Annotated in this window: 53 protein-coding genes (2 of these 53 cut by a window edge); 21 read left to right on the top strand and 32 right to left on the bottom strand. The window is 57.4% G+C overall.

Annotated features, from left to right (window positions below; translation table 11 throughout):
* The 12 genes from O2N63_RS14875 to O2N63_RS14820 all read right to left on the bottom strand — a co-directional run.
* Positions 1-25 carry the start of a putative 2-aminoethylphosphonate ABC transporter ATP-binding protein gene (locus O2N63_RS14875; RefSeq protein ID WP_271055076.1) on the bottom strand. Its footprint begins 1,088 nt before the window's first position, so 25 of the gene's 1,113 nt are visible here — the first part of the coding sequence; the start codon lies at positions 23-25; the stop codon falls past the left edge of the window.
* 128 nt (positions 26-153) lie between these two features.
* A complete protein-coding gene (locus O2N63_RS14870) occupies positions 154-1,173 on the bottom strand; it encodes a putative 2-aminoethylphosphonate ABC transporter substrate-binding protein (RefSeq protein WP_271055075.1) in 1,020 nt (339 codons plus the stop codon).
* Positions 1,174-1,419: 246 nt separating this feature from the next.
* The gene (locus O2N63_RS14865; RefSeq protein WP_271055074.1) at positions 1,420-2,220 is read right to left on the bottom strand and encodes a DeoR/GlpR family DNA-binding transcription regulator; all 801 of its coding nucleotides are present in this window, start codon (positions 2,218-2,220) and stop codon (positions 1,420-1,422) included.
* A gap of 228 nt (positions 2,221-2,448) precedes the next feature.
* Positions 2,449-4,911 (bottom strand): GcvT family protein, encoded by a 2,463-nt coding sequence (locus O2N63_RS14860; RefSeq protein ID WP_271055073.1) that lies wholly within the window; start codon positions 4,909-4,911, stop codon positions 2,449-2,451.
* Between the two features lie 82 nt (positions 4,912-4,993).
* A complete protein-coding gene (locus tag O2N63_RS14855; protein ID WP_271055072.1) occupies positions 4,994-5,746 on the bottom strand; it encodes a DeoR/GlpR family DNA-binding transcription regulator in 753 nt (250 codons plus the stop codon).
* 83 nt (positions 5,747-5,829) lie between these two features.
* Positions 5,830-6,909 (bottom strand): molybdenum ABC transporter ATP-binding protein, encoded by a 1,080-nt coding sequence (modC, locus tag O2N63_RS14850; protein WP_271055071.1) that lies wholly within the window; start codon positions 6,907-6,909, stop codon positions 5,830-5,832.
* A complete protein-coding gene (modB, locus tag O2N63_RS14845) occupies positions 6,902-7,600 on the bottom strand; it encodes a molybdate ABC transporter permease subunit (RefSeq protein ID WP_271055070.1) in 699 nt (232 codons plus the stop codon). The genes modC and modB overlap by 8 nt, the downstream gene beginning before the upstream one ends.
* Positions 7,600-8,370 (bottom strand): molybdate ABC transporter substrate-binding protein, encoded by a 771-nt coding sequence (modA, locus tag O2N63_RS14840; RefSeq protein WP_271055069.1) that lies wholly within the window; start codon positions 8,368-8,370, stop codon positions 7,600-7,602. The genes modB and modA overlap by 1 nt, the downstream gene beginning before the upstream one ends.
* A 141-nt stretch (positions 8,371-8,511) precedes the next feature.
* Positions 8,512-9,306 (bottom strand): substrate-binding domain-containing protein, encoded by a 795-nt coding sequence (locus O2N63_RS14835; RefSeq protein WP_271055068.1) that lies wholly within the window; start codon positions 9,304-9,306, stop codon positions 8,512-8,514.
* On the bottom strand, positions 9,303-10,007 hold the full coding sequence (locus O2N63_RS14830) for an ATP-binding cassette domain-containing protein (protein ID WP_271055067.1): 705 nt from the start codon (positions 10,005-10,007) through the stop codon (positions 9,303-9,305). The genes O2N63_RS14835 and O2N63_RS14830 overlap by 4 nt, the downstream gene beginning before the upstream one ends.
* A gap of 2 nt (positions 10,008-10,009) precedes the next feature.
* Entirely contained in the window at positions 10,010-10,714 is a 705-nt protein-coding gene (locus tag O2N63_RS14825; protein ID WP_271055066.1) for an ABC transporter permease, read from the bottom strand.
* Between the two features lie 106 nt (positions 10,715-10,820).
* Positions 10,821-11,435: a helix-turn-helix domain-containing protein gene (locus O2N63_RS14820; RefSeq protein WP_271055065.1), complete on the bottom strand. Its 615-nt coding sequence runs from the start codon at positions 11,433-11,435 to the stop codon at positions 10,821-10,823.
* Positions 11,436-11,674: 239 nt separating this feature from the next.
* On the opposite strand from O2N63_RS14820, the gene O2N63_RS14815 reads away from it, so the two are divergent.
* The 6 genes from O2N63_RS14815 (at position 11,675) to O2N63_RS14790 (ending at position 19,135) form a co-directional block, all read left to right on the top strand.
* A complete protein-coding gene (locus tag O2N63_RS14815) occupies positions 11,675-13,036 on the top strand; it encodes an alanine/glycine:cation symporter family protein (RefSeq protein WP_271055064.1) in 1,362 nt (453 codons plus the stop codon).
* Positions 13,037-13,098: 62 nt separating this feature from the next.
* Positions 13,099-13,512: a universal stress protein gene (locus O2N63_RS14810; protein ID WP_271055063.1), complete on the top strand. Its 414-nt coding sequence runs from the start codon at positions 13,099-13,101 to the stop codon at positions 13,510-13,512.
* Between the two features lie 90 nt (positions 13,513-13,602).
* On the top strand, positions 13,603-14,700 hold the full coding sequence (gcvT, locus tag O2N63_RS14805; RefSeq protein ID WP_271055062.1) for a glycine cleavage system aminomethyltransferase GcvT: 1,098 nt from the start codon (positions 13,603-13,605) through the stop codon (positions 14,698-14,700).
* Positions 14,701-14,778: 78 nt separating this feature from the next.
* A complete protein-coding gene (gcvH, locus tag O2N63_RS14800) occupies positions 14,779-15,144 on the top strand; it encodes a glycine cleavage system protein GcvH (protein ID WP_271055061.1) in 366 nt (121 codons plus the stop codon).
* Positions 15,145-15,220: 76 nt separating this feature from the next.
* Positions 15,221-18,079, top strand: a complete 2,859-nt coding sequence (gcvP, locus tag O2N63_RS14795; protein ID WP_271055060.1) for an aminomethyl-transferring glycine dehydrogenase — start codon at positions 15,221-15,223, stop codon at positions 18,077-18,079.
* 66 nt (positions 18,080-18,145) lie between these two features.
* Positions 18,146-19,135, top strand: a complete 990-nt coding sequence (locus tag O2N63_RS14790; RefSeq protein ID WP_271055059.1) for a helix-turn-helix domain-containing protein — start codon at positions 18,146-18,148, stop codon at positions 19,133-19,135.
* A 60-nt stretch (positions 19,136-19,195) separates the two neighbouring features.
* Here the strand turns inward: O2N63_RS14790 and O2N63_RS14785 are convergent, their stop codons facing one another.
* Positions 19,196-20,380: a replication initiation protein gene (locus O2N63_RS14785; RefSeq protein WP_271055058.1), complete on the bottom strand. Its 1,185-nt coding sequence runs from the start codon at positions 20,378-20,380 to the stop codon at positions 19,196-19,198.
* A gap of 500 nt (positions 20,381-20,880) precedes the next feature.
* Here O2N63_RS14785 and O2N63_RS14780 point away from each other — a divergent pair, with 500 nt between their 5' ends.
* The 6 genes from O2N63_RS14780 to O2N63_RS14755 all read left to right on the top strand — a co-directional run bounded on the left by O2N63_RS14780 (position 20,881) and on the right by O2N63_RS14755 (position 27,744).
* Complete coding sequence (locus tag O2N63_RS14780) at positions 20,881-22,269, top strand: AAA family ATPase (protein ID WP_271055057.1); 1,389 nt, start codon at positions 20,881-20,883, stop codon at positions 22,267-22,269.
* Between the two features lies 1 nt (position 22,270).
* Positions 22,271-23,368: a ParB/RepB/Spo0J family partition protein gene (locus tag O2N63_RS14775; protein WP_271055056.1), complete on the top strand. Its 1,098-nt coding sequence runs from the start codon at positions 22,271-22,273 to the stop codon at positions 23,366-23,368.
* A 146-nt stretch (positions 23,369-23,514) separates the two neighbouring features.
* Positions 23,515-24,120, top strand: a complete 606-nt coding sequence (locus O2N63_RS14770; RefSeq protein WP_271055055.1) for a CDP-alcohol phosphatidyltransferase family protein — start codon at positions 23,515-23,517, stop codon at positions 24,118-24,120.
* A gap of 21 nt (positions 24,121-24,141) precedes the next feature.
* The gene (locus tag O2N63_RS14765; RefSeq protein ID WP_271055054.1) at positions 24,142-25,350 is read left to right on the top strand and encodes an ABC transporter substrate-binding protein; all 1,209 of its coding nucleotides are present in this window, start codon (positions 24,142-24,144) and stop codon (positions 25,348-25,350) included.
* A gap of 59 nt (positions 25,351-25,409) precedes the next feature.
* Positions 25,410-27,107 (top strand): ABC transporter permease, encoded by a 1,698-nt coding sequence (locus O2N63_RS14760; protein ID WP_271055053.1) that lies wholly within the window; start codon positions 25,410-25,412, stop codon positions 27,105-27,107.
* On the top strand, positions 27,100-27,744 hold the full coding sequence (locus tag O2N63_RS14755; RefSeq protein WP_271055052.1) for an ATP-binding cassette domain-containing protein: 645 nt from the start codon (positions 27,100-27,102) through the stop codon (positions 27,742-27,744). The genes O2N63_RS14760 and O2N63_RS14755 overlap by 8 nt, the downstream gene beginning before the upstream one ends.
* Here the strand turns inward: O2N63_RS14755 and O2N63_RS14750 are convergent.
* Positions 27,728-31,162 carry an indolepyruvate ferredoxin oxidoreductase family protein gene (locus tag O2N63_RS14750; protein ID WP_271055051.1) on the bottom strand — a complete coding sequence of 1,145 codons (3,435 nt, stop codon included), beginning with the start codon at positions 31,160-31,162 and terminating at the stop codon, positions 27,728-27,730. The genes O2N63_RS14755 and O2N63_RS14750 overlap by 17 nt on opposite strands.
* Before the next feature lie 135 nt (positions 31,163-31,297).
* Here O2N63_RS14750 and O2N63_RS14745 point away from each other — a divergent pair, with 135 nt between their 5' ends.
* From O2N63_RS14745 to O2N63_RS14730, 4 genes are all read left to right on the top strand, one after another.
* On the top strand, positions 31,298-31,762 hold the full coding sequence (locus tag O2N63_RS14745) for an Lrp/AsnC family transcriptional regulator (RefSeq protein WP_271055050.1): 465 nt from the start codon (positions 31,298-31,300) through the stop codon (positions 31,760-31,762).
* 165 nt (positions 31,763-31,927) lie between these two features.
* Complete coding sequence (locus O2N63_RS14740) at positions 31,928-32,662, top strand: energy-coupling factor ABC transporter ATP-binding protein (RefSeq protein ID WP_271055049.1); 735 nt, start codon at positions 31,928-31,930, stop codon at positions 32,660-32,662.
* Positions 32,637-33,260: an energy-coupling factor transporter transmembrane component T family protein gene (locus tag O2N63_RS14735; RefSeq protein WP_271055048.1), complete on the top strand. Its 624-nt coding sequence runs from the start codon at positions 32,637-32,639 to the stop codon at positions 33,258-33,260. The genes O2N63_RS14740 and O2N63_RS14735 overlap by 26 nt, the downstream gene beginning before the upstream one ends.
* Before the next feature lie 24 nt (positions 33,261-33,284).
* On the top strand, positions 33,285-33,830 hold the full coding sequence (locus tag O2N63_RS14730; protein ID WP_271055047.1) for a biotin transporter BioY: 546 nt from the start codon (positions 33,285-33,287) through the stop codon (positions 33,828-33,830).
* Between the two features lie 56 nt (positions 33,831-33,886).
* On the opposite strand, the gene O2N63_RS14725 is transcribed toward O2N63_RS14730, so the two are convergent.
* Positions 33,887-34,900: a type I glyceraldehyde-3-phosphate dehydrogenase gene (locus tag O2N63_RS14725; RefSeq protein WP_271055046.1), complete on the bottom strand. Its 1,014-nt coding sequence runs from the start codon at positions 34,898-34,900 to the stop codon at positions 33,887-33,889.
* A gap of 154 nt (positions 34,901-35,054) precedes the next feature.
* On the opposite strand from O2N63_RS14725, the gene O2N63_RS14720 reads away from it, so the two are divergent.
* Positions 35,055-35,618, top strand: a complete 564-nt coding sequence (locus O2N63_RS14720) for a cytochrome b (protein ID WP_271055045.1) — start codon at positions 35,055-35,057, stop codon at positions 35,616-35,618.
* Positions 35,619-35,651: 33 nt separating this feature from the next.
* Here the strand turns inward: O2N63_RS14720 and O2N63_RS14715 are convergent, their stop codons facing one another.
* From O2N63_RS14715 to O2N63_RS14700, 4 genes are read right to left on the bottom strand one after another with little or no spacing between them, the layout of a single operon-like run.
* A complete protein-coding gene (locus O2N63_RS14715; protein WP_271055044.1) occupies positions 35,652-36,395 on the bottom strand; it encodes a maleate cis-trans isomerase family protein in 744 nt (247 codons plus the stop codon).
* Positions 36,392-37,561: a M24 family metallopeptidase gene (locus O2N63_RS14710; RefSeq protein WP_271055043.1), complete on the bottom strand. Its 1,170-nt coding sequence runs from the start codon at positions 37,559-37,561 to the stop codon at positions 36,392-36,394. Before O2N63_RS14710 ends, O2N63_RS14715 begins: the two co-directional genes overlap by 4 nt.
* Positions 37,554-38,759, bottom strand: a complete 1,206-nt coding sequence (locus tag O2N63_RS14705) for a diaminopropionate ammonia-lyase (RefSeq protein ID WP_271055042.1) — start codon at positions 38,757-38,759, stop codon at positions 37,554-37,556. The genes O2N63_RS14710 and O2N63_RS14705 overlap by 8 nt, the downstream gene beginning before the upstream one ends.
* Positions 38,759-39,907, bottom strand: a complete 1,149-nt coding sequence (locus O2N63_RS14700) for an amidohydrolase (protein ID WP_271055041.1) — start codon at positions 39,905-39,907, stop codon at positions 38,759-38,761. The genes O2N63_RS14705 and O2N63_RS14700 overlap by 1 nt, the downstream gene beginning before the upstream one ends.
* A gap of 120 nt (positions 39,908-40,027) precedes the next feature.
* Between O2N63_RS14700 and O2N63_RS14695 the strand changes: the two genes are divergently transcribed.
* Positions 40,028-40,477, top strand: coding sequence for an Lrp/AsnC family transcriptional regulator (locus O2N63_RS14695; RefSeq protein ID WP_271055040.1), 450 nt, complete (start codon positions 40,028-40,030; stop codon positions 40,475-40,477).
* Between the two features lie 3 nt (positions 40,478-40,480).
* Here O2N63_RS14695 and O2N63_RS14690 read toward each other — a convergent pair whose 3' ends face one another.
* The 5 genes from O2N63_RS14690 to O2N63_RS14670 form a co-directional block, all read right to left on the bottom strand.
* Positions 40,481-41,386, bottom strand: coding sequence for a glucokinase (locus tag O2N63_RS14690; protein WP_271055039.1), 906 nt, complete (start codon positions 41,384-41,386; stop codon positions 40,481-40,483).
* 4 nt (positions 41,387-41,390) lie between these two features.
* The gene (locus O2N63_RS14685; RefSeq protein WP_271055038.1) at positions 41,391-42,488 is read right to left on the bottom strand and encodes an ABC transporter ATP-binding protein; all 1,098 of its coding nucleotides are present in this window, start codon (positions 42,486-42,488) and stop codon (positions 41,391-41,393) included.
* A gap of 4 nt (positions 42,489-42,492) precedes the next feature.
* Entirely contained in the window at positions 42,493-43,395 is a 903-nt protein-coding gene (locus O2N63_RS14680; protein ID WP_271055037.1) for a carbohydrate ABC transporter permease, read from the bottom strand.
* Positions 43,388-44,260 carry a carbohydrate ABC transporter permease gene (locus O2N63_RS14675; RefSeq protein ID WP_271055036.1) on the bottom strand — a complete coding sequence of 291 codons (873 nt, stop codon included), beginning with the start codon at positions 44,258-44,260 and terminating at the stop codon, positions 43,388-43,390. Before O2N63_RS14675 ends, O2N63_RS14680 begins: the two co-directional genes overlap by 8 nt.
* Positions 44,261-44,324: 64 nt before the next feature.
* Entirely contained in the window at positions 44,325-45,569 is a 1,245-nt protein-coding gene (locus tag O2N63_RS14670) for an ABC transporter substrate-binding protein (protein WP_271055035.1), read from the bottom strand.
* Positions 45,570-45,797: 228 nt separating this feature from the next.
* Here O2N63_RS14670 and O2N63_RS14665 point away from each other — a divergent pair, with 228 nt between their 5' ends.
* Both O2N63_RS14665 and O2N63_RS14660 read left to right on the top strand, forming a co-directional pair.
* Complete coding sequence (locus O2N63_RS14665) at positions 45,798-46,529, top strand: response regulator transcription factor (protein WP_271055034.1); 732 nt, start codon at positions 45,798-45,800, stop codon at positions 46,527-46,529.
* A complete protein-coding gene (locus tag O2N63_RS14660; RefSeq protein ID WP_271055033.1) occupies positions 46,526-47,968 on the top strand; it encodes a sensor histidine kinase in 1,443 nt (480 codons plus the stop codon). The genes O2N63_RS14665 and O2N63_RS14660 overlap by 4 nt, the downstream gene beginning before the upstream one ends.
* A gap of 99 nt (positions 47,969-48,067) precedes the next feature.
* On the opposite strand, the gene O2N63_RS14655 is transcribed toward O2N63_RS14660, so the two are convergent.
* From O2N63_RS14655 to O2N63_RS14625, 7 genes are all read right to left on the bottom strand, one after another.
* Entirely contained in the window at positions 48,068-48,844 is a 777-nt protein-coding gene (locus O2N63_RS14655; RefSeq protein ID WP_271055032.1) for a methyltransferase domain-containing protein, read from the bottom strand.
* On the bottom strand, positions 48,841-49,458 hold the full coding sequence (locus O2N63_RS14650; protein ID WP_271055031.1) for a pimeloyl-ACP methyl esterase BioG family protein: 618 nt from the start codon (positions 49,456-49,458) through the stop codon (positions 48,841-48,843). Before O2N63_RS14650 ends, O2N63_RS14655 begins: the two co-directional genes overlap by 4 nt.
* Positions 49,455-50,753, bottom strand: coding sequence for an adenosylmethionine--8-amino-7-oxononanoate transaminase (bioA, locus tag O2N63_RS14645; RefSeq protein ID WP_271055030.1), 1,299 nt, complete (start codon positions 50,751-50,753; stop codon positions 49,455-49,457). The genes O2N63_RS14650 and bioA overlap by 4 nt, the downstream gene beginning before the upstream one ends.
* Positions 50,750-51,370: a dethiobiotin synthase gene (bioD, locus tag O2N63_RS14640; protein WP_271055029.1), complete on the bottom strand. Its 621-nt coding sequence runs from the start codon at positions 51,368-51,370 to the stop codon at positions 50,750-50,752. The genes bioA and bioD overlap by 4 nt, the downstream gene beginning before the upstream one ends.
* On the bottom strand, positions 51,367-52,524 hold the full coding sequence (locus O2N63_RS14635) for an 8-amino-7-oxononanoate synthase (protein ID WP_271055028.1): 1,158 nt from the start codon (positions 52,522-52,524) through the stop codon (positions 51,367-51,369). Before O2N63_RS14635 ends, bioD begins: the two co-directional genes overlap by 4 nt.
* Positions 52,521-53,570, bottom strand: a complete 1,050-nt coding sequence (bioB, locus tag O2N63_RS14630; protein ID WP_271055027.1) for a biotin synthase BioB — start codon at positions 53,568-53,570, stop codon at positions 52,521-52,523. Before bioB ends, O2N63_RS14635 begins: the two co-directional genes overlap by 4 nt.
* Before the next feature lie 128 nt (positions 53,571-53,698).
* Positions 53,699-54,058, bottom strand: coding sequence for a hypothetical protein (locus O2N63_RS14625; RefSeq protein ID WP_271055026.1), 360 nt, complete (start codon positions 54,056-54,058; stop codon positions 53,699-53,701).
* A gap of 168 nt (positions 54,059-54,226) precedes the next feature.
* Between O2N63_RS14625 and O2N63_RS14620 the strand changes: the two genes are divergently transcribed.
* The gene (locus O2N63_RS14620) at positions 54,227-56,230 is read left to right on the top strand and encodes a hydantoinase/oxoprolinase family protein (RefSeq protein WP_271055025.1); all 2,004 of its coding nucleotides are present in this window, start codon (positions 54,227-54,229) and stop codon (positions 56,228-56,230) included.
* Between the two features lie 116 nt (positions 56,231-56,346).
* Here the strand turns inward: O2N63_RS14620 and putA are convergent, their stop codons facing one another.
* On the bottom strand, positions 56,347-56,945 hold the 3' portion of the coding sequence (putA, locus tag O2N63_RS14615; RefSeq protein WP_271055024.1) for a bifunctional proline dehydrogenase/L-glutamate gamma-semialdehyde dehydrogenase PutA. The gene runs 2,875 nt beyond the window's last position; only the last 599 of its 3,474 coding nucleotides appear in the window; its start codon lies off the right edge, out of view; the stop codon is at positions 56,347-56,349.

Here is a 56,945-nt window from a genome sequence, read left to right as displayed (position 1 = left end):
TGTTGGTGACAGGAGCTTGCATCATGGGGTCGATCCTTACAACAACGCCAGCTGCCTGCCCGGTCAGGCATCGCAATGAACGTTGAACGCGAGTTTGTATTTTGAGTGGCGGAGTGAGAATGAGGGGCATCCCTGCCCCTCATCAGGCCAGAGTTACTTGGCTTCAGATTTGCCGTCGTAACGGGACTGCCATTCTTTCAGGATTGCAGCGCGATTGTTGGCTGCAAACTCAAAATCGTTGTCGATCATGGCATCGAGCAGACCGTCCGGGAAATGCTCAACCGGTTTGGCAACTCCGGGATAGGCCACAACTGCATAACCAGAGTTATACATCTCGTTGGCCTCTTTAGTCACAGTGAAGTCAACAAGTGTTTTCGCGGCATCAAGATTTGCCGTTCCCGCGACAATGGCCGTGGCTTCCATATCCCAGCCCACGCCTTCGCTCGGCACGATGATCTCAAGCGGCGCACCGGCGGCTTTCGATTTGGCGCCACGGAAGGCAAAAGACACACCAATCGGGATTTCGCCCGCGGCGGCCAGTTTACATGGCTTGGAACCGGAGTGGGTATAGCGCGCGATGTTTTCATGCAGCGCGTCCATATATTCCCAACCGCCTTCTTCACCAAAGAGCTGCAGCCAGCTCGAAACATCCAGAAAGCCGGTGCCGGACGAGTTCGGGTTCGGCATGATTACATGACCGGCATACATCGGGTCGGTCAGATCTTTCCACGACGATGGCGGTTTCAGACCGTTCTTTTCAGCTTCAACCGTATTGTAGCAAACCGATGCAACCCAGGCATCCATCCCAACCCATGCTGGCGGGTTATCCCCATCAACAAATTTGGCGTCCAGCTTGTCCACGCCAGCTGGCGCATAGGCTTCAAGCATGCCTTCGGATTTCAGCAGCAAGAGCGAAGTGGCAGCGAGCCCCCAAACAACGTCGGCCTGAGGGTTATCACGCTCAGCCAGAAGTTTCGCAGTGATAATACCGGTTGAATCGCGTACCCAGTTGATCTTGATATCTGGATGGCTTTCATTGAATTTTTCAGCGTAACGCGCCAGATCTTCCGCTTCAACCGCAGTATAGACAGTGAGTTCCGTTTCTGCTGCCGCGCTGGTGGCTAGCATTACACCCGCCGCCGCTGCGGCAAAAATGGATGCCTTACGTTTCATAATTTTCTCCTCTGTTGGTCTTTCAAACCAGGTTCTGGATTCTTCGTGATCTTCAGTAACCACGGCCAGTTTCGCATGTTTCATCAACAAGAAAAGTCGATAATACCTACAACATCATTATTTTTTCCTATAGATTGCCTAAGCCCCCCTTTGCCACTTACAACTCGTTGTTGCTATTAACTTTTTCACGCATCACATCGACATCCGACATGGTGCCAGCAGGTTTGAGAAGGCAGGGAAGATCAATCATGAGTTCTCTTCTTTCTTGCCCGCAGGTGTCAGGAGAACGTCCACTCCCCAGCCGTCCAAGGCCTGGGCAATCTCCGCATCAGGCGCTTCGTCTGCCACCAGCAAATCCACCCGGCTTGCAGTCACCCCGCGATGCGGCGCGTTTACACCGCATTTAAGATGATCCAGACCAATGATCAGCATGTCGGCACAGTCTCCGATCACCTCGGAAAGAGCTGCTTCAGCAGGATTGGTGAACAGGAAACCGTGTGTATTGGTCAGTCCATCTGCACTCAGCACCGCCATGTCGATCGCAAAGCGCCGTGCCTGCCGTTCTGTCACCGACCCAAATGTTCCGCGCTCATCACTTTTCATTTCGCCACCCAGGAAATGCACCCGGTTATCGCTTGTGCCAGCCAAAGTCTGCGCAACACCCACTGAATTGGTCACCACTGTCAGCCCGGAAATTTTGCGCAATCGCTCTGCAACAAACGCGGTGGTTGTTCCCACATCCAGAAAGATGGTCATACCCTCGCGCACTCGCTTGGCGACGGTCTTTGCAATCCGGAGTTTTCCATCCGGATTGCGTGCCATTCGGGAGAAGAAACTTGGATCACCCATTTCGCCGACCAGGTAAGCCCCGCCATGCACCCGCTCGACCGTACCGAATTTGGCAAGTGACTTGATGCCCCTGCGCACGGTTTCCTCTGAGACATCGAGATATTTCGCAAGCTCAGATGAACGTGCCGTCCCACCCAGACGACGCAGGGCAGTGAGAAGTTCCAGCTCACGGTGCGAGTGGTTGGTGGCATTGGTCATTCAGGCGCTCTTTCGGTCAGTTCCCCACAGGTAAACCACATATACCCACATTATTGCAACATACGAGCGCATATAAATGTGTTTTTGTCAACTTCACCCACCAACTCCGTCATAAACCCACAAAGCATCTAAACCGCCTCTACAGACATTACCACCGCGACTTACTGTGCAGAGTTCAGATCGGTCGATAGTAATGGATTACGCCCATCCCGATCAGGAGTGCGCAGCTTATCCGCCCACCTTTGGGCGCTCGCTTTTCGGGTCATATGGGGCGCGCAATTGAACCGTCGCTGCATATTTGACACCAGCAAGGTCAATCTCAAATCGACCCGCACGGATGTATTCCGCAGTGATAGGTTCCGGCGCATCCAACTGGCATAGTGCAACCGCCGCCCCCAGCGTGTGTCCATAGGCTGCCGAACGAACTTCACCGATTTCGACTCCATTATACAGGACGGCCTCCCCCCCCCAGAGCTGTGGCGCGCCGTCATCAAGCACCAATTGAACGATCCGGGTTTTCAGGTGTTCCGGGTCTGACTTGGCAGCGAGCAGCGCTTCTTTTCCGATGAACCCACCGGGCTTTTCATAATCAACGGCGAAGTTAAGGCCGGTTTGTAATGGGGTGATGTCAGGGGTCAATTCCCGGCTCCAGGCACGAAATCCTTTCTCAAGGCGCAGGCCTTCCAGCGCATAATATCCGGCATCTGTGATGCCAAATTCAGCGCCCGCCTGCATCAGGTCGTCATAGACTCCTGCCGTGAACTCTACCGGGACAATGAGTTCCCACCCCAACTCACCCACATAGGTCATGCGGTTGGCAAGGACCGTGGCATAGCCAAGGTCAATTTCCTGCACAGTCGCAAAGGGGAATGCGGCGTTGCCCAGATCCGACTTTGTCAATTTCTTCAAAACATCCCGCGACTTCGGCCCCATTAAGGCGAGCACCGACCAGGCGGCGGTTACAGCGGTCAGGAACACATAGGCATCATCACTGAAATTATTGCGGATCCAGTCCGCATCGCGCACGGCTTGTGCCGACCCGGTGATCAGCATGAACTCCTGCTCCTTCAGGCGCAGAACCGTCAGGTCACTTTCATACCCGCCGCGCGCATTCAAAAGCCCGGTATAAACTGTCTGCCCAACAGGCACATCCACATTGGCGGCACAGATCCGGTTGAGCTCACTGCAAGCATCGCGCCCCTGCACCATCAGCTTGGCAAAGGAGCTTTGGTCAAACAGAGCAACACCTTCTCGGGTGGCCTTGTGCTCGCGCGCCACATTGTCATGCCAGTTCTGGCGGCCAAAACTGTATTCTGCTTCGGGTGCCTGCCCGTCAGCGGCAAACCAGTTGACCCGTTCCCATCCCATCTTAGACCCAAACACGGCGTTTTTCGCTGCAAGTCGATCATAGAGAGCCGAACGGCGGAACGGGCGCGCCGTGTGCAACTCGCGATTGGGCCATGGCATGGCGTAGTGTAGACCCAGTGTTTCCTTGACCCGGTCATGCAGCCACGTGGGGTTGTTGTTGAAATTGGCAAAGCGGCGGATATCGACGGCGAAGAGGTCTGAGGTCGGCGCGCCTTCAACGATCCACTCTGCAAGCGCCCGCCCTGCCCCACCGGCACTGGCAATTCCCATGGAATTAAACCCGGCACCAACAAAGAAGTTCTGCAGCTCGGGGGCTTCACCGAGCAGGTAATTGTTGTCTGGCGTAAAGCTTTCAGGCCCGTTGTAAAACTTTCGCACCCCAGCCTCAGCCATTTGCGGCACCCGGATCAGGGCATTTTCCAGAAGGATTTCGAATTGGTCCCAGTCATCGGGCAAAAGTTGGAAGAAAAACTTGTCCGGGATGCCGTCCATCGCCCAAGGCTTTGCCTCGGGTTCAAATCCGCCCATCACCAGCCCCCCGGTTTCTTCCTTGAAATAGATGTATCCATCCGGATCGCGCAGAACTGGCAGGTCCGGATTTACCCCTTCGATCTGTTCGGTCACAATATACATGTGCTCGGCAGAGTGCAGCGGCACGTTGACCCCGCACATTTTGCCAATCTCGCGCGCCCATTGACCTCCGCAATTCACCACGACCTCGGCATGGATGGTGCCGTGATCTGTAACGACACCGCTGACGGCACCTTTATCGGTCAGAATATCTGTGACCTTGATCCCCTCGATCACCTTGGCACCCCCCATGCGGGCCCCTTTTGCGAGGGATTGGGTTAGGTCAGTCGGGTTGGCCTTACCATCCCCCGGCATCCACAACCCGCCTTTGACATCATCCACCTGCATTACCGGCCATTTGTCCTGCGCTTCCTGTGGGGTGATCACTTCGACATCTACCCCTTGCGCGCGCGCTGCTGCGGCAGTTCGCAGGAGCATGGTCATCCGATCATCACTTCGCGCCACAGTGACCGACCCACATTCCATCCAGCCGGTTGCCAGCCCGGTTTCTTCTTCCAACTGAGAATAAAGCTCGGTCGAATAGCGGATCAGATTGGTCATGGCGGGTTGGCTGCGCAGCTGCCCCACCAATCCAGCCGCATGCCATGTGGTGCCACAGCTGAGTTGGCCCTGCTCTAGCAGAACAACATCGCGATGCCCCATTTTTGTCAGGTGATAGGCGACCGAACAGCCAACAATACCACCACCGATAATGATATACTGCGCTGCTGCGGGAAGGGACGTTTCAGCCATTGCATTGCTCCATGCGAAGGGATTCGTTGCCTCACCCTAACGACACTTTGCATTTATTGGCAATTATTTTCTATTCTTGGCATTATGCCAACACCACTTCAATCTCTTGATGTGCCAGAGCGTCTGCCAGCTCCGCTTTTGGCAACTGATCAACCACGAGCGCCGCAGAGGACGGAAGCGGCTTCATTGCAACTTGTCCCACAACGCCAAACTTACTGTGATCGGCCAGAATAAAAGGTCTCTGCGCTCGTTGCATCATCAGGTGGCGCAGATTGGCCGCTTCCAGCGAAAAATCGGTGAACATGGTTCGCGCGCTGATCCCCCCTGTCCCGATCAGCGCAAATTCCACATGAAACCGACTGAGGTGGTCAAGCGTATCCAGACCCATTGTTGCATTTTCTGAGCTGTCAAATCGCCCACCAAGCAAAGTCACTTCTGCACAGGGGGCCATGACCGCCGCAATACTCAAATCATTGGTATAAATAACCAAATCACGCCTCACCCGGGCAAGCTCTCGCGCTGCGGCACGTGCGGTGGAACCATTATCGATGATGATGCTTGATCCGTCCGGGATCATTTGCACAACACGTAGACCAATCTGTTCCTTGCCTGACGGATTGCTTTGGGAGCGGTCCGCCATGGGGGGTTCCTGTTTGCGAATACTCGTGGCGCCACCGCGCACTTGGTTGAGCTCTCCCGCCTGCGCCAGCAACTCGATATCCTTGCGCACTGTTTCGCGCGACACGCCGAGGCGTTCGGTCAGGTAACGAATAGAAACAGCGGGCTGGTGGGCCACTTCGCTCAGAATGATTGCGTGGCGCTCAGAAGGTAACATGGCATCTCCTTGTTCCTGGTCACATTTCACCAATTATGCCAAATTTTGCAAAAATGGTCCAGACGGATTGCAAGATTACCGGATCACCGCCCCACATCATCCGGCGCAATTGCCACGGTCTTCACGATGGCATTGATCGCCTGCCCCGGCGCAAGCGCCATCCCGTCTGCTGAGCGCCGGGTGATCCGTGCCAGAAGCTTTCCGGCAGGCGTTGTGATGGCTACGATTGCGCCTGCCACTTTGCCCATTCGCACCTCATCGATCTTGCCGGGCAACACATTCAGCGCTGACATGTCCTTTGGCAGATCTCGCGCAAGGATCACATCCTGCGCAGCGATCCGAAGGCGCAGACCGTGCCCGACCGGCTGTGTTATGCGTGGAACAAACAGGGGGATGCCGCCAGCATTCAGTTCGGTTAGACCATCCTCGTGGTGGTGTGCAACATTCGCTCGCAACAGCGCGCCGACCGCACGGGGGCCTTGCGGCGCAAAGCCGGGATCTGACAACACGTCTTCGGCCGGGCCAACCTGCAAAATGCGCCCCTGATCCAGCGCCACCACAGTTGTCGCAAGTCGAGCAACCTCTTCCGGGGCATGACAGACATAGAGGATCGGCAGAGAGACTTCGTCTCGCAGACGTTCAAAATACGGAAGAATCTCGGACTTACGCGCCTGATCCAAAGCCGCCAGAGGCTCATCCGCCAAAAGCATTCTTGGGCGGGCCAAGAGGGCACGCCCAATGGCAACCCGCTGCTTTTCACCACCGGACAGGGCGCCGGGCCGGCGTGACAGAAGCGGACCAATCCCCAACATCTCGACCACTTTGCCCAAACTGGCAACGGGTGGACGATGCTGCGCGAACCAAGCGCCAAACTTCAGGTTCTGCTCAACGGTGAGATGGGGAAAGAGCCGCGCCTCCTGAAAGACATACCCCAACCCGCGTTTGTGAGGCGGCAGCCAAACACCCCGGTCGGTGTCGCCGAGAATATCTTCGCCAACCTGAACCCGGCCCTGATCCGGCCGCAGCAACCCAGCCACGGCATTGACAACCGTCGTCTTGCCGGACCCGGACGCACCATAAAGCACAGTCAAACCGGGGGGCGCCATAAATTCGAGATCCAGATCCGTCCCGGAAAAGCGATGTTTAAGACTGACCTCAAGCATCCTGCCCCCCAATTCTCTTGGCCACTTGGCGGGCAAGAAGTTCGGACGCAATCAGCGCAGCCATGGCGATAACAACCGAAATGACCACAAGCCGCGTCGCTGCGGCTTCGCCTCCCGGCACTTGCAAAAACGCATAGATGGCGGATGGCAGGGTCTGGGTTTGGCCTGGGATGTTGGACACGAAGGTGATGGTCGCCCCAAACTCTCCCATGGCTTTGGCAAAGGCAAGGATTGCGCCGGTCAGAACGCCGGGTAGGATCAGTGGCAAGGTGACGGTGACAAACACCCAAGGCCGCGAAGCCCCAAGCGTAGACGCCGCCTGTTCCAGCTTCGGATCCACCGCTTCGATTGACAGTCGAATGGCGCGCACCATCAGCGGGAACCCCATGATCGCCGCAGCCAATGCCGCCCCCGTCCAGCGAAACGCAAAGCTGATCCCGAGATAGGAGAGCGGTTCGCCCAACACTCCGTTGGGCGCAAAACCCACAAGCAAGAGGTAGCCGGTCACAACCGGCGGCAGGACCAGTGGCAAATGCACCAATCCGTTAAGCACCTGCTTGCCGAAAAACTGACCGCGCGCCAGGATATGCGCCACCAGCACCCCGGGCGGCAGGGCGCAGATCGTGGCCCAAAACGCCACCTTCAGCGACAAGCGCACTGCTTGCCATTCTTCGGGGCCAAGCCACTCCATCACGGATCCACCCCCCTGAAGCCATGAGCAACAAACAGGGCTTGTGCCTCAGAAGATCGCAACCAGTCGAGTACGTCCTCAGATCCCTCCGCCGCTCTGTGCGTGAGGGCTGCGGGGTAGCGAATAGGCGGGTGACTGTCTGGGGGAAAAACTCCAATAACCGAAACGCGCGGGTCTGCCATTGCATCACTTTCATAAACGATCCCAAGTGGGGCAGCCCCCTGCGCCACCAGAGCAAGTGCCGCGCGCACATTATCTGCCTGCGCCACCATCGGGAAAAGATCATCCCACCAGCCAAATGATTGCAAGGCAGCCTTGCCATAGATCCCGGCGGGCACTGCCTCGACCAAGGCCATGGACAAACGCCCCTCACCCAAACGCGTCTTAATATCGAAATCGGATGTGAGACTATTTACGGGGTCAACCTCACCTTCCCGCCCAACCAGCGCCAGACGGTTGGCCACGAGATCGACACGAGTATCCGCTTGGATCAAACCTTTAGAAGAGAGGTGATCCATCCACCCAGGATTGGCCGAGATATAGAGATCCGCAGGTGCCCCATATTCGATCTGTCGCGCCAACGCAGACGATCCTGCAAAGGACAGCGTCACTTCGTGACCGGTTGCTTGGGAAATCTGCGGGACCATGTCTTCCAGCGCCGTCTTCAGACTGGCGGCAGCAAAGATCGTGACCTGTCCGGCCATGACCGGCAGGGCAAACATCAGGGACAGCGCTGCCCCGGCCAGAGCATTGAACAGGCGCAAAAACATGTGGGAAGAGTGCCGGGTTTACCCCCGCGCCACAAGGCAAAAACGGGCATCCGTTGGCCCTGACATCAAATTTTGAATTTGCCTTTTCAAGGCATTGCACAAACCCGATAGGGTTTGTGCGTCGACAGGTACCGATTTTGACTATTTCGCGTTGAAGGTAAAAAGCTGCTGATCGGCAAGCCGATACCCGTTGATCAGTTCTTTGGCGCGATCCGATGTCAGCCATTCCTCAAGTTTTGCCGCCAGTGCCGCCTGCACATGGGGATGCTTATCCTGATTCACCGGAAGATAGGCATATTGGTTGAATAGAACCGGATCACCGGCAAACAAAAGCACCTCATCCGCCTTGTTGGCGAAGTTAAGCCAGCTGGCACGGTCTGACAGGATATAGGCACCCATGCCAGCTGCCGTATTAAGCGACGCCCCCATACCGGCGCCCACTTCACGATACCAATCACCTGATGGGGCAACCTCAGCAGCCATCCAGAGGCTCATTTCTTTCTTATGGGTTCCGCTGTCATCCCCACGACTGACAAAAGGTGCGTTCGCGTCCGAAATCTGGCGCAACGCATCTGTTGCTCGTTCAGCCTGCGCAATACCCGCCGGATCCGCTTCCGGTCCAATCAGGACAAAATCATTATACATGATCTCGCGGCGATGGGGGGCAAATCCCTCCGCAACAAACGCCTCTTCCGAGCTGCGCGAATGCACTAAAATGGCATCCACATCCCCTGCCCGGCCAAGCTTCAAAGCCTGCCCGGTGCCGACCACCAGTAACTGCACCTCAAGATCCAGATCCTTCTGGATTTCAGGCAGAAGCACCTCGGCCAGCCCGGAATTGTGAAAAGACGTGGTCACCGCCATTTTCATCTGCTCCGCACTTGCAGCCCCGGCCATGGCGATCAGGGCGATTGCCCCGACAAGGAGGTGTTTCATTCGACAATATCTCCGTTCAGGAATGCCCGCGCTGCGTCCGTGGAGGCCGCGGTAAAAAACTGATCTGCTGGGGCGGCCTCATGGATCTGACCCTTGTGGATGAAAAGCACATCCTGCGCGAGGCGGCGCGCCTGCCCCATGTTATGAGTCGACATGATGATCCGCCGTCCCCGCGAAATCTCGTGGTTCAGAACGTCTTCGATTTCACGCGTGGCCCGTCCGTCAAGTGAGGCACAAGGTTCATCAAGGAACAGAAGTTCCGGACGCAGAGTGAGCGCGCGCCCAAGGGCAAGCTTTTGCCGCTCTCCCCCTGACAGAACGCGCGCGGGACGGTTCAGGGCAAACGTGAGCCCTACCCTTTCGGCCACTTCATCAACCCGCGATGATATTTCGGATTTCGACATGTTACGTAATGACAACGGATAGGCCATGTTTTCGCGCACTGTTCGGCGCATGATCACCGGGGACTGGAACACGAACGCCTGCGCTGCGAGCGCTTCTGGCCGGGGAGACGCGTAGGTGATCTCACCTTTGCTCAACCGTTCAATCCCATGCAATGCCCGCAAGAGTGTTGTCTTCCCTGCCCCGTTTGGGCCAATCACGATGGTCACCCCCTGCCCTTCCAGAGACAGGTCCAATGGGCCAATCAGGTCGCGGCCCCGGCGACGCACGGTGATCGCACGCGCATGAATTGGGAACATGCTCACCAGCGGCCCTCCTGTTCGGTATGGCTGAGCGTGTGAATGGCAATGTTCACGGCAATGGCGAGAGCTATCAGGATGAAACCCAAACCAAGCGCCATGGCAAATTCACCCTTGCCGGTTTCCAAAGCAATCGCAGTGGTGAGCACCCGGGTGTGATTGTCAATGTTGCCACCGACAATCATGATTGCGCCAACTTCACCGATGGCCCGACCGAAACCGGCGAGGGAGGCGGTGAGCAGCGCCCTGCGTCCATCCCAGAGCAATGTTCCCAGGCGCTGTGGTATCGTCGTGTTCAGCGAAATCAGCAAATCCCTGTAGTCAGACCAGAGTTCACGCAGGGCTTGCTGTGTAATTGATGCAATAAGCGGCACGATGATGATGACCTGTGCAATCACCATGACCGTGGGGGTGAAAAGCAGCCCCAACACTCCAAGGGGGCCGGATCGGCTGAAAATCACATAGACGATCAATCCCACCACAACAGGTGGCAGACCCATCAATGCGTTCAGGATGGCAATGGTCAGCCGGCGATACTTGAACCGACGCATGGCCAGAATCGCCCCCAATGGAAGAGCAATAGCCGACGCAATCACAACTGCGGTACAAGTTACGGCCAGACTGCGCAGGGTGATTTCCACCAGATCGCTGTCAAATGTGATCAGCAGCCGCACGGCCTGCGCCAGCCCCTCCCACAACTCTCCCATGGAACCCCTCCGTTCAACTTCCGGCGCAAACTACCAGATTTACTCCATCTGGAACGGCAGGTTCCGACAGGAGATGGGCAAGATGCGCCCAGTATCCTGTCGATTATCAGCCTTGCAGCGACACCCACAGCACTTTGGCATCTTCTTCGCTGGTCGAAACACATCCATGCCCCATGCCGCTGTCGTAATAAACGCTGTCACCTGGCTTCATCTGAAGCGGGCGATAGTGTTCGGTGTAAAGGGTGAGTTCACCCGACAGGACAAACATGAACTCTTCACCACTATGGCGGACCCAGCTGTCAAAATCCGCCGCTTCGCGGGCTTTGATGGTCGAAATATATGGCACCATCCGCTTCGACGAGAGCTCATTGCACAAGAGTTCATGGTCATAGGTGCGTGTTTCTTTGTGCTCACCTTGGCCTGATGGGGTGAAATCGCGCCGCCCGGAAATATCTGACTTGCCGGTTTGAACAAACAGTTGTGGTGTTTCCAGTTCAAGCGTCTGCATCAACCTGCGAATGATGTCGAAGCTGGGTTTGGTCTGATTGTTTTCGATCTTGGATAAAGTCGACCGACCAATGCCTGCCGCTCCCGCAGCTTCCTCTAGCGTCAGCCCCTTTTCCTTACGCGCTTCACGAATCATTTTACCCAGAATTTCCCCGTCCGGAGCCTGTTCAGCTTCAGAGGTCACAACATTCTCCTCACGTGGAATCCACTCCATTTGCGCAATTCTCCCTATTTTCTCAAAGCTTATCCATGACTACTTCACATGTCAAAATCCCTATTTGAACACTTTTGTTGCTTATCGGGAATTTGTTTCCTATAAGGAACACGTCTCGCGTTACCTAGGGGAAATGACGTCGTTATGACCCCCAAAAGCGACGCAAGCACGAATCAAACCACGCATATCGGGTCAGGCCGGTTAAATGCGCGGGGGACAGAAATCATGGGGAGGAAACCATGGAAGCGTTAAATAACATTGTAGGCGCCATTAATGGCGTTGTGTGGGGGCCGCTGATGCTGGTCCTGATTCTTGGGGTAGGCTTCCTGCTCCAGGTCATGCTGAAATTCATGCCAATCCGGAAGGTTGGTATGGGCTTTAAAATGCTCTTCAAAGGGCGCGAAGCCCAAGGCGAAGGGCAGATCAGCCCGTTCAATGCCCTGATGACCTCGCTCTCGGCCACCATCGGTACCGGGAACATCGCTGGTGTCGCCACCGCAGTGTTCCTTGGCGGGCCGGGTGCGCTGTTCTGGATGTGGATGACCGCCCTTGTGGGGATGGCCACCAAATACGCAGAAGCCGTCTGCGCGGTGAAATTCCGCGAAACAGACGAGCTGGGCAACTTTGTTGGCGGCCCGATGTACTACATCAAGAACGGTCTTGATTCCAAATGGTACTGGCTCGCGCCAGCCTTTGCCCTGTTTGGCGCAATCGCCGCCTTCGGGATTGGCAACGGTGTGCAGGCCAACGGTGTGGCCCAGGTGCTCGATTCGAACTTCGGCGTGAACACCTCGGTCACCGGTGTGGTTCTGATGGTTCTGACTGCAGCCGTCATCTTGGGTGGTATCACCCGTATCGGTATGGTTGCTGGTAAGCTGGTTCCGTTTATGGCGGTGAGCTATATCATCGCTGGCCTGTTGGTTCTGCTGATCAACATCGGTGAAATTGGCAACGCCATCTCGATGGTCTTCACCTATGCGTTTACCCCGTCGGCTGCGACCGGTGGTTTTGCTGGTGCTGCCGTGTGGGCCGCGATCCGCTTTGGTGTGGCCCGTGGCGTATTCTCGAACGAAGCTGGCCTTGGTTCAGCTCCGATCGCCCACGCTGCTGCGTCGAACAACAGCCCGGTAAACCAGGGTCTGGTTGCCATGCTTGGTACATTCATCGACACCATCATCGTCTGCTCGATCACTGGCCTCGCCATCATCTCATCGGGCGCTTGGACCTCGGGTGAATCGGGCGCAGCCCTGACCTCGCTGGCCTTTGAAACCTCGCTGCCGGGTATCGGTGGATCGCTGATCGCCATTTCCCTGTCGATCTTCGCCTTTACCACCATTCTTGGCTGGTCGTTCTATGGCGAGAAATGCGTGGGCTTTTTCTTCGGCTCCCGTGCCCTGATGCCCTACCGCATCCTGTGGATCGTGATGATCTACTTCGGCGCCACCGCAGATCTGGGCTTCATCTGGCTCTTGGCTGACACGCTGAATGCCATGATGGCCATTCCGAACCTGATCGCACTGGCCCTGTTGTCACCGATTGTTGTGAAGCTCACCAAAGAGTATTTCGCAACGGAAGGTGGTGCTTCAGAGCCTGCTGAATAAGCCAAAACCGGGGGGCCGCAACCCGGCCCCCTTTCTCCCACATTTCATACGGAGATATGAAGATGGCTACTAAAATTCTCCTGACGATTGACCACACCGATGATCGGTCTTGGAAAAAAGCGTTGCCGCTGGCTCTGGAACAGGCAAAATTCTACGGTGCAGAACTGCATGCCGTTGAGGTTGTTCCGGAAATTATCCAGCTTCCGAATCTGCCCGAAGGGTATGGGTCTGGTGCAAAGGACTATGTTCGTGGCAAGATCGAAGCAATCTTTGCCGCAAATGATGCAGCCCATGTGCCGATTCACATCGAACAAGGCAGCGTGTACCGCGAAATTCTAAAGCTGGCCCATAAAGAAGGCTTTGACCTTATCATCATTGCCTCGTCCAAAGGCGATTTCCCGAATTATGAAATCGGCCCGAACCTGGCGCGCGTGGTGCGCAATGCCCACTGCACTGTGACTGTGGTTCGCGATTAATTAAAACCTAAGAGTGCCGGTACACGGCACTCTCTCCAACACCAGATAACCCGGCGGGATCTCCGCCATCGCATAAGGAAAGGCACTGAAATGACTGATGCCCCCAAACGCACCCCGCTTTACGACCTGCATGTGGAACTTGGCGGCAAGATGGTTGATTTCGCCGGCTGGGACATGCCTGTGCAATACCCGATGGGGATCATGGGTGAACACAAACATTGCCGTGAAAAAGCAGCGCTTTTTGACGTGAGCCACATGGGTCAGGTGATCCTGACAGGCGAAAACCTCGGCGAAAAGCTCGAGACCATCTGCCCGCAGGCCTATGCCACCCTGAAAGAGGGCAAGGCGCGCTACGGTTTCTTCACCAACCCCGAAGGCGGCATCATGGACGACCTGATCGTCTCGAATGCCGGAGATCATTTCTTTGTCGTGGTGAACGCATCGATGCGTCATCAGGACATCCCGCACATGAAGGCCAATCTGGACGGCGTCGAAGTGACCGAGATCTTCGACCGCGCGCTGGTTGCCGTGCAAGGCCCTAAAGCCGAAGACGTGGTGGGCGAGCTTTGCCCTGCCGCCCGTGACATGAAATTCATGGAAACCACTGTTGCCGACATCAATGGTGTCGAATGCCGCATTTCGCGTCTGGGGTATACCGGCGAAGATGGCTATGAAATCTCGATCCCGGAAGACAAGGCCGAAGCCGTGGCCCGTGCCTTCCTTGCCCATGAGGATTGCGAACCGGCCGGTCTGGGTGCACGCGACAGCCTACGCCTCGAAGCGGGTCTCTGCCTCTATGGCAATGACATCGACAACTCCACCTCGCCGATCGAAGCCTCCCTAAGCTGGGCCATCGAGAAACGCCGCAAGGAAGAAGGTGGTTTCCCGGGGGCTGATCGCGTGCAACGCGAGCTGGCCGAAGGTGCCGCCAAGAAACTCGTCGGCATCAAGCCCGAAGGCCGCGCCCCGGCCCGTCAACACGTGGAAATTCAAGACCTTGATGGTAATACTATCGGCGAAATCACCTCGGGTGGCTTTGGCCCCACCGTTGGCGGCCCGGTCGCCATGGGCTATGTTGCCAAAGGACATGGAGACGCGGGTGAAAAGGTGAACCTAATCATCCGCGGCAAGGTGCAACCGGCCGAGGTCGTAGCCCTTCCCTTCGTCCAGCAGAATTACAAACGCTAAGTGCAATCCGAATAGTGCAAGGCGGTTTTCAGACCAATTTGCGCGACACAGAAAATCAAGATCCCAAGGAGTGTCACAATGACCACCTATTATTCCGAAGAACATGAATGGCTGACCGTTGAAGGTGACGTGGCCACCATCGGCATCACCCAACACGCCGCAGATCAGCTGGGCGAAGTTGTGTTCATCGAGCAGAAAGAAGCTGATGACGAATTTGAAAAGGGCGACGAGATCGGCGTGATCGAATCCGTGAAAGCCGCGTCGGAAATCTACGCCCCGGTCGATGGCACAGTGGTTGAGGTGAACGAAGACCTCGAAGGCAATCCCGGTTCGCTGAACGAAAGCCCGGAAAGCAACGCCTGGATCTACAAGATCAAGCTCGCCGACGCCTCTCAGCTGGATGATCTGATGGATCTGGACGGCTATAAAGCTTTCATCGGCTAATCTTACCGCCGTCACTTATCCCCTGCCGGTCATGTTTCACTCTGGCGGGGAAACACCCCACGCAAAGGATCTCAGCATGGCCTTCAAACTGACCGACTACGAAGCCTATGATTTCGCAAACCGCCGCCATATCGGCCCCTCTCCGCAAGAGATGGCCGACATGTTGAAGGTGATTGGCTTCAAGACGCTTGATGAGCTTATCGACGCCACCGTGCCGCCCGCCATTCGCCAGAAAGAGGCGCTTGATTGGGGCGACGCGATGACCGAGCGCGACGCGCTTTTCCACATGAAAGAAATTGCCAATAAGAACAAGGTTCTGACCTCGCTGATCGGTCAGGGCTATTACGGCACCACCACCCCTGCCCCGATCCTGCGCAACATTCTGGAAAACCCGGCCTGGTACACCGCCTACACACCCTACCAGCCCGAAATTTCCCAAGGTCGCCTAGAAGCACTTCTGAATTTCCAGACCATGGTGTCGGATTTCACCGGGCTTCCCGTGGCCAACGCGTCGCTCTTGGATGAAGCCACCGCAGCCGCTGAAGCCATGGCGATGGCCAAACGCGGCAGCAAGTCGAAGTCGAATGCTGCGGCCTTCTTCGTCGACCGCAATTGCCACGCCCAGACCATCGAGGTGATCAAGACCCGCGCCAAGCCGCTGGGGGTTGATGTAACCGTCGCTGACCCGTCCGAGCTGGAACCCGGCGCTTATTTCGGCGCGATCTTCCAGTATCCGGGCACCTATGGCCATGTCCGTGACTATTCCGCCGAAATCGCCGCCCTGCACGAACACAAGGGCATTGCAATCGTCGCCGCTGACATCCTGGCACTGGCGCTGCTGAAGTCCCCGGGTGAGATGGGGGCCGACATTGCGATCGGTTCGACCCAACGCTTTGGTGTGCCGATGGGCTATGGTGGCCCGCACGCCGCCTATATGGCGACCACAGACAAGCTGAAACGCTCGATGCCGGGCCGGATCATCGGAGTGTCGATTGATAGCCGAGGCAACAAGGCCTATCGCCTTGCCCTGCAGACCCGCGAACAGCACATCCGTCGTGAAAAAGCCAACTCGAACGTCTGCACCGCTCAGGCCCTGCTGGCTGTCATGGCATCTATGTATGCGGTTTATCATGGCCCCGATGGGATCAAGGCAATCGCTCAGTCGGTCCACCGCAAGGCCTCGCGCCTCGCCGCCGGTCTGGAAGAGCATGGGTTCAAAGTGGATCCGAAAGTGTTCTTTGACACGATCACCATCAAGGTCGGTCCGCTGCAGAAAACCGTCATGGAAGCGGCCGTTGCCCGTGGCGTGAACCTGCGCGCTGTTGGCAACGACCGCATTGGCATCTCGCTCGACGAACAGACCCGCGCTGAAACCATCGAGGCCGTCTGGGGTGCCTTTGGCATCGAGAAAGAAGATGACAGTGTGGCCAACCGCGCCTATCGCCTGCCCGATTATGCGCTGCGTGAAACCGAGTATCTGACCCACCCGATCTTCCACAAGAACCGGGCCGAGGCGGAAATCACCCGCTACATGCGTCGTCTGGCCGACCGTGACCTTGCGCTTGACCGTGCCATGATCCCGCTCGGGTCCTGCACCATGAAGCTCAACGCCACGATCGAAATGATCCCGGTCACCTGGCCTGAATTTTCCAACCTGCACCCGTTTGTGCCGGAAGATCAGGCACTTGGTTATAAAGAGATGATCACCGACCTGTCAGATAAACTCTGCCAGATCACCGGTTATGACGCGATTTCGATGCAGCCGAACTCGGGTGCGCAGGGCGAATACGCGGGTCTCTTGACCATCCGCAACTACCACGAGTCCCGCGGCGAAGGGCACCGCAATGTGTGCCTGATCCCGACCTCGGCCCACGGCACCAACCCGGCCACTGCACAGATGGTGGGTTACAAGGTTGTGCCGGTGAAAGCGGATGAAGACGGCAACATCGATGTAGCTGATTTCAAAGCAAAAGCGACCGAACACTCGGAACAGCTTGCCGCTTGCATGATCACCTATCCCTCGACCCATGGTGTATTCGAAGAAACCGTGCAAAAGGTTTGCCAGATCACTCATGATCACGGTGGTCAGGTCTATATCGACGGCGCCAATATGAACGCTATGGTGGGTCTGGCCCAGCCGGGTAAGATCGGCGGTGACGTATCGCACCTGAACCTGCACAAGACCTTCTGCATCCCGCATGGCGGCGGCGGCCCCGGCATGGGTCCAATTGGTGTGCGTGCGCATCTTGAGCCCTACCTGCCAGGTCACCCGGAGCTGAACGATGCAATCGGCCCAGTTTCGGCAGCACCGTTCGGTTCACCTTCGATCTTGCCAGTGTCCTGGGCCTATGTGCTCTTGATGGGTGGTGAAGGTCTGACGCAAGCGACGAAAGTGGCAATCCTGAACGCCAACTATATCGCTGCCCGTCTGAAAGAAAGCTATCCGATCCTCTACACCTCGGAAACGGGCCGTGTGGCGCATGAATGCATCCTCGACACCCGCCCGTTGGATGAGGCCGGTCACGTGACTGTGGATGACGTCGCTAAACGTCTGGTCGATTCGGGCTTCCACGCCCCGACCATGTCCTGGCCGGTGGCGGGCACGCTGATGGTGGAGCCAACCGAGTCGGAGCCAAAGGACGAGCTGGATCGCTTCTGCGATGCAATGATCTCGATCCGTGGCGAGGCGCAGGATATCATCGACGGTAAGATCGACGCCGAAAACAACCCGCTGAAGAACGCACCACACACCGTGCGCGATCTGGTTGGCGAATGGGACCGCCCCTACACCCGCGAAGAGGCCTGTTTCCCGGCCGGTTCGCTGGGCGTGGACAAATACTGGTCCCCTGTAAACCGCGTCGACAACGCCTATGGCGACCGGAACCTGATCTGCACCTGCCCTCCGATGGAGGCCTATGAAGACGCGGCTGAGTAAGCCACGAAAGCCCCCTGCCCCGCCGGTCACCGGCGGGGCATGACCCACCGCAGGAGGAGAGCTCTCATGAACCAGATTTCCCCCGCCATTTCCGCGCAAAACGGAACAGCGCCTCTGACAGCCCCGCATCTAACGATGCACCGGGTGAACATCATTCTGCCTGACACGGCCAGCGCGGCCAGTACACAGATGTTCATCGATCTGTTCACGGCCGCCAACGATCTGGCGCCAAACAGTCTCTATGTGGTCGAAACACACACACTTTCCGAAAGCCACACGAGCGATCCGTTGTATTGGCGCGACCGTTCTGTGCTGTTTCTCGGGGATATCCGATCGCGCTGGTCTTTTTCACGTGAAGAGCGAGGGCGCGCCCAACAGATCCTGCGTCTGGCAAATCGCTCCATTTTGGTCGGCGGAGCCATCTTTTTGATGTGCCAACCCGGACAAGCAATGGATCTACCACTCGCAATTCATCCGAATTTCCTAGCAGCTGCCGAAGAAGAGGGACTGATCAGCGACAACACGGGCCGCAAATATGCAAGCTCGGGGCGCATTGACAGCGCAATCAGCAGTTTTGCCGCTCTTTCCCTGTTGCTGGAACTTTTTGCACGTCGTCACGGCGAATACGTCGCCGGTGCCGTGGGCGATTATGTTGGTCTTGATACCGGACTGGAACGGATGCAGAGCCGTTTCGCGCTGACGATCCGCCAGAAATCCGGCGGTGACCGGCTTGTCTGCGCAGCGTTAGAGACGATGCTAACCGAGCTTGAACATCCTCTGCCAATCGAAGAACTGGCTGAGCGCCACAATATCTCTTCCCGCCAATTGCAACGGCGCTTCATGGATCTGACGTCGGAAACGCCGCTCACCGTTTATCGCAACCTTCGCCTGGAGCGCGCGCATCAACTGATCACGTTAACCAGCATGCCTTTGCGAGAGATCTCGATTGCAACAGGGTTTGGCGCCACATCGAACCTCACCAGGTGGTTCCGAACTGCCTATGACATAACTCCCTGTGCATTGCGCCAATCTTCCTACACAGCAAATGCCGCCTGAGGATGCCCTCCCAGCCTCAGGAAAAGGTCTCTAACTTAGCGGTTAGAGACCTTCTATTCTTTAAAGATCGTCGAACAAACCCGGTTCCAAGTCTTCCCAAAAGGCAAATATTGCCTCGACATTCAGGGCTGACGTCCAGCCGTGTCGTTCAAAATCATCCCGCGCGTCTGGGTCTGACAACTGGCTCATAAACAATCGACGGTCCGCATCTTTGCGCGTTGGAGAGCGACCGGATACCGCTTCCATGACACGGCCCAACTTGGCAGCGCGGGCGCGCGTCTTTGGTGTGACCGCCCTACCCTGCATAGCTTCTGTCGGCTGATAATCCTCCGAAATCGCGGCCGAAAGGTATTTCACCGGGCTTTTTACCCCATCCCGCGCCTCAACCAGATCAATTTTCTCAGAGACGTAACTGTCACCATGTTGCGCAATCCACTGACGCGCCAAACGATCACTGACCCCGAGGCTTGCCAATCTTGTATAGGTTTCGGTGTTACGCACCCCTTCCCCATCATCGATGTCCAGGATCGTCAGTTGAGGATTGCGTTTGATCAGGAACCTGATGTCGGTCACGCTGCGGCCCATTTTGCGGGTCTCGGGCGTCACAATGATGTCGCTGACCTTGTTCACCTCAGCGACTGCGGGCTTGATGATCTTGGCATTGAGGTGCTTGAAGCTCTTATAATAGTCGCTGTCATCCACCCCCATCAGCCGACGGAATATCTCCAGCGACCACCAGCCGGTTGACCCCGTATTTACAAACCGGAAACAGTTTTCATAGAGCGCAAGCGCATGGCCGCCGGTGAACTGCCGCTGAATATTCAGATTGATCAGCGCAAAAACCTTAGGGTCATGCAGCTTTTCAGCCAGCGCCGGAGAATAGGCATATTCACAGATCCCACCTTTGAGCTTGGCATAGGAGAGGAGCGCCGAGACTCCCCATTCCTGCCGCCCCGCCTCATCCAGCATGTCCCATTCTGCAACCGTTTCAGCGAGCCCTCGCAATGATGCCTTTAGCGTATCGAAGTCGTTTGAATTGTACCCGATCATCGTGCACAGCGTGCGCGCATCAATCCGGTGGCTGGGCTGAGATGTCAGCGTATCATAGGCGTTGAGCAACAAAACGTTAGACAGCTTACGTTGCAGCAGCGACAGTTTTCCGGAAACGTGTATAGCAGCCACGTTCTTCTTGACGCTATCGCGTCGCAATGCGCCAGTAAGGCGATCCTTGGGAATCGGGTCCATCTGCTCGACCTCTTGTAACTTGCGCCATATTCGCATGTTAGGAACCCACGCACAAGACTACGACGGGTCCCCGAAATTGCGAACCCCATCCCGCATTCGGGTTCTTTTGAATACTAAAGGAACCCAAACACAGGACAGCTCTGGGTCTTAAACAGTGAAATATCCCCTAAAAACCCTACTTATCCACAGAAACCGGACTCATCCCCCCCTCTTCCTGCGAATCGGTTACCATGGAACCGTGCTTGGGTGCGTGACGTCCTGCAAACAGGGACCTTTCATACCGGAAGCAGATACCTAAGTTGTCTTAACCGCATGTAATATAACTACTATTTTGCACCAAAACTCTTAAATACAATAAACAATAGAAAGCATTGTTGAGGCTTTTCAATAAGGTTTCGTGGCGAAACCAAGTGACAAATCGTCCGCATGTTTCAATTGCCATTCACATGTCACATGGTTTACCAAATAAATGCACAATAAGCGCACATATTGGGAAAACCATGGCAAGAGCAGTTCAGACACCACCTCCCCCATATTTCAACATCAACCCGGAAGAGGCCGCAGAAAAACTGGCTGATCCCATAAATACCGCACGATTCGCAAAAGCAGCAAGCTTTGCAGCTCGTGGTCGAGATGATCTGGCAAAGCGAGGTTACGCTCCAGATGGTCGCAAAAGATTGCGCCGGTTTTCGATCTGGGAAATCTGCAAGTACCTGATCCCCGTGGCACCAGCGCATTTTCGGCGCGTCCTGAAGCAAAACCCCTCTCTGCCACAGGGCGAGGGTGAAGGTGGATCAAAATGGTTCTCGTTATCAGATGTGCTTGCGCTGAGAGATCACTTTGCCGCTGAGGGAGTTTCAACACGTGAATACCGCCCTTGGCGACCTGAAGGTGTGGATGCCAAGGTGCTTGCCGTTGCTAATTTCAAAGGTGGTGTCGGTAAGACTTCAACAGCAGCCCATCTCGCCATGTCAGCGGCGCTTGATGGGTACAAAGTCCTAGTGGTTGATCTGGACAGCCAGGGATCGATGACCTCCATCATGGGCGGGCAAGTGGAAGATGAATGGCAAACCGCGTTTCCACTGATGGCCAAGCACTACGCACAGTTTCTTGAGGATGAGAACAAGGTTCGAGCAGCCGCAGGGCAACCTACCCTGCCCCTCGACGAGACGCTGAAAGAAGCGTTGGATTTTGATGCCAAGCGTGTGATCCAAAATACCCACTGGCCGAATATCGATCTGATTGGGGCCCAACTGAACCTTTATTGGGCGGAGTTTCAGGTTCCAGTGTGGCGCATGCAATTGCGATCCTGGCCTCTTTGGGATGCGTTGACGGGCTTTTTGGAGAACGAAGGGTTGTTGTCCGAATATGACTTGATCATTCTGGATACCCCCCCAGCCCTCGGGTATTTGACCATCAACGCACTTGCGGCGGCGGATATTTTGCTGATCCCGCTTGGGGCGTCCTTCCTCGAGTTCGATTCGACAGGTCGGTTCTTTGATATGCTGTATTCCACCTTCGCATCGATCGAAGAAGGTGAGAATGCGCTTCGTCGGCAGCATGGTTTAAGCGAAATACGATTTGAATGGGACGCCGTGCGGGCTCTGATCACCCGGTTCGATGCCTCACAACAAACAGATCTTGCGAATGTGATCCAAGCCTATTTTGGTGATTTCATGACCACATACAGGCAGGACGTGACTGCGATGGTCGGGCAAGCAGGCGAGCAGGTGAACGGGATCTACGAGGCGGACTATCGAGAATTCAACCGCGACACCTATGTCCGCGGTCGCGAGACCTTTGATCGGACATGGGCTGAAGTAAAGGAGCTGATCCTCGGATGTTGGTGGCGGGATCTTCAGATGATGAGCAGTGAGGAGGAGGCATAACATGGCACGTAGGCGTAAACTGCAGGCACCAAGTGCCGAGGATCTAACAAGACTTGAAGAAGAGTTTCGCCGCGAAACCCCCATGAAGGGGGCGATGGCACCAATTGCGCAGGTGGCCGCTGATGCGGCAGGACAAAGCCCGGTTGTGGATGCTGCCGCTCGTGAGAAACTGGCCAAGGACTCTGCAGATGCTGACCGGTTACGGGACGCAGAGAGCAAAGGATTGGTCATGACCGAGGTGCCCCTCGATCAGATTGATATGAATGACATGATCCGCGATCGTGCGTCCGTTGATCAGGTAGAATTGAGCGAACTAATAGACTCTATTTCAGCTAATAGTCTCAGATTGCCTGTGGAACTTTACAGGTTGAAGCAGCCGGGTGACGGGAAAACATACGGCGTTGTGTCCGGATACCGGCGCCTTCTGGCGTTAAAGCACCTTCATGACCAGACGGGCGAATCGAAATTTGCGACAGCAAAGTCTCTAATTAAGCCGATAGAGTCTGTTCCCGAGGCATTTGTTGCCATGGTCGAAGAGAATGAAATCCGTTCGCAGCTCAGCCATTTTGAGCGAGGGCGGATTGCAGTCGTTTCGACACAAAATGGCGCTTTTGAAACTGTTGAAGACGCGGTCCGCAAACTCTTTGCATCTGCTTCGAAGTCGAAGCGATCAAAGGTGCGATCTTTTGCACATGTGTTTGAAGAGCTTGGGGACCTGCTTGGCTTTGCCGATCAATTGACCGAGAAGCAGGGGCTTCGTTTGGCTTCAACTTTGCGGATGGGCCACACGCAGGAACTGCGAGAGGCAATGGCGAGCCGTCAACCGGCGAACTCTGAGGAAGAGTGGTTATGCTTGCTTCCAGTTGTCGAGAGTGCAGAAGAAGGACCCAAGGATCAAAGCCGGGGTGGGCGCCCAAAATCCGCATCAAGGCCAAAACCTGGGACCGGCAGGCTGAAATCGCTTTGTGCTGGAGAGCCGGTGGTTTTGTCGCGTGATGAGGACGAACAAGGTATCCTGCTACGGTTTCAGGGTAAGGGTGCAAGCAAAGAGCTGGTGGACGCGGCAATCGACGAGTTGCGCGCGTTGTTGGGGAATTGACCCTTCAGGTTTCGCCGCGAAACCCGATGCTGGCTTTCGCAATCTGACAGACAATCACAATTTCGTTGATGCAATGGACGTACCGGAGAAGGGCGTTCATAGACTTTAGATGAAGTTTGATAGTTTGAGTTGACTTGGAATCCGACATGCTCGATCGTGCGATGAGAAAACTGATAGATCCGCCTTTGAATCTGCTAGGTGAAAGGGTGGCATCGCTGGGTGTGTCCGCGAACTCAGTAACGATTTTCGGTTTGCTGCTTGGATTGGTTGGTGCAGTATGTATTGCACTTCAATTCTACACCGCCGGTCTGATCTTCGTTCTAGCGTCGCGGGTCGCTGATGGGTTGGACGGCGCGGTGGCGCGCGCCACCAAAACAACCAATTTCGGTGGCTATTTAGATATCTCCAGCGATTTCTTTTTCTACGGTGCGGTGCCGTTTGCATTTATTTTGGCCGATCCAGATGCAAACACCCATGCAGGGGCTTTCTTGCTGCTGACATTCTATGTCAATGGCGCAAGTTTTCTGGGGTATGCAATCTTGGCAGAAAAGCATGGTCGAGAGACAACTGCGCAGGGTGTGAAATCGCTATACTACTCTAATGGAATACTGGAAGGCACTGAAACAATTGTATTTTTTGTGATATTGTGCCTTTTCTCCAATTGGTTTTCTTTGCTCGCATGGGGATTTGGGTCACTTTGCCTTCTGACCGCCATGCTTCGCGTATACGGGGCACATCGTGCCTTTGACTGATCACATGAACTGGGAGAAATTATGAAAACGAACTGGTTGAAAGCCTCTGTTCTTGGTGCGCTGCTGCCTTTGGCTGCAATGGCGGATACAGATCCAAAAGATTGGGGCGCGGTGTTGGAGGAGGCGCGGGGGCAGACCGTCTATTGGAATGCCTGGGGTGGGTCCCCCACAACCAATGCATTTATCGCTTGGGCCGGTGAGCGGGTGAAAGCGGACTATGGCGTCACTGTTGAACACGTCAAACTGACCGATACCGCCGATGCCGTCACGCGCGTCTTGTCTGAGAAAGAGGCAGGTCAGGATGCAGATGGCGCCATCGATCTCATCTGGATCAACGGTGCGAACTTTGCCGCGATGAAGCAGTCGGGGCTGCTTTTTGGTCCGTTTGCTGAAGATCTGCCGGGGTGGGCCAACGTCGATGTTGAAGGCAAAACGGTTCAGACGGATTTCACGGTGCCGGTGGAAGGGTATGAAAGCCCCTGGGCCATGGCGCAAGTTGTGTTCATGTATGACACGGCAGATATCGAGGCTCCGCTTCCCTCTGCGCAAAAAATCCTAGAGTGGGCCAAATCCCACCCTGGTCGCTTCACCTATCCCCAGCCCCCGGATTTTCTTGGAACAACCTTTTTGAAGCAAATGCTGGTCGACTTACTGGACGACCCTTCGGTCCTGGTCGATCCGGTCGCTGACGATTCCTATCCCGCAGTAACGGCTCCGCTCTGGGCCTATCTCGATGAATTGACACCTGTGCTGTGGCGAGAAGGGCGGGCGTATCCACCGACCGGAACGCGTCAGATCCAGCTGATCAACGATGGCGAATTGGATATGGCGATTTCATTCAGCCCCGGGGCGGCCTCTACTGCGATTGCGAATTATGAGCTTCCAGATACAGTGCGCACCTTCGTCCTGGAAAAGGGTACCATTGGGAACGCTTCCTTTGTGGCCATCCCCTATAACTCCGGTTCAAAAGAGGGGGCGATGGTGCTGGCGAATTTCCTTCTTAGCCCGGAAGCACAGGCAAACGCTCAGGACCCGAATGTGCTTGGATACGGAACTGTTCTGAACGTTGCAGGGCTGTCCGATGAAGACCGCGCTCGGTTTGATGCGCTGGATCTTGGCATTGCAACTTTGTCGCCGGATGAGTTGGGGCAGGCGCAAGCAGAACCGCATCCCAGCTGGATGACCCGAATTGCTAAGGACTGGCAAGCTCGTTTCGGAGTGACCGAATAACCAGAATAGACACTCATCCGGCGGTTCGTCTCGTAACCGCCGGACAGTTTGGAAGCTGAATGGCAAAATCCCGATCCTTCTTTCCGATTCTTCCTGCGCTGACCTTGCTGTTATTGCTTGGGCCGGTGTTGGCAGGGCTTGTCGGGACGATTTTGCCGGGCTTCGGCCATCTTCCGGCGGCGGGATTATATGGTCCTTCACTGGATCCGTTTCGGGACCTGTTTGACTGGCCGGGGTTCTGGCCTGCGGTGCGATTGTCTGTTGGCACGGGAGTTGCCGCGGCGGCAATCTCGCTAACAATTGTTGCGACCATTCTCGCGGGCTGGGCAGGGACACGCGCTTTTGGCTGGGTCGAGCGCCTGTTGTCTCCGCTTCTGGCAGTGCCCCATGCGGCGGCGGCTTTCGGGCTGGCGTTTCTGATTGCGCCGTCCGGCTGGTTGTTTCGGCTGGTGTCTCCGGGACTGACCGGGTGGCAGCGGCCCCCTGATCTTCTCATCCTGCAAGATCCGATGGGTTTATCACTGATAGCGGGCATGGTGATCAAAGAAGTGCCATTTCTGCTTTTGATGTCTATTGCCGCAATGGGGCAGGTGGGAGGTGCGCGCCGTTTGGCTGTGGCGCAATCCATGGGCTACGGGCGGGTAGCGGCCTGGATGTTCACGGTGTTTCCGGTGGTTTACGGGCGTATTCGGTTGCCCGTTCTGGTCGTGCTCGCCTGGTCCATGTCCGTGGTGGATGTGGCGGTGATCCTTGGCCCTTCAACACCGTCGACCTTATCCGTGCAGATTGTGCGCTGGATGTCAGACCCTGACCTTGTGTTTCGTCTGCGGGCTGCTGCCGGCGCGTTGGTGCAGCTAGGGCTTGTTCTCGGGGCGGTCGCCGTCTGGTGGGGGCTAGAGCGCCTCTTGGGGCGGCTAGGGGCCTCTCTGGCGCATCGGGGGCTGCGGTTGGGGGCGGACGCCCATATTCGGGCTGGAGGGCTCCTGTTGGCGCTCCTGACGGCTCTCTTGCTGTTTTTGGGGCTGCTGGGGCTGTTTGTGTGGTCTTTTGCTGGCTTCTGGAGCTTTCCAGACCTTTTGCCGGATCAATTCACCCTGCGCAGTTGGCACAGGGATAGCGTAGGCAGCTGGCAGGCTGTCAGCGAAACGGCTGTAATCGCCGGGGCCGCAGTTGCGGTCGGATTGTTCCTGACGCTTGGTTGTCTTGAGGCAGAAGAACGCCACGGGCTTCGCCTGACCCAGCGCGGAATGTGGCTGTTGTATTTGCCGCTCCTCATACCGCAAACCGCGTTTCTACCGGGGTTGCAGACCTTGATGCTGTCTCTGGGGCTTGAGACGGGCAGGGGAGCGGTGGTCGTTGCGCATCTGGTTTTTGTTTTGCCCTACATTCGCCTGTCGCTACAGGATCCGTGGATGCAATGGGATCGACGGCAAGCGGTGGTGGCAAAAGCGTTGGGGGCATCCCCTGATCGTGTCTTATGGCGGGTCAGACTGCCCATGTTACTCGCCCCAATCCTGACCGCCGTTGCGGTGGGGATTGCCGTGTCGGTTGGCCAATACCTTCCAACCTTGTTGATAGGTGGAGGGCGCGTGGAAACACTCACAACCGAAGCGGTTGCCTTGGCATCCGGAGGGGATCGCCGGGCCATTGGCGTGTTTGGATTGTTGCAAACCGCCGCAGCTCTGCTGCCCTTTGCCTTGGCATTGATTGTGCCAGCGCTGGTCTGGAGAAACAGAAAAGGATTGCGGGATGGATGATCACACAGCGGGTCTGGTGCTTGATCACGTTGAGATCCGGCAGGCGGGGCAGGTTTTGGTGCAATTGAACCATCGTGTGAAACCCGGTGAGGTTCTTACGCTTATGGGGCCTTCTGGTATTGGGAAATCAACACTTCTTTCCGCGATAACGGGCGCGCTTGCCCCGGTGTTTGAGCTGTCTGGTCGGATCTTGCTGAATGGGCGTGACATCACGGAATTGCCGCCCCATCAGCGGCACACAGGTATCCTGTTTCAAGACCCGTTGCTTTTTCCGCATATGTCGGTTGGCGCTAATCTGGCCTTTGGATTGGCCCCCGGAGGTTCGCGCCAAAACCGGCAGGCAAGGGTGGAAGAGGTTTTGGCTGAGGTCGGCTTGGAAGGATATGCCTCACGGGACCCAGATACGCTTTCCGGAGGTCAGAGGGCACGGGTTGCCCTGATGCGGATGTTGTTATCCGATCCTCAGGCTTTATTGCTGGACGAACCATTTTCAGGATTGGACGCCAGCCTGCGCACCAAGGTCCGAAATCTGGTCTTTGAACGGGCCAAAGCCTGTGATTTGCCCGTTTTGATGGTGACCCATGACGCCGAAGATGCGAAGGCGGCTGGTGGCGAGGTGATCACGCTGGGGGTATGACGCCCAGTTCGCGCATTGCTTTTTCCACCTTCGGCAGCACGGCATTAACAGCTTCTTCCTTCACCGGTCCAAATCCGCGGATATTCATTGGGGCAGACAAGATCGCTTTAGCTATCTCGATTTCATGTTCTGACTTCGGAGAGGGCAGGGTGGTCAGGATTATTTCAAACCATGTGATCAACTGCCGTTCTTGCCGCCGCTCCTGAGACAATCCAAACGGATTAATTGTGCGTGAACGGAGGAACTTGAAATGCGCCAAAATGGTGAAAGCCCTGGCCATCCAAGGTCCGAACTGAATTTTTCCGGGACGTCCCCGGCTGTCAGTTTCGCCTGCGAAACCCGGTGGGGCGAGATGGTAGTTGATGGTGAACCCAGGTTCGAATTCATTCTCCAAACCACCCAAAAACTCTGGATCTAGATGCAGGCGGGCCACCTCGTACTCATCTTTGTAGGCCATCAGCTTGAAAAGAGACTTTGCCGCCAAACTGGTGAAGTCATCCCGAATATGTTCGGGCATCCGATCCTGGAAGTGGCGCAACGTATCGCGGAAGCGAAGAGCGTAATCTGCATCCTGATACGCCGTCAGCTCTGCTGCACGGTGTTGAATGATATCATCCGCAGTTTTCGGGGCAGGGGAGGGGGCTGGTTCCGCTAGGGCGTCCGGTACTTCGGCCATGATGCGCCCAAGGTCAAACGCCTTGTTGTTGTTCTGAAGCGCCACACCATTTAGCTCAATTGCCTGTTTTAGTGCCGCTTCGCTGACCGGAACCAATCCCTTCTGCCACGCATACCCAAGCATCATCACATTGGCGTAGACCGCATCCCCAAGAAACCGCTCCGCGGCGCGGTTTGCGTCGAAACCCGACAGGTTTTCCGCCCCGATTGCCTCTGCGATCACCTTTTGGCGTCGATCGACCTTCAAATTGGCATCCCGGTTCAGCACCACATCCCCGGTGGGCATCTCTGCATGATTCAGCACCAGTTTAGTGCCTTTTCGGTAGTGCATCGAAGCTTTCGGAGAAGAGCTGACCACAACATCGCACCCAATCACCGCATCGGCCGCTCCGCTATCAATGCGCACCTGATGGATGGCGTCAGGATTGCGACCCAGGCGGATGTAACTCAACACAGTCCCGAATTTCTGGGCAAATCCGGTGAAATCAAGAACGCTGGACCCTTTGCCTTCAAGATGGGCGGCCATTGTGATCAATGCGCCCACCGTGACCACACCCGTTCCGCCAACGCCCGTGACCAACAGGTCAAAGGGTTCCGTGAGTGGTGGAAGTTTGGGAGTGGTCAGGCGGTTCAGAAGTGGCGGTAGGTCCACCGAAGTTCCGGACCGTTTGCGGCGAGTGGCGCCTTCGACGGTCACAAAACTGGGGCAAAACCCTTCCAGGCAGGAGAAATCCTTGTTGCAGGAGGACAAGTTAACGCGCCTTTTGCGCCCAAACTCCGTCTCGATTGGTTCGATACTCAAGCAATTGGAGGCAACGGAACAATCTCCGCATCCTTCGCAGACACGCGGATTGATCACCGCAAACCGCTTGGGATCTTCTGCCGTGCCACGTTTGCGGCGGCGGCGCTTTTCAGTGGCGCAGGTTTGCTCATACAGCAGGACCGTTACACCGGGGATCTCACGCAATTCGCGTTGCAACTTGTCCAGTGCCGAACGGTCATGGAAGGAGGTGCCGCGCGGAAAATCTCCGGGGTTGAACTTGCTGATGTCGTCGGACACCAGAGCGATCCGCTCGACCCCTTCTGCGCGGCAGGTCTGGGCGATGCCTTGCACTGAAATCGGACCATCAACCGGCTGTCCGCCGGTCATCGCAACCGCGTCATTGTAGAGGATCTTGTAGGTGATATTGGCGCCCGCTGCGACTGCCTGTCGAATGGCCAGTGATCCGGAATGATACCAGGTGCCCTCGCCAAGATTCTGGAACAGATGTTTGCCCCCGTTGAATTTTGACGCCACCAGATGCGGCACGCCTTCGCCCCCCATCTGCGCATAGCCGCCAGTGTTGCGGTTCATCCAGCTGGCCATGACATGACAGCCAATGCCCGAGGCTGCCTTTGATCCTTCCGGTACGCGTGTTGAGGTGTTGTGCGGGCAGCCGGAACAGAAATAGGGGGTGCGGGTGGCACCGGGTACGCTGATCGACAATGTAGGTGGTGCCATCAGGGCCCGGGCCTTTTCGACCAGACCTTCTTCAGGGAAAAAGTGGTCAAGTCGTTCTGCAACATGTGGCACAAGGTCCAGCGGGCTGAGTTCGCCGGTCCACGGCAAGAGCGGGTCGCCGGCAGCCCGGTGTTTGCCTACCATTTTTTCTGGTTTGTCGCCAGGCCAGTCATAGAAATACTCTTTGAACTGGCTTTCGATGATGCCGCGTTTCTCTTCGATCACCATCACTTCGCGCTTATTGCGCACAAAGGCCAGCGCGTCTCGCCGGGCCAGTGGCCAGACCATGCCAACCTTGTAGATATCGATGCCCAACCGACGACAGGCGGTTTCGTCAAGACCCAGCAGGCGCAGAGCTTCCATCAGATCGAGATGCCCCTTGCCGGTGGTCACGAAACCAAACTCGGCATCTTTGACATCGTAAATTCGTTTATCGATCGGATTGGCCTCGGCAAAGGCTTCGACAGCCGCCAGTTTAAACTCGATCCGTGTTTCGATTTCTGGGCTGGGCAAATCCGAGGGGCGAATATGCAAACCACCGGCAGGAAGCGCGAACTCGGGATGCGAAAAGTCCCTATCTTCACGCAATTCTACCGACTGACCGGATTCCACCGTTTCCGAGATGGCCTTGAAACCAACCCAGGTCCCAGAAAAACGAGACAGTGCCAATCCGTATTCACCGAACTCAAGATACTCGCCTACAGATGCAGGATTGAGCGTCGGCATGAACCACGACATGAAGGCGACATCTGATTGGTGCGGCATAGAAGATGAGACACAGCCGTGATCATCGCCGGCCACAACCAGAACCCCCCCTTTGGGGGAAGACCCATAGGCATTGCCGTGTTTGAGTGCATCGCCGGACCGGTCAACGCCCGGCCCTTTCCCATACCACATGGAAAATACGCCCTCGACGTCACAATCAGGGTCTAACACAGCTTGTTGCGCGCCAAGAACGGCGGTTGCCCCAAGGTCTTCATTGACGGCGGGCATGAATGAAATGCGTTTTGCGTCTGTGAGATCTTTTGCTCGCCAGAATTCCAGATCGAGAGCGCCCAGTGGGGAGCCGCGGTAGCCCGACACAAAGCCGCTCGTGTTGAGTTTTGCTGCACGATCCCGTCTGGCTTGGTCCAACATGATCCGAACCAGAGCCTGGGTTCCTGTCAGAAACACGCGCCCATTGGTCTTGGTGTAGCGGTCTGTCAGTGCGTAAGTGGGAAATTCGGGGGCAGGCTGGGTCATTGTTGGCGGCTTTTCTGAACAAGTTTATCAATTGTCGCCATATCCCAGCGAAGAAGTTGACCAAAGTTCTGGTCAAAAGCACAAACAGACGGGTAAAGTAGTCAATAACACCATCAAATATGGATAAATTTTGCAGTGGATCTCGATAATCTGGATTGGAAACTTCTTTCGCTCTTGCAGAAGGATTGCCGCATCTCAAATGCAGATCTGGCACTTGCAGTTGGATTGTCCGCCTCATCATGCTGGCGCCGCGTTCGGGCGCTGGAGGATGCGGGTTTAATTCGCCGATACGCGGCCCAATTGGATCCTGCGCGTGCCGGGATGGGGTTTCAGGCGATCGTGCATGTTCAGCTTACCCGTCACGATCCTGAAAAACTCGCCGAATTCATCCGTGTCATCGATACGCGCCCCGAAGTGGTCGAGTGTTTTGCCACCACAGGTCAGGCAGATTATCATCTGCGCGTGATTGTGCGCGATCTGGAAACCTACAATCAGTTTCTTGAAACCGTGCTCTTCCGCCTGTCTGCCGTGGCGAGTGCACAAACCAATGTGATCCTCCGCAGTGTGAAATCCTATCAAGGGATCGGTTCACAGGTATAGGCAACCGCCTGATTGGTCTCTGGTTTGCCCCGGATGTTACCCGCGACCTTGCGCCCGATCTGTATTTTCTTGCGGTATTTCTTGAAGGAAGTCCTTAAAAGCAGCGGAACAGTTTCGATTCCATGACTTGGTTGCGTGGATCTATGGAATGAAGGACCACAAGTGGTGCGAGATACGGCAGGATCTGAAATCACCCTCAGCGGGGTGAGTTATGGTCAGGATGGCAAACCCATCCTGCAGGATCTTTCGGCCATATTATCCGCTGCTCGGATTGGAGTGGTCGGACGCAACGGTTCGGGGAAAACGACGCTTTCGCGTATTGTGGCCGGGTTGATCTTGCCAGATGCGGGGACGGTCTCGGTGGCCGGTATTGATCCCGGGTCAGATAGGAAAGCTGCGCTGTCGACAGTTGGGATCCTGTTTCAGAACCCTGATCATCAGATCATCTTTCCCACAGTGCTCGAAGAGCTTTCATTTGGGTTGACCCAACAGGGCCACAGCAAGGCGGAGGCCGAGAACCTGTCCCGGTCATGGCTTGCAGATTATGACGTGTCTCATTGGGCCGAAGCCCATGTCAGCCGATTGTCTCAGGGCCAAAAACAGCTTGTGTGCCTGATGTCGGTTCTGGCCATGCAGCCAAGATGGCTGGTGCTGGACGAACCGTTTTCCGGGCTGGATTTGCCAACGCGGGCCCAGCTATCGCGCCGGTTGGAGCAATATAGCGGCAATATCTTGCACGTCACGCACGCGCCCGAAGATCTTGCAGGATACGATCATGCGATTTGGCTGGATCAGGGGCGATTGGTAGGGCAGGGGGCACCAGGCCAGCTGATCCCTAATTACATAGACGAGATGCAGCGGCAGGGGGCGGGTAATGATCTCACTGACCTCGCCGATTAGAACCCGCGCACATGAGTGGCCTGCCGGGGTGAAGCTTTTGGCGCTGGCGGTCGCTACTGCGCTGCTGTTTTCCGCCCGAACCGTGATGCCGCAGGCCTTGGCCTTTGCCGGGATGGTCGTGCTTTACATCTTGCCCGGACCAGAATTTGCCCGTGCCGGGTGGCGATCTGTGCGGATCATCTGGCCATTTGTGGTTTTGATCGTGCTCTGGCATCTGGTCACGGCAGATTATGCAGCGGGTCTGGTGATTGTGCTGCGCATGATCACGGCCGTGGGTTTGGCCAATCTGGTTACGATGACCACCAGTCTGAGTGAATTCATTGCGGTGATCCGATGGATCACAACCCCGTTGCGCCGGTTTGGTCTCAGGTCTGAAGCATTAGAAGTGGCCATTGCGCTGGTAATCCGCTTTACACCGGTTCTGGTCGAAAAGGGGCACGGGCTGCGCTTGGCATGGCGCGCACGGTCCACCCGGCGTGCTGGGTGGCGTATTGTGCTGCCATTCACGGTTCAAGCACTGGATGACGCGGATCATGTTGCAGAAGCATTGCGCGCCCGAGGCGGGTTGCAGGCGATGCAGACCAACGAGAATAAATAATACGATCCTGAAGGAGTGAGGGATATGGAACGGAATGTAACTTTGATCGCGCTATTTGCGGCGCTGATTGCGGCCTTGGGATTGATCCCGCCAATTGCGCTTGGGTTTGGGGTGCCAATCACCGCCCAAAGCCTTGGCGTCATGTTGTGCGGTACAGTGTTGGGCGCCAAACGCGGGACACTTGCAGTCTTGTTGTTCTTGCTGCTTGTCGCCATTGGTCTACCGCTTCTGTCGGGCGGCCGAGGCGGCTTGGGCGTGTTCGCAGGGCCGACCGCAGGGTTCCTCGTCGGTTTCCCCATCGGTGCCTTTGTCATCGGGCTGACTGTCGAAAAGATGCGGGTGGGCAATCTGGCCGTGATCGCAGGTTTGGCCGCCATGATCGGCGGCATTGTCGTGGTTTACCTCTTTGGCATCCTCGGATTTTCCTTTGTGACTGGCAAAGGGGTTGGCGCCTCAACCACAATCATGGCCCCGTTCATCCCAGGTGATGTGATTAAAGCGATCATCGCCGGTGTACTCACTCAGGCGCTTTACAAGGCCCGCCCAGCAAGCGTTTTGTCGCGCGCCTGATCGCGAAACCAACGGATCGGAGCGGCAGACCGCTCCGATTTTTCCCTGTGCCGGGATCAGGCGCTTTGTCTCATCATGCGCGCCATGTCGAGCATTCGGTTGGAAAACCCCCATTCATTGTCATACCAGCCAAAGACGCGCAAAAGCCCACCGGGGCTGACGGAAAGTTCGCGGCCTGAAATAATCAGGCTTTCTGGACGCATCCGCAGATCCGATGAGACCAGCGGTTCTTCGGTCCAGCCCAGCACGGGGCTTTCCAGTGCTATTTCCTTCAATCGCGCGCGGGCAACCTCTTCGGGGATTTCGTTTTCCACCTCAACCACCAGATCAAGGCAGGACACGCTTGCGGTGGGCACGCGAATGGCACGGGCTTCGATCTTGCCAGCCAATGCCGGAAGGACCTTGCCCACCAGTTGATGGGCCGAGGTGGTGGTGGGGACCATCGACAGCGCCGCCGCGCGTGACCGTGCCGGATTGGCGCGGGGTTTGTCCACGGTGGGTTGGCTGCCGGTATAGCAATGCACGGTGGTCATATGCCCGCCCACAAGCCCCCATTCGCGGTCGACCACCGCCAGAAGCGGGGCCAAGGCATTGGTGGTACAGGAGGCGTTCGAGATGATTTTTTGGTCCCCCAGATCCTTATCATTGGCACCCAGAACCACGGTGATATCGGCCTCGTCCGAAGGGCCGGAGATCAGCACGCGCCCGGCGCCGGCAGCAAGCCCGCGTTCAGCCATCGCGCGTTTCCCGGCCATGCCGGTGCATTCAAACACGATGTCCACATCGGATAGGTCCATCACGCTGATATCGGGATGGGCGTGAAAGGGGATAGCTTTGCCATCGACCAGCAGTGCTTCGTGATTTTCCTCGACCGTTCCAGGCCAGGGGCCAAAAACGCTGTCATATTTGAACAGATAGGCACATGTCTCGAGCGGTTCGATGTCGTTGATGAACACGACTTCGAATTCCGACGGCTCCGCCAACAGGATGCGCAGGATCGACCGGCCGATCCGGCCAAAGCCATTCAGGCCAATTCTGATTTTCCCCGTTTCGGGCGCAATGGATGACATGTTCGGCTCCGTAACCAGACAGCAACGCGGCCAGAGAACGTTACCGCGTCACGGGGTGCAAGTGGAAACTGCACATTTGGCGTATTGGTTGGGCAGGAAGTCGGGAACTGGCCCAATCCGCTGTCTTTCACTATTTTCAGGTTTTGGCGACGGAATGCCTGGTTCCATCCGTATCACGCTAAAGAAACGCCCGGCGCGGTCGGGCCCGCACAGATACGAGGATGCCGTGACCCAGCCCAAAGGGTATTCGCTTGCCCAGATCCGCCTGCATTGGATCGTTGCCGCCCTGATCGCGGCGCAATATGTGTTCAAAGGACCGATCGAAGAGGCTTGGAGCGCCTTTCGTGATGGGGCGGAGATTGCCTTTAACCCGCTGATCTTTGCTCATGTGGTAGGTGGGATGCTGGTGTTGCTCTTTGCCCTCTGGCGATTGACCTTGCGCAAGACCCGTGGCGCGCCGCCCCCGCCGGAAGCCGAGGCGAAGCCGCTGAAGATTGCGGCTCACATCACCCATTGGACGCTATATGCGCTGATGATCGGGATGCCGATCAGCGGTGGGCTGGCGTGGTTTGGCGGCGTGGAACAGGCTGCTTTTGCCCATAATGTGCTGAAGGTGCCGCTGTTGATCCTGGCGATCCTGCATGTGCTGGCCGCGCTGTTTCACCAGTTCGTGCTGAAAACCAACCTGATTGCGCGGATGAAACGGGCCGAGGTCTGATCTGTCCGGGAACGGGCCTTGTGCGGCCCGTTTTTACATCTGCAACAGCCGCCCAAATCCGGTCTGCGAGTGATGCAGCCCGGCAAGCTGCATCATGTGCCAGGCCAGCGCCTGATTGCTGGAGAGCGCGGCCACGCCAGTGTGTGTTTCGATTTCCTCAAGGATGTTCAGACAGCGCAGGTTGGTGCAGGAAATCACGATCGCGTCACAGGGCTGGGCCTCGGCCACCTTGATCGCCGCATCCAGAATGGCGCGTTCGGTGATGCGTGCGACCATCGGGTCGCGTCCTTCTTCAAAGGACCCAAATCCGGCGATGTCAAACCCAGCCTCTTCCAGCTTTCCCCGCATCTTGGCCGAGACTTCGGCCACATAAGGGGTCAGGAAGCCTAGCCGTTTTGCCCCCAGATGCCGCCCTGCTGCGATGATCGCGGCCAGAGGGTCGGTGATTTTGGCATTTGGGCAGACGGATTGAATCGCCTTTGCCACATTTTCTGACCCGATCACGGTCGAAGCCGAGGTGCAGCCATAACCGATGACGTCAAAATCCAGCGAGGGCGGAAAAAGCCTGACCGCGGCGGGTAGATCCGCTTCCATTTGCGAGAGCGTCTCTGCGTTAACTTCGGCCACCATCGGGATGCGCGAATGATAAAGCGCCACGCCGTCGCGCGGGATCATCCGGGCAAATTCGGGCTCCAGTGTTTCGTCTGTTTCCAGCACCACAACGCCAAAAGTGGCGCGTGTGCCGATGCCATTATCCGTGTCGAAGTTGAGTTTCATGAGATCACCGGAAGTTCAGGGGCTGCCCGGTGTGAAATGAGTTCTGCCCCATCCGACCGAACAACAAGGTTTTCTTCATGCACCATGATCCGTCCGTCGCCGTAGGACAGGGACGGTTCCAGCGTCAGCACCATACCTTCCTCCATCACCGTGTGATCCCACGATACATGCGACGGCCATTCGGTGAGCTGCATACCCAGCCCATGGCCCAGACGGCCTACATCGCCGCCCGCATCATCCAGCTCGGCAATCACGCTCTGCATGGCATGGAACAGCTCGGCGCAGGTTGTGCCGGGGTTGGCGGCCGCAATCCCTGCCTCTGTCGCGCGCCACAAGACGTCATAGGCCTGACGCGAGGCATCATCGGCACTGCCAATGGCCCAGTTGCGGTCGAAATCGCAGAAATACCCGTCCCATGTCATGCCAGTATCCAGCATCATGATGTCCCCCCTTTGCAAGGGGCGGCGTGAGGGGGGCGAAATTACGTCGTGATAGCCGCCCTGATCGGCTCCGCCAACCAGATAGGGCACGTCATCGGCGCCCTGCAAAAGCGCTTCGCGGCGGAAGGCGCGGAATGTGTCCTCGAACGCCTGCCCCTCATGGGCCAGCGAGGGCACCTCGGCAAATGTGTGTGAGCCGATGGCACAGATCCGATGGAGCTTTTCGATCTCGGCTTCGGATTTCACCATGCGCAGGCCCCGCACGATGCCGGTGCAATCGGCAATGCTCAGACCGGGCAGCCCGGCCACCAGCCGCTCGTAATCGCCAAGTGGCATGCGCAGCGCAGTTTCATGGCCTTTCATGACACCAATGGTGGCACCTTTGGCGGCGAGCGGCGTGAGCAGCTCAGTCAAAAGGCTGATTCCGTCATCCTCAGGCGCAGGGGCCGACCATGTGCGGATATCCTCGATCCAGGTCTGGCGCATCAGCGCTGCGCCGATTTCCGGGATCACTGCAATCGGTTTGCCTTCGGCAGGCACAAACAGGAACCACGGTCGGGTTGGGCTTTGCCAAAATAGCGTGTGAAACCCGCTGAAATAGCGTACCTCCGCTTCGGTGAGCAAAAGCATCCCGGCCATGCCGGTCTCCGCCATACGCGCCTGCGCTTTTTCCGTGCGTGCGGCGAATTCCGTGTCAGTAAATCCCCGGATCAGGGCGTCAGACATGCTCTATCCCTTTTTCGTTCTCAGCCATGATGGCGGCGAAAATCGCCGCGTCGGTCACACCTTCCGAGCCGATCAACAGCACGCGTGAACCTGCATCCAGCCCCAGCTTGGCCGACAGACCCGCATTCTGGCGCACGGCGATCAAGGCGGCAAGCCCGGCCACGGCGCTTTCGCCTGCCTCGACGGCCTCGTCACCAAATTCGGGTCGGGCGAGCAGACGCACGGTGGGGGGCACGATGTTGTCGGGGATGGTCAGGAAATCACTGGCTTCCTCAGCCAAAATCTCCCACGCCATTTCCGACGGCTCGCCACAGGACAACCCGGCCATGATGGTTTCTTCCTGAATGGCGACATTGGTGGGTTGGCCCGCCTTGGCGCTGTCAAACAGGCAGGCGGCGAGGTCAGGCTCGACGATCACAACACGCGGGGCGGCGTCGCCCCAATATTGGCGCAGCCCTGCGGCCACGGACGCAGCCAGCCCGCCAACGCCCCCTTGCAGGAACACATGGGTCGGCGCCTTGTCCAGCGCTTCACACGCCTCGCGGGTCATCACGCCATAGCCTGCCATCACGTCGCGGGGCGGCTCGGTATAGCCTTCCCACGAGGTGTCCGAAACCACGAACCAGCCGTTTTCTTCGGCTTCGGTTTTGGCAAGGATCACCGATGCGTCATAATCCCCGTCGATCCGCACCACATCTGCGCCCAATTCGCGCATCGCTTCCGCCCGGCCTTCGCTGACTTCTGCGTGGATATAGATCCGGCAAGGCGCGCCGACCCGCTGACAGCCCCAGGCAAGCGAGCGGCCATGGTTGCCGTCGGTGGCCGAAACCAGCGTGATGTTCGCGATCTCACCTGCGTATTTGCCCGAGCGGATATCGGCCAGCGTAACCTCTTGCCCCAGACGCGAAGTAAGCTCGCGCGCCAGCACGCGCAGCGCCGCGTAAGACCCGCCAAGGGCCTTGAAACTGCCAAGCCCAAAGCGCGGCCCTTCGTGTTTGTAGTGAATGGCGCCTACACCGATGTTCTCTGCGATCCCGGCAAGCGAGACCAGCGGGGTCGGGGCATAACCTTTCCACGCGGTGATTTCCGCCCAGCTGTTGGCGAAATCCTGTTCCGACAGCACTGAAAAGGCCGCTTTGGATGGTTGCGGATTGCCTTGTGCATAGGCGAGGGTGGCGGTGGTGAATGCGTTGTGCATCAGCTGTCCTTTCGTTTGGGCAGGCGGTCACGGACCAGCTGCACCCAGAATTCTGCGCCGATTGGCAGCAGAGCGTCGTTGAAATCATAATCTGCCGCATGAAGCGGCTGGCCGTTTGGCCCGTCGCTGCCATTGCCCAGAAGCAGGAATGCGCCGGGTACGGTGGCGGTGAACTGGGCAAAATCTTCGGAAAAGCTCATTGGTGGGCGGTCGCGGATCACCTCGCAGCCGGCGGCCTCGCCCGCGCGGTAGACCGCGTCGGTGGGGGCTTCGGCATTGATGGTTTCGATGAATTCGGCGTTGAACTGAACTTCCACAGTCACGCCATGGGCTGCGGCAATGCCACCCGCAAGCTGACGCATGAAACGCTCTACTCCCTTGCGGTCCTCGGGCAGGCGGGCGCGCACGTCACCCTTAAGCGTGGCGCGGCCCGGCAGCACGTTGCGCTGCCCATCGGTCAGGAATTCGGTCACAGACACCACCGCCCCGGCACCCGGAGCCAGCTTGCGCGAGACGATGGTTTGCAGCGCAAGCACCATCTCGGCGCCCACGGTGATTGCATCCACCCCCACATGGGGCATCGAGGCGTGGCCGCCACGGCCCTGAATGGTGATTTCAAACAGGCTTTCGCTGGCGCAGATCTGCCCCGCGCGGGACGAGATCTGACCCAGCGGGGCGCCGGGAAGGTTGTGGATTGCGTAGACCTCGTCAATCGGGTGGCGTGTCAGCACGCCCTCTTCGATCATCGCTTTGGCGCCCAGCCCGTGCTCTTCGTTGGGTTGGAAGATGAACACAACGGTGCCATCGAAATCAGGGTCTTTTGCCAGACGCTCGGCTGCGCCCAATAGCATGGTCATGTGCCCGTCATGGCCGCAGGCATGCATCTTGCCGGGGATGGTCGAAACATATTCGTGGGACGAAGTTTCCTGGATCGGTAGCGCATCCATATCGGCCCGCAGCCCGATTGCGCGGTTGCCGGTTCCCGATTGCAATACGCCGACAATGCCTATGCCCTCATGCACCTCGATGCCGAGATTGCGCAAATGATCCGCCACCAGTTGCTTGGTCCGGGTCTCTTCAAAGCCCAGTTCCGGGTGCCGGTGTAGATCGTGGCGAAGATCTGTCAGATTGGTGAGAAAATCGTCCATTGTTCCCTCATGAAGGTGATCGACATAGAATCACGCGGAATTTGAGAGAGGTGTGGTATCATTTGCTAAAAACTGCGATTTAATTTATTTCATTATGGCCTATTTGAGATTGGAAAGAGAATGGATGGTAAGGATCTGGAAATTCTGCGTCTGGTACAGGGGAATTCACGACTGACTGCTGAGGTGATCAGTCAGGACGTAGGCCTTTCCGCACCGGCCGTGCAGAAGCGACTGCAAAAGTTGCGTAGCGCGGGTGTCATTGAACGTGAGATCGCTGTTTTGTCGCCTGCAAAGCTGGGTCGAGAGATGACGATTATCGTCGAAGTGGTGCTGGAACGCGAAAATCGTGCATCTCTGGATGCTTTCAAGCGCAAGATGCGTCAGGCCCCCTGTGTCCAGCAATGTTACTACACCACTGGAGAGGGGGATTTTGTCCTGATCCTGACGGTCAAAGACATCAAAGAATATGAAGAGTTCACCCAGGAATACTTCTTTGATGAAAGCAATATCAGCCGGTTCAAGACGGCTGTGGTGATGGACCGGGTGAAAGCGTCTTTGGACGTTCTTTGACGGTCAGATTACGACGCGCGCGCAGCCTTTCAGCGCGGCAGCATCATCTGTGATCACCCGAACCGGGGCGTGCAGCCCGTCGGCAAGAGCCATTGGTGCGGAATAGGTCTGGATGAACCTGTCGCAGGCCGGGCTTGTCAACAGTGTCCGGGCCACACCTCCGGCAAAATACACTCCGCCTTCCGGAAGGAACGACAACAGCAGGTTGCGGGTGAGTATCGCGAGAAGTTCAGCATAGAACTCCGCAAATTTTATTTGCGCCGCGCCCATATCTGCCGAGAGGACATGTTTCGGAGGCATGGGATCCTTTGTCACAAGCGCATAGGCGCGTGACAGGCCGCGACCAGAAAAGAGATGCTCGACGGTCATGAATTCATCAGCTGCGGAACTGATCCGGTTGGCCAGAGCGTGATGGATATCGACGGGCAGGGCGGCGTGGCCCAGCTCTGCGTTCAGGCAAAATGGCTCGCCGCCGCGTAAGAGAACCGGGCTGACGTTGAACCCGGTTCCAACACCCACGATTAACGCCTGCTGTGGGTTGGTTGCGTCCGTTCCCCAAATTGCGTGAAGGCTGTCTTGGTCAAAGGTGGGAACGGCCTGCCCCAAGGCCCCAAGGTCATTCAGAAGCAGGGAAGGGATGTTTCCGTATCGCGCTGAAAGATCGGTTGTGCAGAAGCTCCAATCCCGGTTGGTCAACCGGGCCGATCCTTCCCCCACCGGCCCGGCCACAGCCACCGCCATATCCGTGAGTGTGACGGCGCTTGCGTCGCGCTGATACTGTGCAATCACATCCGTAAAGGATGCGAAATCATCATTGAGAAAGCTGCGCACGCTTTCCCCCAGCAATTTCCCGTCACGGGCAAGACCAATACGGGTATTGGTCCCGCCCACATCTGCAACAAGCCGCATGGCGTCAGTTCAACCTCTCACCGGTTCCCGGTTCGAAATAGGACACTTTGGCGAGGTCAAAGGCAAGGTCAAGGGGCACGCCCGCCTGAGCTTTGGTCTCGGCATGAAGCCGTGCTGTGACCTGTTTGCCGCCCAGTTCCGAGACCACATAGGTATCGGCACCCGCCGGTTCGACCATGTCGATCAGGCATTCGGCTTCCTGCACATCTTCACCGGCGCGGAACCCCGCTTCGGCAATGTCTTCAGGACGCAGACCAAGGATCACGTCCTCAGGCAAATCGGTGGCATGGTGATCGGTTAGGACCAGAGGTGCGCCATTTGAGCGTGCGATCTCGATCTTGGTGCCATCGCCGTTTTTCTTGGCGCGGGCCGGGATCAGGTTCATCGCCGGGCTGCCCATGAAATCCGCCACAAACAGGTTGGCCGGGTGGTTATAGATTTCCGCAGGCGAACCAATTTGCTGCACGATCCCGCCCTTCATCACCACGATCTTGGTGGCAAGAGTCATTGCCTCGATCTGGTCATGGGTCACGTAAACCATGGTGGCGCCAAGGTTGTGGTGCAGCTTTTTGATCTCGGACCGCATCTCGACCCGCAGCTTGGCGTCGAGGTTCGACAGTGGTTCGTCGAAGAGGAACAGTTTGGGATCACGGACCAGCGCACGACCCATCGCCACCCGCTGCCGCTGACCACCGGACAGCTGGCCAGGACGGCGGTTCAGAAGCGGTTCGATCTGCAACTGCCCAGCCACTTTTTCCAGTTTTTCTGCCTGTGTCGCCGCATCCACCCCGCGCACTTTCATGCCGAAGGTGATGTTCTTGGCAACCGACATGGTAGGGTAGAGTGCATAGCTCTGAAACACCATCGCAATATCGCGATCCTTGGGGCTGACATGGGTCATGTCGCGTCCATCAATACTGATGGTGCCCGAGGTGATGTCTTCCAGACCGGCGATGCAGTTCAGAAGTGTGGACTTACCGCAACCCGAGGGGCCGACCAGAACAAGGAAATCTCCTGGTTCAATTGCCACGTTGATGTCTTTCAACACCTCTACGGGACCGTAGTTCTTATAGAGGTTCTTGATGTCGAGGATAGGGGCCATGGGTTTACCCTTTCACTGATCCGGCGGTCAGACCGCGGATGAAATATTTGCCAGCAACGGCATAGACGATGAGTGTGGGAAGCGCGGCGATGATTGCTGCAGCCATATCCACGTTGTATTCCTTCACTCCGGTGGTGGAGTTCACGATGTTATTGAGTGCCACGGTCACGGGTTGCGTGCCCGCCTGACTGAAGCTCACGCCAAACAGGAAGTCATTCCAGATTTGGGTGAACTGCCAGATGACCGTCACCACGATGATCGGCAACGACAGCGGCAGGAAGATCGACCAGAAGATCCGGAAGAACCCAGCCCCATCCACTTTCGCCGCCTTCACCAGTTCTTGCGGAATGGTGACATAGTAGTTGCGGAAAAAGAGAGTGGTGAAGCCAATCCCATAGATCACGTGAACAAAGATCAGCCCCGGAATGGTGCCAGCAATGCCCATCCAGCCAAGCAGCACTGCCATCGGCAAAAGCACAACTTGGAACGGGATGAAACACCCAAACAGCATCAGCGAGAAGATCAGGTTTGCGCCCTTAAAGCGCCATTGGGCAATCACATAGCCGTTCACTGCTCCAAGAAAGGTCGAGATCAGCACGGCGGGAACCGCCAGCATAACCGAGTTCCAGAAGTAAGGCCGCAGACCTTCACATTGGATGCCGGTGCAGGCGCCCGACCAAGCAGTACGCCAAGCCTCGAATGTCACTTCGCGCGGGAAGGCCACCAGCGACCCGGTGCGGATCTCTTCCAGGCTTTTCAGCGAGGTGGTGACCATCACAAAAAGCGGCATCAGGTAGAAGAGTGCAAAGATGCCGAGTGCAATGAACAGAAGCCAGCGCAGGGCGATCCGGCCCCAGTTGCGGCCCTGATCCTGGGCATGGGCGGGGGAAAGCGTGATATCAGTCATGTTTCGCCCTCAGTTCTGAATAAAGATAGGGAACCACGATGGCAAAGACGACCGCCATCATCACCATGGCCGAGCTCGCCGCCTGACCAATATCGCCGCGTGAAAACGCCATGGCGTACATATAGGTCGCGGGCAGGTCGGTCGAATAGCCGGGGCCACCGCCAGTCAGCGCGATCACAAGGTCAAAGCTCTTGATCGCGAGGTGTGCCAGCACGATGAAGGCTGACAGGAAAATCGGGGCCATCGAGGGCAGGATGATCGCGGAATAGATCCGGTAGGTCGGGATGCCGTCCACTTGAGCTGCCTTGATGATCTCGCCATCAACAGAGCGCAGACCAGCGAGGAACAGTGCCATCACGAAACCTGACGCTTGCCAGACAGCGGCGATAACCACCGCATAGATGGCCTTGTCCGGGTCGATCACCCAGTCGAAGGTAAAGTTTTCGAACCCCCAGCTGCGGACCATCGCTTCGATGCCCAGACCAGGGTTCATGATCCATTTCCAGGCGGTGCCGGTAACGATCATCGAAAGCGCCATCGGGTAGAGGTAGATGGTGCGCAACACGCCTTCGGTGCGGATCTTCTGATCCAGCAGGATGGCTATCAGCAGCCCCAGCACAATCGCGATCACAATGAACAGCGTGCCAAAGATAAACAGGTTGCCCATGGCCGTGTCCCAGCGGGGCGAGGCAAACAGGCGGTCGTATTGGATTAGACCTTCGATTTCGTATTTCGGAAGCAGACGCGAACGGGTCAGAGATACCCAGGCAGTCCAGCCGATGAAACCGTAGACAAAGATAAGAATGGCCACAAAAGAGGGTGCAAGCACCATCTTGGGAATGTGGCGTTCCAGCCATTCTTGCATGGCGAAAACCCCTCGGGTTTGTGACCCCGCCCCACACAAGTGCAGGGCAGGGACAGGGAGTAGTTTACATCGAGTTGGCGACGGCGTCAGCCAGCTGGTTCACGGCGTCTTGCGACGACATGTCCGAGTTGAAGTGTGCCGTAACAACATCGGTGATCGCACCGGATTGCGCGCCGCGCAGGGCCATGCCGTGGGCATAGGACGGCAGCAACGAGCCACCTTCCGAGCTTGCATTCATGTCAGCCGAAGAGGTGTGGGCGCAGCTGTCAAACTCGTCCAGTGCCACATCAACACGTGCCGGGATCGACCCTTTGTTCAGGTTGAACACTTTCTGGAAGTTCTTGCCGACAATCAGCTTGGACAGAAGTGCCTGACCCGCCTGCTTGTCGTCACCATCGACTTCAAACATGGCAAAGCTGTCCACGTTGTAAAGGAAGCCATCACCCGGCGTGGACAGGCACAGGAAATCCTTGCCCGGCACTTTGCCCGCTGCGAGGAACTCGCCTTTGGCCCAGTCACCCATGATCTGGAAAGCGGCTTCGCCGTTCATCACCATGGCCGTGGCCAGGTTCCAGTCGCGACCCGAGAAGTTTGCGTCGACATAGCCGCGCATCTTGCGCATCTGGTCAAAGACGGCAACCATTCCGTCCGATTTCAGAACGTCCATGTCAAGGTCGACAAAGGCTTTCTTGAAGTTTTGCGGACCAAGGATGCCAAGGGCCACAGCTTCAAACACTGTGGCGTCCTGCCAGGCCTGACCGCCGTGGGCCAGTGGGATGATACCAGCGGCCATGAGCTTGTCGGCGGCGGCGTTGAATTCGTCCCATGTGGTGGGCATTTCGATGCCGTTGGCGGCCAGAACGTCAGCGTTGCCCCAGATCCAGTCGATCCGGTGCACATTCACAGGGGCCGCGCACCACACACCTTCGCACATCATGTGACCTGCGATTGAGGCGGGCAGTACATCGGCCCAGCCTTCGGCGTTTGCCACAGCCGAGATGTCAGCCAGGACGCCTTCTTCATACCATTCCTGAATGGCAGGGCCTTTCAGCTGAACAGCGGTCGGCGCATTGCCCGACAGAACACGCGCACGAAGCGCGGTCATTGCAGCGTCACCGCCGCCACCGGCGACCGGCATATCGGTCCAGGTGCCGCCATTTTCGGCAAATTCGTTTTGCAGCACGGCAACGGATTTTGCTTCACCGCCTGAAGTCCACCAGTGCAGAACTTCTGCCTGAGGTTCGGCCATCGCCATACCGGATGCCATGATTGCCACGGCCGATGCGGCCGCAAATACGGAATGTTTCATATTTTCCTCCCTAATCGGTCGCCCTCCCGGCAACCTATGGCCAAATCCTGCGCCTTGAGAGGGGCACCCGGCAATCCCTATTCCCGGATCAAACCTGTTCCTTGATCAGATTTTCCGCCAATCTGTTACACGCTGTTACCTTGCCGTTGATTTTGTTGCACGATGTTACAAACGATCAGTCGCGGGGGAATGTGTCGCGGCTATTGTGGCATTCCGGGAGGAGAGCGAATGGCCATTTCACGGCTTCTAGTGGTCGAAGATGACCTTGATACACGCAATATGCTGACGCAGTTTCTGCGCCAGAACGGGTTTGTTGCGCTGCCTGCCCAGACCGAAGGGGAAGTGCGCCAGCATCTCAGTTCCGGTCGGATCGACCTCATTCTTCTGGACGTGATGCTGGGGGATGAAAACGGGATCGAGATCTGCTCTCGGTTGCGGCATGAGCAGGATGTTCCGATTATCCTCGTCTCTGCCCTCTCTGCCGATCACCAGCGTATGGCAGGATATGAGGTCGGGGCGGATGACTATATCGCCAAACCTTTCAATCCCCAGCTTCTGCTGGCGCGGGTGCGGGCGGTATTGCAGCGGGCCCGTCGCAGCGCGTCACTGGCTTATCGCCGTCGGATCCAGACCTTCCGCTTTGGGGGCTGGATCTATGACGGAAAGCGGGATGAGGTGCGGTCCCCCGAGGGATTTCAGGTGGCGCTATCGCAGCGTGAAACAGCTTTAATCAAAGTGTTTCTGGCCAATCCGCATATTCCGCTGACCCGCGATGAGATTGCTGCCGCACTTGATGTGACCGGGGAAAGCGGTGGCGACAGTTCAGGGCGTGCCATTGATGTTCTCGTTGGTCGGCTGCGATCAAAGATCGAAGAACATCCAAAAGACCCCAGATTGCTGCGGACCGAACGTGGTGTGGGATATGTTTTCGCAGTGGATGTCTCGGTGGAAGACGAATGAGACAGCGTTTGCGTACCCTTGGCCTGCTGCTCATTCTCGCGGCCTTTCTGACCGGGTTGCTTGCCAGCTGGCTATGGTTGTCGTCAGCGCGGGCGTGGCAGATGCATCTCTCCGACAGCTTTGTCACGGGCTTCTCTTTGCATGAGACACTGCGCACCGGAGGGTCCGCGCCGAAAGATGTGATTGTCGCGCCCCTGAATTTTGCAGAAACGTCGCTTGCCCAATCGGGATCCTTTTCACAATTGTCCAATGTGCCAACCCCGGGTTTTGTCACCCAGGTTTCTCTTTTGCCGGGAAGCGGTCGTGATGCGCAGGGTGAAGTTCTGTCACTGGCAATTGTCTCGGGCAGTATGCGCTATGCAGTGTCCGACATCGTGTCGAAGGAGGGGCAGTCGATTGCGCAAAAATTAGGTAATGTTACCAAACTTTTAGCAACTTATTGCAGTGAGCCGATCCTGATTGCGCGATTGGGGCAGGGGGATTGGATGCGGCTGGATGGGACAGCGATCTGGGGGTGTGGGGCGGCGCCACGTGACTTCAGGCTTGTGGCTGTGCTTACTGCCGCCCTGGCGTTGGCGATCCTTTATTCCTTGGTCGCCGATACCTCTTCCATGTTTGATCGTTTCGCCCGTGCGCTGCGGGGTCGGCGGCGATTTGGCGGACCTGCAGCCTATGCCGAAAGTGGTCCGGAAGAGCTGCGCGAGATCATTACGGCGGTGAATACCCATCTGGAAGCAGAGCGGGACCAGTTGCACCGGCGCGCTGTTGTTTTGTCCGGTGTCAGCCACGACCTTGGCACCCCGGCCACGCGGTTGCGTCTGCGCACGGCGCTGATCCCGGATGGCGAACTGCGCGACAAGCTTGAGGCGGATATCGACAGCATGACCGACATGATCGACAGTGTCCTGACCTACACAAGGTCTGAGTTAAGTGTCGAAGAGCCAAGAAAAATCTCTCTTACTTCTCTGGTCGAAGCGCTTGTGGATGATTACCGGGACATGGGCAGACCTGTCGAATTGCAGCGCCTAGAGCCTCAAATGGTCGAAGGGGGGCAGTCCGTTTTTGCGGCCCGCTATGGTCAGGGGGCTGTGCCTTATGAACACAGAATGTTGGTGACTGGCCGCCCGATTTCACTTCAACGCGCGGTCTCTAATCTGATCGATAACGCCCTGAAATACGGACGTCGGGCGACGGTTGAGCTGGAAGCAAATTCCGAACATGCAATTGTGACGGTTGAGGATGAGGGGTCAGGGTTTTCTGCGGCTGATATCGAACAGCTGTTTGCACCGTTTAAGCGGGGGGACAATGTTGGGGCGATCAATGGTTTTGGATTGGGTCTGACCATTGTGGCCACGGTTGCGGAACAGCATGGTGGGTCGCTCCAATTTGAAACCGGGGCGCATGGGTTACGCGCGCGGCTTGAGATTTGCCGAAACTGAAGCTTGCAAGTTTTTGATGGGTGAAGCGGCCAAACTTTAAACTTTTTAAAGACACAGAAGCGAAGTCTTTAAACTTTTAAACTCCAAAAAATCGCGGGCTCATTTGCGTTTTTGGGCAATCAGCCATGTCGGATGATAGGTCAGAGGCACGCGGCCATCCTGCTCGAACCGGTGGCGGTAGCCTGCGCAAAACTCCTGCAATCGTGCCTTGGTCCAAACCTCACGCGCCGCGCCATTCACACCGGTTTGGCGAAGATGGCGCAACACCTCTTGCGGAGAGGTGAACCAAAGACGTTGGATGCGACCGCGGGCTTCATGAATGATATACTCACCTGTGCTGCTGGCCAAAGCAGAAGCCAGCGTGTCAGCGTGGCACAGCCCCGGAGCCTGCGCGGTTGACCCGAGTGTGGCCAATTCCCGGTATTGCTCCGGGCCAAATCCGGACAAAGCCAACCAGCCTCCGGGCGCAAGGTGATCCGCGGCGCGGGTCACCAAGCTGGCCGGATCAGCCATCCATTGTAATGTCGAGGCAGAGGCAATGAGATCCGGCGCGTCTGGCCAGCCAAGGTGACGGATGTCACCGGGCAGAAAATCGGCGGCCTGTTCGCGCGCCACATTGGCGGCGCTTTGAACCAGATCATTCAGGGTTAGATGGTCGATCCGAAACCGTGCCCGTAAAGCGCGGGTCAGATGGCCGGTGCCGCAACCAAATTCAAATCCGCGGGCAAATTGCGTGGGAGCACCGTGATGAGTGAGGCGTCGTGCCAGCCCTTCGGCAATCGCCGCCTGAAGGGTGGCGTTGGCGTGGTAGGAGTGGAAATTGCGGGCAAAACTGCGCCCGACACGATCTGCAGATGGTGTGGGATGTGCGGTCATGTCAGCCAGCCCTCCCAGCTTTGCCCTCCCGCAAACGGCATATGCTGCGCGTCAATTTCCTGCACCTGATCCGATTGATCCGCCCATGCGGTGCGTTGCGCGTGGGTCGGAATGATCCTGTCTTTGGATGAGATCCAGATCCGGTCGAATTTACGCGGTTTGGCAGATCCTCGATTGGCGATGGCGCGGAGCTCTTCTTGGCGGGCTGCAATGTCGAGGGTTGCGGGGGTGGTCAGCCCGGCACGACGACAGAACCGTGAAAAACTGGCATCGGTCAAATTATTGGCGGTGGCCGCAATCATGTCAGGAGCAATGCCGCGTTCAGCATCGGCCGGGTATGGGGTGCCGTTCACGGCAATCAGTCGATCAGGAAAAAACCCCGTGCTCTCCAGCCAATGCAGGGCGGAGGCGACGCCGAAGGAATAGGAAAATACGGTGAATGAGGTATATGTCGCCCGGCTTGGGGCAGGGGCGTCGAGGTGTCGGTAGTCGTCGAAGAACAGAATATCCTGCGGTCCGGACAGGGCTGAAAAGGGTTCAGGGCCGAGGCCCCATCCGCCGAAAACGACGATGAGGTCGCAGGCTCCGGTCTGTTTCAGCCATGTCGCGTTCATGCGGCACCTTTTGCCAGGTCAACCATGGCTGAAGTCACGCGCGACAGTTCGTCCGGCGAGATGATGAAGGGCGGCATGCAGTAGATGTTATGGGCGAAGGGGCGTAGCCAGACGCCAGTCTCAACCGCCTTTGCATGTGCGATGCGCGGATCGACCCAGCCCTCCATTTCGATCACACCGATGGCACCCAGCACCCGGACATCGCACACGCCGGGTAGGGTGCGGGCAGGTTCCAGTTCGGCCCGCATCTGCTCTTCGATGGCAGCGGTCTGGACCTGCCAGTTGCCTTGTTCCAAAAGAGACAGGCTGGCAATCCCGGCGGCACAGGCGAGCGGATTGGCCATATAGGTGGGACCGTGCATGAAGACACCCGCCTCGGAGTTGCCTATCCCATGAGCGACTTCGCGCGAGGTCACGGTGGCGGCAAAAGAGATGTGCCCCCCGGTGAGTGCCTTGCCCAGACAGATAATATCGGGCGTGACGCCCGCGAGGTCGGCTGCAAAGAGATGCCCGGTGCGACCAAAGCCGGTGGCGATTTCGTCAAAGATCATCAAGACGTCGTGGGCTTCGCAGAGTGCTTTGGCACCTTTGAGCCATTCCGGGTGATAGAAATACATGCCGCCGGCGCCTTGCACGACGGGCTCGACAATTAATGCGGCGATGCGGTTGCCCTTCTCGATCAGGAGCTTCGACAGCGCGGCAAGGCCGTTCCCCACCGGATCTTCGGGCCAGTCCTGATCGATGGTCACGCTTGGGCGGGGCAGGAAATGCTGGATCTGAAGCGCCCCGCGAAATAGGCCATGCATCCCATTGATCGGGTCACAGACCGACATCGCTTTCCAGGTATCGCCGTGATAGCCGCCGCGAATGGTGGCAAACTCGACCTTGTCTTCATGGCCCGTGGCGATATGGTATTGCACCGCCATTTTCATCGCCACCTCGACTGATACCGAACCGCTGTCGCAATAGAAGATCCGGTCCAACCCGTCGGGCAGCATACCCACCAGCTTGCGACCCAGCTCAATCGCGGGGTCATGGGTCAACCCGCCGAACATCACATGGGGCAGGGTGTCGATCTGCGCGGTCATTGCGGAGGTGATCTGCGGGTGGCGATGACCGTGGATCGTGCACCACCAGGATGACATGGCGTCGATCATTTGCCCGCCATCATCGCGGGTCAGCCAAACCCCTTCGGCCCCGGTGATCAGGTGCATCGGTCCGGGATCTGCCACATTGGTATAGGGGTGCCAGAGATGTGCTGCGTCAAAGTCGCGAGAGGAAAGGTCAGAGGTCATAGTGCTGCCCGGATTGTGGTCATGTCGATGGCCTTGACCCCTTCGGCCAATGCGCCCGGTGTCAGCTCGGAAAGGGGCGCGAGGCGGCCGAGATGGGTCACATTTGCCATCTGGGCGATGGTCTCTTCCACCTCGGGTTCCGCCGCGCCGTTGAAGATTACGCCAATGACATTGCAGCCCGCGCCGCGCAGCGCCATCAGAGAAAGCGTGGTGTGATTGATCGTGCCAAGTTGTGTGCGGGCCACCAACACAATCGGGGCCTGCCAGCGGGCAAAGAGATCAAGATAGAAATGTTTGCGATTGAGCGGCACCATCACGCCACCGGCACCTTCGACGACCAAAGCGCCGTCGACCTTTGGCAGGGACAGCGCGTCAAGGTCGATTTCAACGCCCGCGTCTTCCGCAGAGAGATGCGGTGAAGCGGGCAGTGGCAGGCGATAGGTTTCGGGCAGGGGGGTGACGCCGGTCAGGCGGGCCACCAACTCGCTGTCGGTTTCATCTTCCAGACCCGATTGCACCGGCTTCCAATACTGGGCGCCGAGGGCCGCGGTCAGCCCGGCAGAAACAACAGATTTCCCAACACCGGTATCCGTGCCAGTTACGATCAGCGGAGTCATGAGGAACTCTCCTTTATCTGACCGGCGCAGACTTCGGATATGGCTTCGAACGCCTCAGTGATCTGCTGGTTGCTGACATTGCCGGTGATCGAAAGCCGTAGGCGCGAGGTGCCAGGGGGTACGGTTGGCGGGCGGATGCCGCGAATGTCGAAACCACGGGATTGCAATGCGCTCGCTGCGCTCATCACCACGTCATCCGCGCCCAGAATGACTGGGATGATCTGGCTGGGCTGGTCGCAAAGACCCAGCAGGCGGGCGGCCTCATCATGGGCATGGGTGATGCGTTTTTGTGCTGCAAGCACAAGGGTGGGGCGGCGGGTAAGCTCTACCAACACGGCCCGCACCAATGCGGCATCAAAAGGTGAGGGGGCGGTGGCAAAGATGAACGGACGCGCCCGGTTGATCAGCGTGTCGATCATCACACGCGATCCGCAGATAAGCCCGCCGGAGACCCCCAGCCCTTTGCCGCAGGTGTGCAATGTCAGCAGGTGATCCCCCAGATCCCCGGCAAGCTCGTGGGCCAATCCCTCGCCACGTGTGCCAAAGATGCCTGTTGCGTGGGCTTCATCCACCACAAGGACCGCACCTGTTTCGCGGGCGAACATGGCGAGATCGGAAAGCGGGGCGATGTCCCCTTCCATGGAATAGACACTTTCTGCGGCGATCCAGACCTGACCTGTTCCACCATCTGCGCGCCATTGGGTCAGCACATCGCGGGCGGCATCCACATCATTATGGGCAAAGCTACGGGTGTCCGCGCGACCCAGTCGCATCCCTTCATGGGCAGAGGCGTGGACCAGTTCGTCATGCAGGATCAAATCACCCGCAGCGGGAAGCGTGGAGAAAATGGCTTGATTGGCCTGAAACCCGCCGCCCATGTAAAGCGCGGCTTCGGTTCCGAAAAACGCGGCGGCCTCACCCTCCAGCGCCTCATGTTCGGTGTGATTGCCGCGCAACAGGCGTGATCCGCCGGACCCAAGCGGCACCCGTCTGGCTAGCGCGTCCTGTGCGGCGTCGGTCAATACGCGCGATCCGCTAAGACCAAGATAGTCATTGGACGCAAAGTCCAGACCTGAACGCGGGACAAGCTGGCGGCGACGATGTCGCGCCGCCAGCGCATCCAGCGCACCGGACAGGCGTAAGCTCACGCTCATTCAGCGGCCTCAACCGAAGTATTGGGAGGGGTCATCGGACGCAGGTTTGGGATCGGCGGTTCCTGCTGGGCTTTCTTTTTGCATTCCATATGGTCTTCCGCGGCCATCGGTTTCAGACCCAGCTTTGCAAACAGCGCCATGTCTTTGTCGTCTTCCGGGTTGTCGGCGGTCAAAAGCGTGTCGCCACAGAAAATCGAGTTGGCCCCCGCGAAGAAACACATCGCCTGCATTTCATCCGTCATGTCGCTGCGCCCGGCAGAGAGGCGCACGTGCGAGGTGGGCATCATGATCCGGGCCACCGCGATAACGCGGACAAAGGCAATCGGGTCAATCGGTTTCAGGTCTGCAAGCGGCGTGTCGTCCTGCGGCATCAGCATATTGATCGGCACAGAATCGGGCGCTTCTTCGAGATTGGCCAATGTGACCAGCATGTCGACCCGGTCTTCGCCCTCTTCGCCCATGCCCAGAATGCCGCCGGAACAGACCTTGATGCCGGCCTCGCGCACGCGGTTCAGCGTGTCGATCCGGTCTGAAAAGCTGCGGGTGGTGATGACTTCCGGGTAGAACCGTTCGGATGTGTCAACATTGTGGTTGTAGTAATCCAGCCCCGCATCGCGCAGACGGAACACCTGACTGTCATCAAGCATTCCCAGCGTCATGCAGCTTTCCATGCCAAGTGCTTTGACCCCTTCGACCATGGCAACCAGCTGTTCCATGTCGCGTTCCTTGGGTTCACGCCAAGCCGCGCCCATGCAGTAGCGGGTGGCGCCAGCCTCTTTGGCCTTGCGCGCCTCACTCAGAACACGTTCGACCTCAAGCAATTTGGAAGCGGAGAGTTTTGATCCGTTGCGCGCAGATTGTGAGCAATAAGCGCAGTCTTCGGCGCAGCCACCGGTCTTGATCGACAAGAGGCGGGACATTTGCACCTTGTTTGGGTCGAAATGGGCGCGATGTACGGTCTGCGCCTGAAAGAGCAGGTCCATCAGCGGTTGGTCATGCAAGGCCAGCGCCTCTTCCCGGGTCCAGATCTTCTTGCCGTTTTCCATATTATAGATAAAACCTCGCTAGGTGTCATTTGGGTGGAAATATTATCTATAGTTTAGCAAAGCGCAAGAATTCTTTCTGCGCGGCAGCGGAAACTGGCAAAATTCTGCGGGAAACAGATGTGTTGGGGTTATTCGGCGAGGATCACTTTCTGCGCGGAGAGCGCACAGAACTCGACCGGCTGCCCATCCGGTGCGTCGGTGCATATGTCACCCTCTGCGAGGGGCGTGATCTGAAAATGATCCTGCCCAGACAGCGTCACCTTGTAGCGATTGAGCGGATCGTCAGGCGTGGTGCTTTTATAGGGGGTCAGGCTGAGATCGGTTTCCCCGCAGATCGAGGCGAGCACCGTATAGCCCGCGTCTTTCAGCACCGTTGTGATCTGGGTTTTGGTGGCTTCGCAGGCCGCAAGGCTGTCGCGTTCCGATAGTGTCATGCGCACATCCCCTTCGGCATTCAGGGTGAGAACCAGAAAGGCCAGTTTCAGCATTACAATTGCTCCCTAGACGAATCACGTATTTGATCGATAGCGCATCGGATCCGTTCAGAATACCGATCAGGTCAAGCGAGCTTACAAAAACGACCACTCTGGTCGGAAAATGTCTGACACGGCAGTGGTCTGCATGTATGCGGATGGTGCGCAACAGGAGGGGGTCACATGGCATTGTCATTGGGCGTTGATACCGGCGGCACCTATACGGACGCGGTTCTGATCGAAGATGAAAAGACGGTGATTGCGGCGGCGAAGTCACTGACCACGCGCCATGATCTGGCGGAAGGGATCGGCAAGGCCGCCCAAGCGGTGTTTGATGAGGCCGGAGTTGCGCCTTCAGATGTCACCTTGGCCTCTCTTTCCACCACACTCGCCACAAATGCTCTGATCGAGGGGCAGGGTGAGCGGGTCGGGCTGGTGCTGATTGGCTTTGACGAAAAGGACATGGCTCGCAATGGGCTGGCTGATGCTATTGGTGATGACCCCCATGTGCTGATCGCGGGTGGGCATGATTACGCGGGCAACGAGGCCGCCACATTAGATGAAGAAGCATTGAGCCTCTGGCTTGAAACATATGGTGATGACGTATCGGGCTTTGCCGTGGGGGCGCAGTTTGCTACGCGCAACACCGGACACGAACGCCGTGTGCAGGAGATTATTCAAACCCGCACCGGCAAGCCAGTCAGCTGTTCCCACCATCTGTCGGCCAAGCTCGGGGGGCCGAAACGGGCGCTGACCGCGGTGCTGAACGCACGCCTCATTGGTATGATCAGCCGGTTGATCACCCGGGCGCAGGTGCGGCTTGAAGAGTTGGGCGTAGACGCCCCTCTGATGGTGGTGCGTGGCGACGGGGCGCTGATCTCGGCGGAGTTCGCACTGGAACGCCCGATCGAGACCATCCTTTCTGGTCCCGCCGCCAGCATCGTCGGAGCACGTTGGATGACCGGGGCGGTCGAGGCTTTGGTCAGTGATATTGGCGGGACCACCACCGATGTGGCGCTTTTGAAAGATGGGCGGCCTGCGATTGATCCCGAAGGGGCCCGTGTTGGACCCTATCGAACCATGGTCGAGGCGGTGGCGATGCGCACCACCGGCCTTGGAGGGGATAGCGAAACGCATTTGGTCTCGGGTGGTCTGAAAGGTAAGATCACGCTTGGTCCTCGCCGTGTATTGCCGGTGTCATTGATCGCCACCGAAGCCCCGGATCTGGTGCATGAGACACTGAAGGCACAGTTGAACAGTTCTTATGTCAGCGAGCATTTCGCCCGATTTGTGCGCCCGGTCAAAGGTGCGCTGCGCACCGGGCTTTCCGCACGCGAAGCGGGGCTTTTGGAGCGGATCGGGGACGACATTCACGCGCTCGGCAATGTGCTGTCGACCCGGCTGGAATATATGTCACTCAAGCGACTGATCGAACGCGGGCTGGTGCAGGTCTCTGGCATCACACCCTCGGATGCCAGCCATGTTCTGGGGCTGAATGACGCCTGGGATCGGGAAGCTTCGGAAATGGCGTTGCGGCTTTTTGCGATGCAGCGCACCGGGGCGGGCAAGCGACTGGCGTCGACTGCTGAAGAAATGGCGCGGATGATCGTCGATCAACTTACCCATCAGACCGCCGTGGCCCTTCTGGAAAGCGCCTTTGCGCAAGAAGAAAACGGGTTTGACCTGCCTGCCGAAGACCTCGCCCGTCATGTCCTGACCCAACGCGGCTTGTCGGGACATCGCGGGCTGCTGCGGATCGATGCGGGGTTGAACTTGCCGGTTGTGGGATTGGGCGCCTCGGCACCGACCTATTATCCAGCGGTCGGAGATCGGCTGGGCTCCGAGATGAAACTGCCCCGCCATGCCCATGTGGCAAATGCCATCGGTGCGGTGGTGGGTCGGATCACCATCCGCCATACCGCCAGTGTGACCAGCCCGTCCGAGGGTAAATTTCGGGCTCATCTGGACGAAGGACCGGAAGATTTCACCTCAGCAGAAGATGCGATGAAACGGGTGGAAGAGGTGCTGTTGGCGGTGGCCAAAGCAGAAGCAGAGGTGGCGGGTGCTGAGGGCATTCACACGCAGGTCCATCGCAACATCCGCACCGCGACGATTGATGGGCGCGAGGTGTTTTTAGATGCGGATGTGGTGGGGGAAGCCTCCGGGCGTCCCCGGATTGCGTCATAGCAGTGAGGGGCGCTGCCCCTCGACCCTTCGGGTCTCACCCCGAGGTATTTTAGGCAAGAAAAAAGTTGGAGTGGATCGGTGGCCTCGTTCGAGGGGCCACCGGTTTTGAGCGCATATTAGCTGGCTTGTGCCAGAAGTGAGGCATTGCCACCGGCCGCCGTGGTGTCGACGCAGATATGGCGTTCGAGCAAGCAGCGTGGGCCGAAATCTTCGTCCGTGATGAGCGGGACCAGCGCGCCGGGGCGATCCGCAAGCGCCTTGCGCATGGCGCGCAGGGTTGTGTCATCGGCCCAGGCAATCACCGCATCGAACCCGGTGAGGGTCGCAAGCGTGGCCGGATCAAGCGTGCCATCCACGGCGTTGTCACCTGTGGCACCCGGCGCGACGATCACTGCGGTGCAGCCATGAGCGCGGGCAATTTCGGCCTGTTCACGGGCGGCGGTGAGCGTTGGTCCGGTGCAGAGGAACAGGCCGCGGCCATAGATCGAGAGCATGTTCGATTCTCCGGTCGGTCCCGGCAGTTCTTCGCGCGACAATGCCTGGCGGGCGGGGCGAGGGGTGGCGTCGAGCACTGATTGCAGGGCCGTCGTTTCAGCCGACGAAGTGGCGGCCCCATTCACGACACGGGTGGCCGATTGAGTGAAGCGTGGAACATAGTTCGGCCCGCCTGCCTTTGGGCCGGTGCCGGAAAGGCCCTCGCCGCCGAAGGGTTGTG

Origin of the sequence: Aliiroseovarius salicola (genome assembly GCF_027891095.1) — a bacterium.
Taxonomy (GTDB): domain Bacteria; phylum Pseudomonadota; class Alphaproteobacteria; order Rhodobacterales; family Rhodobacteraceae; genus Aliiroseovarius; species Aliiroseovarius salicola.
The sequence above is the reverse complement of the archived record's forward strand: the minus strand, read 5'-3'. Positions and strand labels throughout refer to the sequence as shown.

What these genes read in the sequence shown, in the direction of transcription:
- O2N63_RS14870 (WP_271055075.1), bottom strand. Translation starts at nt 1,173, where the DNA reads ATGAAACGTAAGGCATCCATTTTTGCCGCAGCGGCGGCGGGTGTAATG.
- O2N63_RS14865 (WP_271055074.1), bottom strand. Translation starts at nt 2,220, where the DNA reads ATGACCAATGCCACCAACCACTCGCACCGTGAGCTGGAACTTCTCACT.
- O2N63_RS14860 (WP_271055073.1), bottom strand. Translation starts at nt 4,911, where the DNA reads ATGGCTGAAACGTCCCTTCCCGCAGCAGCGCAGTATATCATTATCGGT.
- O2N63_RS14855 (WP_271055072.1), bottom strand. Translation starts at nt 5,746, where the DNA reads ATGTTACCTTCTGAGCGCCACGCAATCATTCTGAGCGAAGTGGCCCAC.
- modC (WP_271055071.1), bottom strand. Translation starts at nt 6,909, where the DNA reads ATGCTTGAGGTCAGTCTTAAACATCGCTTTTCCGGGACGGATCTGGAT.
- modB (WP_271055070.1), bottom strand. Translation starts at nt 7,600, where the DNA reads ATGGAGTGGCTTGGCCCCGAAGAATGGCAAGCAGTGCGCTTGTCGCTG.
- modA (WP_271055069.1), bottom strand. Translation starts at nt 8,370, where the DNA reads ATGTTTTTGCGCCTGTTCAATGCTCTGGCCGGGGCAGCGCTGTCCCTG.
- O2N63_RS14835 (WP_271055068.1), bottom strand. Translation starts at nt 9,306, where the DNA reads ATGAAACACCTCCTTGTCGGGGCAATCGCCCTGATCGCCATGGCCGGG.
- O2N63_RS14830 (WP_271055067.1), bottom strand. Translation starts at nt 10,007, where the DNA reads ATGTTCCCAATTCATGCGCGTGCGATCACCGTGCGTCGCCGGGGCCGC.
- O2N63_RS14825 (WP_271055066.1), bottom strand. Translation starts at nt 10,714, where the DNA reads ATGGGAGAGTTGTGGGAGGGGCTGGCGCAGGCCGTGCGGCTGCTGATC.
- O2N63_RS14820 (WP_271055065.1), bottom strand. Translation starts at nt 11,435, where the DNA reads ATGGAGTGGATTCCACGTGAGGAGAATGTTGTGACCTCTGAAGCTGAA.
- O2N63_RS14815 (WP_271055064.1), top strand. Translation starts at nt 11,675, where the DNA reads ATGGAAGCGTTAAATAACATTGTAGGCGCCATTAATGGCGTTGTGTGG.
- O2N63_RS14810 (WP_271055063.1), top strand. Translation starts at nt 13,099, where the DNA reads ATGGCTACTAAAATTCTCCTGACGATTGACCACACCGATGATCGGTCT.
- gcvT (WP_271055062.1), top strand. Translation starts at nt 13,603, where the DNA reads ATGACTGATGCCCCCAAACGCACCCCGCTTTACGACCTGCATGTGGAA.
- gcvH (WP_271055061.1), top strand. Translation starts at nt 14,779, where the DNA reads ATGACCACCTATTATTCCGAAGAACATGAATGGCTGACCGTTGAAGGT.
- gcvP (WP_271055060.1), top strand. Translation starts at nt 15,221, where the DNA reads ATGGCCTTCAAACTGACCGACTACGAAGCCTATGATTTCGCAAACCGC.
- O2N63_RS14790 (WP_271055059.1), top strand. Translation starts at nt 18,146, where the DNA reads ATGAACCAGATTTCCCCCGCCATTTCCGCGCAAAACGGAACAGCGCCT.
- O2N63_RS14785 (WP_271055058.1), bottom strand. Translation starts at nt 20,380, where the DNA reads ATGGACCCGATTCCCAAGGATCGCCTTACTGGCGCATTGCGACGCGAT.
- O2N63_RS14780 (WP_271055057.1), top strand. Translation starts at nt 20,881, where the DNA reads ATGGCAAGAGCAGTTCAGACACCACCTCCCCCATATTTCAACATCAAC.
- O2N63_RS14775 (WP_271055056.1), top strand. Translation starts at nt 22,271, where the DNA reads ATGGCACGTAGGCGTAAACTGCAGGCACCAAGTGCCGAGGATCTAACA.
- O2N63_RS14770 (WP_271055055.1), top strand. Translation starts at nt 23,515, where the DNA reads ATGCTCGATCGTGCGATGAGAAAACTGATAGATCCGCCTTTGAATCTG.
- O2N63_RS14765 (WP_271055054.1), top strand. Translation starts at nt 24,142, where the DNA reads ATGAAAACGAACTGGTTGAAAGCCTCTGTTCTTGGTGCGCTGCTGCCT.
- O2N63_RS14760 (WP_271055053.1), top strand. Translation starts at nt 25,410, where the DNA reads ATGGCAAAATCCCGATCCTTCTTTCCGATTCTTCCTGCGCTGACCTTG.
- O2N63_RS14755 (WP_271055052.1), top strand. Translation starts at nt 27,100, where the DNA reads ATGGATGATCACACAGCGGGTCTGGTGCTTGATCACGTTGAGATCCGG.
- O2N63_RS14750 (WP_271055051.1), bottom strand. Translation starts at nt 31,162, where the DNA reads ATGACCCAGCCTGCCCCCGAATTTCCCACTTACGCACTGACAGACCGC.
- O2N63_RS14735 (WP_271055048.1), top strand. Translation starts at nt 32,637, where the DNA reads ATGATCTCACTGACCTCGCCGATTAGAACCCGCGCACATGAGTGGCCT.
- O2N63_RS14730 (WP_271055047.1), top strand. Translation starts at nt 33,285, where the DNA reads ATGGAACGGAATGTAACTTTGATCGCGCTATTTGCGGCGCTGATTGCG.
- O2N63_RS14725 (WP_271055046.1), bottom strand. Translation starts at nt 34,900, where the DNA reads ATGTCATCCATTGCGCCCGAAACGGGGAAAATCAGAATTGGCCTGAAT.
- O2N63_RS14720 (WP_271055045.1), top strand. Translation starts at nt 35,055, where the DNA reads ATGCCTGGTTCCATCCGTATCACGCTAAAGAAACGCCCGGCGCGGTCG.
- O2N63_RS14715 (WP_271055044.1), bottom strand. Translation starts at nt 36,395, where the DNA reads ATGAAACTCAACTTCGACACGGATAATGGCATCGGCACACGCGCCACT.
- O2N63_RS14710 (WP_271055043.1), bottom strand. Translation starts at nt 37,561, where the DNA reads ATGTCTGACGCCCTGATCCGGGGATTTACTGACACGGAATTCGCCGCA.
- O2N63_RS14705 (WP_271055042.1), bottom strand. Translation starts at nt 38,759, where the DNA reads ATGCACAACGCATTCACCACCGCCACCCTCGCCTATGCACAAGGCAAT.
- O2N63_RS14700 (WP_271055041.1), bottom strand. Translation starts at nt 39,907, where the DNA reads ATGGACGATTTTCTCACCAATCTGACAGATCTTCGCCACGATCTACAC.
- O2N63_RS14695 (WP_271055040.1), top strand. Translation starts at nt 40,028, where the DNA reads ATGGATGGTAAGGATCTGGAAATTCTGCGTCTGGTACAGGGGAATTCA.
- O2N63_RS14690 (WP_271055039.1), bottom strand. Translation starts at nt 41,386, where the DNA reads ATGCGGCTTGTTGCAGATGTGGGCGGGACCAATACCCGTATTGGTCTT.
- O2N63_RS14685 (WP_271055038.1), bottom strand. Translation starts at nt 42,488, where the DNA reads ATGGCCCCTATCCTCGACATCAAGAACCTCTATAAGAACTACGGTCCC.
- O2N63_RS14680 (WP_271055037.1), bottom strand. Translation starts at nt 43,395, where the DNA reads ATGACTGATATCACGCTTTCCCCCGCCCATGCCCAGGATCAGGGCCGC.
- O2N63_RS14675 (WP_271055036.1), bottom strand. Translation starts at nt 44,260, where the DNA reads ATGCAAGAATGGCTGGAACGCCACATTCCCAAGATGGTGCTTGCACCC.
- O2N63_RS14670 (WP_271055035.1), bottom strand. Translation starts at nt 45,569, where the DNA reads ATGAAACATTCCGTATTTGCGGCCGCATCGGCCGTGGCAATCATGGCA.
- O2N63_RS14665 (WP_271055034.1), top strand. Translation starts at nt 45,798, where the DNA reads ATGGCCATTTCACGGCTTCTAGTGGTCGAAGATGACCTTGATACACGC.
- O2N63_RS14660 (WP_271055033.1), top strand. Translation starts at nt 46,526, where the DNA reads ATGAGACAGCGTTTGCGTACCCTTGGCCTGCTGCTCATTCTCGCGGCC.
- O2N63_RS14655 (WP_271055032.1), bottom strand. Translation starts at nt 48,844, where the DNA reads ATGACCGCACATCCCACACCATCTGCAGATCGTGTCGGGCGCAGTTTT.
- O2N63_RS14650 (WP_271055031.1), bottom strand. Translation starts at nt 49,458, where the DNA reads ATGAACGCGACATGGCTGAAACAGACCGGAGCCTGCGACCTCATCGTC.
- bioA (WP_271055030.1), bottom strand. Translation starts at nt 50,753, where the DNA reads ATGACCTCTGACCTTTCCTCTCGCGACTTTGACGCAGCACATCTCTGG.
- bioD (WP_271055029.1), bottom strand. Translation starts at nt 51,370, where the DNA reads ATGACTCCGCTGATCGTAACTGGCACGGATACCGGTGTTGGGAAATCT.
- O2N63_RS14635 (WP_271055028.1), bottom strand. Translation starts at nt 52,524, where the DNA reads ATGAGCGTGAGCTTACGCCTGTCCGGTGCGCTGGATGCGCTGGCGGCG.
- bioB (WP_271055027.1), bottom strand. Translation starts at nt 53,570, where the DNA reads ATGGAAAACGGCAAGAAGATCTGGACCCGGGAAGAGGCGCTGGCCTTG.
- O2N63_RS14625 (WP_271055026.1), bottom strand. Translation starts at nt 54,058, where the DNA reads ATGCTGAAACTGGCCTTTCTGGTTCTCACCCTGAATGCCGAAGGGGAT.
- O2N63_RS14620 (WP_271055025.1), top strand. Translation starts at nt 54,227, where the DNA reads ATGGCATTGTCATTGGGCGTTGATACCGGCGGCACCTATACGGACGCG.